Source organism: Micromonospora sp. IBSANI012, from assembly GCF_052814045.1.
On sequence record NZ_CP199933.1, the window covers coordinates 4,365,028 to 4,422,698 of the forward strand.

The window sequence follows — 57,671 nt, forward strand, 5'->3', positions numbered from 1 at the left end:
CCAGTCAGTCCCCAGCCGCAGCGGTAACCGGCGGCCGGCAGCGACCGGTAGCCGTCGGCGCCGAGGCCCCGGTACCAGGGGAACACTGCATACGCTCCACCAGTTCTCTGCCCGGACGTGCGGGTGGACCGCCGGTCCCCGCGGACTGCGTCACGCGCCGCCGCAGCTGATCCCCGAGGTCGCCAACCTGCTCAACGAGGACTCCACCCCGGCTCTGCCGGAGCCGACAGGGACCGGCACGGCACCTACCCGGAAAAGTGGCTCAGACCACAACCCGGCCGCCGGCCGCCCCTCGGCTAGTCCGCTGGACGGACCACCCGCACCGGTCCGGGAGGGCCAATCACCACATAGGCCCAGGTAGCAGGCCCGCCCGGTGGCGAAAACGGCAAATCCTGGACTCCGGGGTGGCCGCCTGACAGCCTTGACCGCGCAGTCAGCCACTTCCGGGCCAAAGTGGACACCACCGCGAAAGGGTGCAACGATCGCCCCCAACTCGGGGTATCGCGCGCACACCCGTCACGGCGGGCCACTACAGTGCCAGGAAGTCCGGGGCCGAGATGTGCAGCGCGGGTCAGGCCAGGGAGATCTGGTCGCCGGTGAGCTTGATCTCCCTAGGCGGGAGCGGCCGCGTGGCCGGGGGCGTCTTGACCGAGCCGTCGATGATGGAGAACTTGCTGCCGTGGCAGAGGCAGTTGATCGTGCCGCCCTCGACGCGCGAAACCGTGCAGTTCTGGTGGGTGCAGATCGAACTGAAGCCCTTGAATTCGCTCGGATTCGGCTGCGTGACCACGACGCCTTCCTTGGCGAAGATCTTGCCGCCACCGACCGGGATGTCGGTGGTCTTGGCCAAAGGCTGGCCGGCCGCCGGACCGCCGCCGCCGGTGGCGGTAGGGCTAACGGCGGTGGTGGGGGCGCCGGCCCCGTCGCCGGAGTCGTCGCCGCCGCAGGCGGCCAGAACCGCCGCCGCACCGACCGCGCCCGCACCTGTGAGCAGGGCCCGACGGCTCTGCGTGCCCGGCCCGGTGAGCACCTGAACGTCGCTCATACCTCGCCCCTCTCTGCCGCCGTGCCCGTCATGATTCGCGGTCACGTTCCTGCGCACAGAGACCACTCTGTCAGACGGTTCACCCGGTTTGCGGAGATTCTGGCCGGCCCGGTGGGCCGGCTAGTGCTCTGACCACAAACGTTGGCGGTGTTGGTGACACGCCGGCCTGGGTGAAGGGCTGGGCCGGCGTGGGGCCGTCAGGCTGTCGGGGTGGCAGAGCCGGTTCGGGTACGTCGATTAAGTGATCAAGAGGGTCAGCGGCTGCAGCGTCTGGTGCGTCGGGGCACCGGCTCGGTCGTGCGGCTGCGGCGGGCGATGGTTGTGCTCGCCTCAGCTGGCGGGAACAGTGTGCCGGTCATCGCCCGGCTCGTGCAGGCCGACGAGGATTCCGTTCGGCAGGTGATCCACCGGTTCAACGAGATGGGCATGGCCAGCCTGGACCCTCAGTGGGCGGGTGGCCGTCCCCGCCGAATCAGTAGCGACGACGAGGCGTTCATCGTCGCGACGGCCAACACCCGTCCCGTCAAGCTGGGACGGCCGTTCACCTGCTGGAGCGTGCGCAAGCTCGCCGAATACCTCGCTGACAACCCTGATCGGAGGGTGATCATCGGGCGGGAACGACTACGGCAGGTGCTGCGCCGCCACCAGATCACCTTCCAACGCACGAAGACGTGGAAGGAGTCCACAGACCCCCAGCGGGAGCAGAAGCTGGCCCGTATCGAGCACGTGATCGAGCACTTCCCGCACCGCACCTTCGCGTTCGATGAGTTCGGGCCGCTGACGATCCGCCCGCACGGCGGCGTCGGCTGGCAGCCCAAGAGCCGCCCACGCAGGCTCGCGGCGAACTACCACAAGCTGCACGGCGTGCGGCAGTTCCACGGCTGCTACTCGATCGGCGACGACACCCTCTGGGGTGTGGTCCGCAGACAGAAATCGGCGACGAACACCCTCGCCGCACTCAAGTCGATCCGAGCCGCCCGCCCTGACGGCGCCCCGATCTACATCATCTTGGACAACCTGTCCGCGCATAAGGGCTTCGCGATCCGACAGTGGGCGGCCCGGAACAAGGTCGAGTTGTGTTTCACCCCGACCTACGCCTCCTGGGCAAACCCGATCGAGGCGCACTTCGGGCCGCTACGCACCTTCGTCATCGCCGGCTCGGACTACCCCAACCACACCGTCCTGGCCCGCGGCCTGCACGCCTACCTGCGCTGGCGCAACGCCAACGCCCGCCACCCCGACGTCCTGGCCGCCCAACGCCGCCACCGCGCCAAGATCCGCAGCGAACGACACCGCCGCTGGGGTCAACCCGCGAGCCGAGCCGCATGACCAACCCGGCCAACGTTTGTGGTCAAGGCACTAGCCCAGGACTAGCCCCAACGCCGTTCAGTTAGGCCGATCGGCTGGCTGTCAAGGTCGATGCTGAAGCGAGCAGCGGAGCTCCGGTAGAGAGGTTGTCCCTCCAAGACACCCAGAAACCAGGAGCTCCGCTTGTCGTGTTTCAGGACCTGCGTGACACATCGGTATCAGTGAGGTTGCCCCGGTTGTGTGGACACCGGGTTGTTAGGCGGCAGGTGCCACCGCGGTGATCGTCTCGTAGTCGGTTGGGCTGTGGTAGTCCAGAGCGCTGTGGCGGCGTTGGCGGTTGTAGAAGGTTTCGATGTAGTCGAAGACGGCGGTAGCCAGCTGGCGGCGGGTGGCCCAGTAGTGGCGGTCGAGTAGTTCGGTTTGCAGGGTGGCGAAGAAGCTTTCGGCCGCGTTGTCGAAGCAGTCGCCGACGGTGCCCATTGAGGCGGCGATGGCGGCTGGCAGAAGTTCCGGGTGCGTGCGGCGACCGAGGCGACCATCGGCGGGGTGACCGGCAGCCTCGGCAACCCGAGCACGCTGGTCCTCGGCCGGTTCGATCGGCGGGGACACCTGCGCTACACGGGAATAACGCACCCGTTGGCGATGGTCCAACGCCGGGAGCTCGCGCCGCTGCTCTCCCCGCTCCGGCCGCAGCAGCGCCGGGGCATCGTGGCCCCGCACCCCTGGCCGCAGCCGCTGCCGGCGAGCTGGAGCGGGCAGCTGGACCGACCCGAGCCACTGCGCTACCTGCAGGTGGAGCCGACCGTGGTGGCCGAGATCGAAGTGGACACCGCTTTCGAGAACCGGGGCTGGCGCCACCGGGTGTGGTACGTGCGCCCGCGGCTGGACCTGTCGGTGTACGACGTGCCGCTGCTGCTCGGCGACGAGGCCGACCCGTTCTGGGACGCCGCGGCCGGAGCGTAAACACCGGTTGGCTCAACGTCCGACCTTCGGTCATCAGATCGGGCGTTTCCCCAGCTGACCGGCGTATACGACGGGACGGCCGGGGGACTGCGCCTGTGAAAACACTGTGACAACGTTGGATGCATTGCGCTCGGTACGGGGCAGCGCGAATTCAGACCTGGGAGACCACCACTCAATGACGACCCCCTACGACCCTGCCCAGAACCAGCCGCCGGCTCCGGGCCAGCAGCCGATGCCGCCGACCGCCCAGTTCCCGCACGTGCTCGCCGGGTAGTACCCTCCGCCCCCCGGCCAGTTCCCTCAGCAGCCCGGCCAGTACCCGCCGCCGCCCGGCGGATGGCAGCAGCCCGCCGCGCCGGCGGCGCCTGCTGCCCGCAAGCGGCCCTGGATGATCCCCACCCTCATCGGCGTCGGTGCGTTCGTCGTGCTGTGCTGCGGCGGGTCGATGGTGATCGGCCTGGCCAGCGACAACGGCAAGAAGACTGACGTGTCCGCCAGCAGCGACATCCCGGCCGTCACCACCAGCACCTCCGCCCCGGCCGCGGCGGCGCCGACCACCTCGGCCCCGGCGCCCGCGCCAGCGAAGACGACCGCAGCCCCGGCCCCGGCCAAGCCGAAGACCTTTGGCTTGGGCGACAAGGTGCGCGGCGGCGATTTCGAGTTCACCGTCAACAGCGTGAAGTGCGGGATCTCCCAGGTCGGCAGCAGCTACTTCAACCACAAGGCGCAGGGCACCTTCTGCCGGGTCAGCGTGACCGCTAAGAACGTCACCAAGAGCGCCCACCTGTTCCACGCCGACGGCACCATCACCGCGCAGGACGCCTCCGGCCGGGAGTACGACGTCGACGGGGAAGCCGCCATCTACGGCAACGACGACGCCAAGGGCTTCCTCGACGAGATCAACCCGGGCAACTCGGTGAAGGCGAACGTCTACTTCGACGTGCCGAAGGGCACGAAGCTGAAGACCATCACGTTCGGCGCCGGCCTGTTCACCTTCGCCGAGGACGCCGTCGTCACCCTCTGACCGCCGCCCGGCGTGACCTGGCGAAGACAGCCGACAGCCCCGGAGATCCTCCGGGGCTGTCGCTGCTCACCGTGGCCCTTCGGGTCCTGTCCCGCCGATTGTTGGGGGGTCCTTCACCGGACTTCACGACGGTGACAGGGCCAGTCTTAATCTCTGGGAAGCGCAAGTCCCGTCGCGTGACCGGTAACCGGCGGGTCACCGGTTCTCGCCGATCAACCGGGGACTGGCCTGCGATCGTTCGTCCGTCGACGCCCTTTCGGCCGATGATTGTCGTCGCCTCTCGCTTCTACAGTCGCTTTACCCGATTGCTTGGAGCGACGCGCGTGGATACTTCCCGGCTGGCCCACAGCAGTATGACAGCAATCATCGCCTGCCTTTTGTTGGTGGGTGCCGCGATCACACCGAGCCTTCCGGCTCCGCAGCAATTGACGAGTACGGTCAACTTCACCGACCGCAGCTACACGCCGCTATCACCGAGTCGTCTGGTGGACACTCGTTCGGGGGTGGGGGTGAGCGCGAAGGGTCCAGTCGGTGCGGGGAAGACGATCGATGTGCAGGTCACCGGTCGTGGTGGGGTGCCCGCCGACGGCGTCGGCGCGGTCGTTTTCAACCTGACTGGCACACAGCCGACTGCGTCCACCTACGTGACTGCCTACCCCGCCGGTCAAGGCCGACCCACCAGCAGCACTCTGAACCTGACGGCAGGTGAGACGAGGCCAAACCTGGCCATCATCACGGTCGGAGCCGGAGGCAGAGTAGCGTTGTACAACCACGCCGGTTCCACACACCTGATCGCCGATGTCGTCGGTTGGTTCGCCCGCGGCGCCGATCTCACCGGCCTTTCGCCCGCCAGGATTTTGGACACCCGCTCCGGGCTGGGCACCAGCGCGACGGGTCCGGTCGGTGCGGGAAAGACGATCGATGTGCAGGTCACGGGTCGGGGTGGGGTCCCCGCCGATGGGGTCGGCGCGGTGGTGTTCAACCTGACTGGCACGCAGCCCACTGCGTCGACCGTTGTCACCGTCTATCCCGCCGGTGAGAGCCGCCCTACCAGCAGCACCTTGAATCTTGTTAGGGGCCAGACAGCGCCGAATCTCGTGGTGGCGAAGGTCGGCGCCGGCGGAAAGGTGTCTCTCCACAACAACACCGGATCCACCCATCTCATCGCCGACGTCCTGGGTTGGATGCCGGTCGGCGGCGACTATGTAAGCCTTTCGCCAGTCCGCTTGCTCGACACCCGGTCCGGGCTCGGAGCCAGCACGACGGGTCCGGTCGGTGCGGGAAAGACGATCGACGTGCAGGTCACGGGTCGGGGTGGGGTCCCCGCCGATGGGGTCGGCGCGGTGGTGTTCAACCTGACCGGCACGCAGCCCACTGCGTCGACCGTTGTCACCGTCTATCCCGCCGGTGAGAGCCGCCCTACCAGCAGCACCTTGAATCTTGTTAAGGGCCAGACAGCGCCGAATCTCGTCGTGGCGAAGGTCGGCGCTGGCGGGAAGGTCTCTCTTCACAACCTCACCGGATCCACCCATCTCATCGCCGACGTCGTCGGGTGGATCTCCGCCGGGGTTGCGGCCAGCCTCGAGAAGCCAGCGACAACAGAGGTGGTTGACGCCCGGCAGGTGATCGGCATGTCACCAGACTCCGACGCAGTCACCATCACCGGTGCGGCACCCCAAGTGGGTGAGGCCCTGTTCGTCCCCCCGAGTCCCACAACGGGAGCGGGAATCCTAGGCCGAGTGACCTCCACCCAGCAGGGCGGATCCGGACAGACGATCGTTCGTACCGAACCAGTGTCACTTGAGGAGGCGTTCCCCTCAGGCACCGTCTCCGGCAGCGCGGACACCCGGGCCCTCGCCGAGGGTGCGCCGGCATCGGCCGCGAAGTCTCTGGCAGGCCACCTACTCGCGGACGCCGACGGCCAGCTACGGATACCGGCCGCTGCCGCGGGGAGCCGTCCCTGTGGGGCTTATGTTCTTCGAACGGACATCGCCATCGACGTGTCCGCCCGGGTCGTTCTCGACGCATCCTGGGGACTGGGCAAGCTAAAACGGCTGCGCGTCGCGTTCGAAATCGAAGCCGCAGGAAGCGTGACACTCACCGCGCCGGGGACGGTCAAATGCGCCTTCGACATAGGCCGATCGATTCCTTTAGGCACGATCTGGGGCTTCGTGCCAGCTTTACAGCCGATGATCAAGGTTGAACTCGCTGCCGGTGTCACCGACACCGCCACCATCAGCGGAAAAATCACCGTCGGGGCCCTGTACGTCGACGGACAGGGTGTTGACTGGATCCACGAGGGCAACGCCAAAGGTACCTTCACACCACCCAACGTGGCCGCTACCGGCAAGCTGCGGGTGGCCCTCGGGGCCAAGGCGTCGCTCAAATTTGCTAGAGCTGCAGGCCCGGCCTTCTTCGGCGGTCTCTTCGCCGACACCACATTGTCTCCCACCACCAATCCCTGGTGGAGCACAGACCTGGGCGTCACCGTCGAGGGCTCGTTCGACGTCGACCTCTGGTACACGCAGGTCTCCTACACTCTCGCCGCCGTCGACGTACTGCGATTCCGGCTGTCTCACGCCGACGGCCCTTGGCCGGGTCCGTCCATCACCGTCGGGGAACTGCCCACGGGAACGGTCGGGCAGGCCTACACCGCGCCACTACAGATAACCGGTGGGTCCCCACCGCTCACCACCAAGATCAGCGCAGGTTCGCTGCCTCCCGGCCTGACACTCTCCGCCGCCGGCATCACTGGGACCCCGACGGCAGCTGGCCAGTACCGGGCTGTTGTCGAGGTGGAGGATAAAGGTGGCCAGACGGCCATCGGGAGCGTCCGGATCCTGATTAAGACCCCCGGCGACGGCGGCGGCGGCGGGGTACCACCCGCCAATCCCGCACCGTTGTGGCAGCGGCAAATTTCTAACGATGTGGACCCTCAGAACATGGTCACCCACCCCGATGCGGCCCTGACCCTGGGGCGCTGCCCATACGAGCACGAGGATACGCCCCTATTGTCGACATTCAGCTCAGACGGCACATTGCGGGGAAGTCTTCCACAGGATCGAAATCGGCCCGGCGCCTGCCCTGAGAACATGGCCGTCGGACGCGACGGCACTCTTTACTTCGGGGGGACCGACTACTCGGATCCCACCCTAGCCTGGAAGCTGGCCGCCTACCGGCCGGGGGTCGGGATTGTTTGGCGAACAACGACTCCGTCGACCTGCGGCCTCCCCGGGACCCTCCTGGTTGGCGCCACCGGTGATCTGTACACACTCCACCATTGCGACGGAGAGCCGCGTCTCCTGGGAATACGCGCGGCCAACGGCGCCATATTCCTCGACCGGCGCATGCCAGGTATCGTCTACGCCCTACATGCCTACCGTGAGGGTCTCGTCTTCAACGAATGGGTTGGTCCACCCGACTACACACAGGGCTATGACGTCATCCACTACTACGGATACGACGGCACTCACAGGCGCACTGTGAAACTCCCGATCGGGGTGGCTGCGGCCATCGGAATTCCCACCGACGTGACTGGCAACACCTATGCCAGCGTTTGGGGCGATAGCCGCGATAGCGGCTGCACGAACTCGCTTGTCCGTGTCAGCCCGAACGGCGAACTCAGATATACGCCGCTCAACATGTGCGGCGCGCCGCTCGACGTCCACACGAGCCCGGACGGTCTTTTCATCGTTGGTTGGAATTCGGGCATCCTGACGAAGCTCGACAACGATGGGAGAATCAACTGGCAGTACCGGTCCGATTGGGGCTCCCTTGGCAGCTTCCCGATGGTCGGAGCGGACGGCAACATTGCAGTGCACGAACTCAAGTACTCCGAGGACCGGTGGCCCCAGGAGCGAGTCATTGTGCTCGACGGCCGGTCAGGCGAGACCCTTTGGTCCTGGTCGGGAAGTTCCACAATGGAGTCCTACGAAACACTTCACTGGGGGATCGCAAACGACCGCGCCTATCTGCAAACTCAGCGCTGCAGCGAAACTGGCTGTTCAGCCGGAGCGATCGGCGCATACAACGCGCCGATCGGGCTCGACTATCCAAGAGCCGACCTAATGGCGCCCTGAAATTGCACTGGCGACCCACCTGCTGGGTGGGACCCACGAAAGCCCAACTTGACGCTTGATCGAACGCCTGTTCGATAGCCTGGCCGGGTGGAGTGGCGCACCCGATGGCACATCACCGTCCGCTGGGACCGGGCCGACAAAGCCCGCCCCGCGTGACGGTCGTCGAGCGCGTCGCCGACTCCCCCGCCGAGCTTCGCCGCCTGGTCGATGCGGCCCGAGCCGACCCGCACGTGGTCGCCTTTCCCTACTCCCGGGTACGTCAGCTGGTCGGCGACGAGCCGGAGCGCTCCAGAACCGGGCATAGCTTCGCCGGCGGGTCGGCGACCCGGCCGGTGCGCGACTGGCTTCCCTGCTCGTGCGGCGGGCACCTCGTGCTCCGCTGCCGCATGTGCCCCGACGTCCGGGTGGACCCGATCGTCAGCTGCACCCCGCGCCGCCCCGACAGCTAGTCCGCCTGACGGACTAGTCGCCGGAGTCGGGCGTGCTGAGCGTTGGCAGGATCCCGGTCATCGACAGCACGCGCCGGACATGGCCGGTGGGATTGACCAGGGCGAGGCTGACGCCCCTGTCGGCGGCACGGCTGTGGGCGTTGACGAAGGTGCTCAGCACGGTGGAGTCGATGAAGCTGACCCGCGCCAGGTCGACCTGGACGCGGGGCGTGCGAGCGATCGCGGCAGCCACTTCACCCGCCAGCGGGTACCGCCCGTCGTGGTCCTCTTCTCGATCTGCGCCACTGTTCCTTCACGTGAACAGGCGGCCTCGACCCGTCGCGGGCTCTGCCGCCAGGCGCGCACCTATATGCGCAGCAGTGGGACCGTAACCGGCTCGGTCGGCTGAGGCAAGATCGCGTTGCCGACGGACGACTCCGAGCCCGTGATCCCCTGGCGGGCAGTGCCCCGAAAACACTCAAAGCCGCTGAGCTGAGTAATGCCAGCTCAACGGCCTTGTCACTGCCTGATCTGATTGGTGTCCGAGGGGGGACTTGAACCCCCACGCCCTATACGGGCACTAGCACCTCAAGCTAGCGCGTCTGCCATTCCGCCACCCGGACTTACTCGTCCAGCCTACCCTGTCGGCGTCGCCGGCTCTCCCGCCGGTCAGCCGCCCCTGGTGGGCCGCACGGGGCATTACTGTACACGGCCGAGATGGATCATGCACATCGCCGCCGGCCCCGTGCAATGTTGCGACATCTGCCCAGGTCAGAGGCATGGAGCGGGCAGTACCGCCGGGGCGTGCCGTCGGGCGGGTAGCGTCCGGGCACCGTCTACCGGCAGCATTGCTCACGTGTCACAACCCTCCCCCCTCGTCGCCGCTCAGCAGCGGGCGCTCGCCCTCCGTTCCGCCGGTGATCTGCCCGCCGCCCGCCGGCTGCTGGCCGACACGATCGCCTCGGTCCGGCCCGCGTACGGCGAGGACCACCCGGAGGTGCTGGGCACCGCCCACCTGCTGGCGCGGATGCACCGCGAGGCCGACGACCCGACCGCCGCCCGTCGGGTGCTGGAGGAGGCGTACACGGCGGGCGAGCGCCGGTGGACCGGCGCCGAGCCGCTGATGCTGGCCATCTCCTTCGATCTGGCGTCGGTGGCCGAGGAACTCGGCAACCGGCACGAGGCCCGCCGCAACTACACCCGGGTGGCCACCGCCGGGCCCACCGTGCTCGGTGAGCACCACCCCGCGGTACGGGCGGCCCGGCAGTACCTCGGCGGTGCAGCACCGGCGACGACCCCGCCCCCGCTCCCGCCCATCGCCCCGCCCCGGCCGGCCCCGCAGCCCGGTCCGGTTCCGCTCCGGCACTCCGGGCCGCCCGCCGTTCGGCAGGCCGGACCGCCGAGCACCGCGCCGAGCACGGGCGGCGCGTTCTCCGCGCCCACGACCGGTATGCCACATCAGAGGACGGTCGTACCGCCGGTACGGCAGCAACCCACGGCGCCGGTGCCCCCGCAGCGGACCGTGCCGCCGGCGCCCCAGGCGCCACCCCTCGCTCAACAGGTCTCCGCACCACCGCAGGCCCCGCCCGCACACCAGGTGCCGCCCGCGCCGGCCCCACCCGCACCACCGCCGCCCGTCGCGGCCTCGCAGCTTCCGCCCGCGCCGCACCGCCAGATCTCCGTGCCGCCGGCGCCCCAGGTGCCGGCCCCCCGGTCGGCCCCGCCCGCCCCACACCCGCCCGCCCGACCGACCCCGCCGCCGCCCGTGGTCCCCGCGCCCACCCCGCCCCGACCCGGGCCACCCGCGCACGTCGACGCCGCTTCCTCCACCACGTCCCCGTGGGCACCGCCGCACCTGCGGGCACCGGCCGTGCCCCCGACCACGCCGTACCCGGCGACCGCGCCGGCGGATACGCGGTCCGGACCCGCCGCCACGCCGACCCTGCCGCCGGCTCCCAGGCCCGCCGTCGCGACGCCGCCGGCTCCGCGTCCGGCGCCGTCCCAGGCGGCAGTGCCAACGCCCCCCGTCCCCCCGCGGGCACAGGTACCGCCCGGCCCGGTGACGACGCCCGCAGTCGTGCCGCCGGCACCCCAGGTCCCGAGCAGGACTCCGACGGTTCCGGCGCCGGCGGCCGACGCGGCGCCGACGCCACTTCCGCCTCCGCCGGACCACCGGCCGGCCATGGGTAAGCCGGTGACCACCGGAGGCACCACGCCGAGTCCGGTGACCACCGCAGGTACGCCGAGTCCGGTGACCACGGGCGCCACCGTGCCGGGTCCGGTGACCACCGGAGCCACTGCGCCGCATGCTTCGCCGGTCACACCGCCCGACAGGTCGACCGAGCCGCCCGCCACGGAGGTCCCGCGGCCGGCGGCCCCGAAGGCGCACGGCTGGGACCGGCCGACCATCCAGGTCCAGCAGATAGATCCGCTCCTGCGCGAGGAGGCACAACGCCAGGCGGCGACGCCGCGGGCGACGACCCGACCGACGAACGCCCCGGTCAGCACGCCACCGGTCAGCGCCCCGCCGGTCAGCGTGCACCCGGTCAGCGCTCCCCCGGTCCCCGTGCGGCCGGTCAGCGCAGCCCCCACCACGCCGGTCAGCGCGCCACCGTTCAACGCCGCCCCGCCGGTCAGCGCGCCACCCGCACCGCCGATCAGCGCGCCACCGGTCACGCCGCCGCCTGCACCGCCCGTTACTCCGGCGCCCGCGCCGCCGATCAGCGCCCCGCCGGTCCCGGCGCCCGCGCACCCGATCAACGCCCCGCAACCACCGCACCGTCCGGTCGCCCCGCCGACCCAACCCGTCAGTGCGGCCCCCGCGCCCAGCACCCCGGCCAACCCGGTGAGCGCCCCGCCGACCCCGCACCATGCGGTCACCCCGCCAACCCACTACCTCAGCGCGCCCTCCGTGGCCAGCGCCCCGCCCGCACCCTCCTACCCGGTCAGCACGCCGCCGGCGCCAAGCCACCCCATCAGCACGCCGCCGGCACCGAACCACCCCGTCAGCACCCCGCCGGCACCCGCGTACCCCGTCAGCACCCCGCCGGCCCACCAGGTGCACCGTCCGCCGATGCCGCCCGTGGCCAGCACGCCGCCGGCACCGCACCATCCGGTGAGCGCCAGGCCGGTCAGCACCCCGCCGGTCAGCGCGCCACCGTGGGGGCTGACCGCGCCCCCGTGGAGCAGCGTCGCGCCGCCGCAGCCGCTGACCACCTCCCCGGTCCGCGACGAGCCGGCCGAGGACGACGACGCCAGCACTCAGGCGGACACCGACGGGCCGCTGGAACTCGTCGACGAGCCGCTGGTCGCGTACGACATGCCGCCGCGGGTGGTGGAGGAGGAGGCCGGCGTGCCGGTCGAGCAGCCGCGCCAGGAGGCGACGTACCCGCCGGTCAGCCCGGTGTACCAGCCGCCGCCGGCGTACCCGGTGGAGGCGCCGCCGGAGCGGCGCGGGCGGGGTCGCGTGGTGCTGGCCGTCGTGGCGGGCGTCGCGGTGCTGGGGGTCGCGGGGGTGGTCGGCGCGGTGGCGCTGGACCGCGACGAGCCCGGTTTGCCGCCGGCGCCGACCGGGGGCACGCCGGGGGCGGCGAAGGCGACCGGCGCCCCGCCCACCGGCTTGAACGTGCGCGACGACGGGACGAGCGTCACGATCACCTGGTCCGACCCGGCCGGTGGCGGGGTGCCGTTCATGGTCGCCGGCGGGCGCGCCGGGAAGGCGCTCGGCGTGATGGCCACCGTCGACCCGGGACAGACGACCTACACCGTGAACGGGCTCAGCTCCACGGTGGACTACTGCTTCACCGTGCTGGCGGTGTACTCCACGGACGCCTTCGCCACGTCGGGACAGGTCTGCACGGACCGGGAGCGGCGGACGCCGGCGGGCTGACCGTCCACGGCGCACACGCTGGGTGTCCATAGGGGGACCCAGCGGGTTCCCCGGTGCCGGTGCGGCCCATATGATGTCCCACGGCTCAGGGGAGGGTCGCCGGGGACACGGCGCGCCACCTGGACAGCCAGACGGGGAGGCAGCCGGACGTGGCCACCATCGACGACTCGGGGCGGAGCACCGTGACCGACACCGCCGGACCGCCACGCCGCTCCCGGATGCGCGGCGGGCTGGTCACCATCGGCACGGTGGGCGCGCTGCTGGCGGCGATGGGGCTGACGGTGCTCGGGCTGGGCGCCGCGGACAACGCGGTGGCCAACTACGACGCGAGCAGCTGGTTGTGGAGCGCGGCACGCAGCGAGATGGCCCGGGTCAACGGGGTCACCGCGCGGGTCGACACCCGGATGGAGATCCCCGGCGCGCGGCGGCACCCGATGCAGGTCACCCAGACCGACCGGCTGCTGATCCTGCGCGACCTGAACACCGGCCAGGTCAGCTCGCTGGACCTGGCCACCCTCCAGATCACCGCGACCACCCGGACCACCCCCGGCCTCGGGGTCAACGTCGTGCTGCACGAGGACGCGGCGTTCGTCGTCGACGCCGTGCAGGGCATCGTCCGGCAGCTGGACCCGCGCTCGCTCACCCCGGTGGGTGAGCCGGTGCGGTACCTGCCGGGCATCACCGGCGGCGCGTTCGACGGCAAGGGCCGGCTCTGGATCGCGATCCCCAGCGAGGGCACCGTCTCGGCGGTCACCGCGGCGGAGCTGCCCTCCGCCCCCGCCGATGGCGGCGGCCTCAGCCCGAAGCAGGTCGAGACGTACACGGTGGCGGAGCCGAGCCACGAGCTGGTGGTGTCCACGCTGGACGACGGGGTGGCGGTGCTGGACCGCACCTCGGCGTCGCTGGTCACCGTCCGCGCCGGCGAGACGGTGCGCACCCCGCTGGCCATGTCGTCCGCGGGCACGCTGCCGGCCCGGACCAGCGGCCCGGCCGTGCCGGTCACGGTCGGCGGCGAGCGGCGGGTGCACGTGGTGGCCGACGGCAGCGAGGTACGCCAGTTCACCGTGCCGGGCAGCGGTGACCGGCTCAACGCGGCGGTGGCCTGGGCCGGCCGGTTCTACTGCGCCGACGAGGCCAGCGGGACGGTCTACGCCTTCGACGGCGCCGGCAAGCTGGTCGACACCATCCGGGGCAAGGGGATGACCGGCCCGCTGGAGCTGGAGGTGCGGGAGAACCACCTGTTCATCAACGCGCCCGACTCGTCGACGGCCCGGGTGGTCGACGACAAGCACCAGGTGCGCGAGGTCAACAAGTACGCCAACGACGTGCTCGGCGGCGACCCGCCGCCGGTCCCCCCGCCGCCGCCTCCGCCGAAGAAGCCGAAGGTGGGCAAGCCGAGCGCGCCGCGCAGCGTCACCGCGTCCGCCGGCAACGCTCGGGCCCGGGTGAGCTGGAAGCCGGCGGCCGCGAACGGCGCCGAGATCACCAGGTACGTGGTGGAGGGCGGCGGCCAGAAGCACGAGGTGGGCGCCAACCAGCGGGCGGTGGAGATCACCGGCCTGACCAACGGCGAGTCGTACACGTTCGCGGTGCACGCGGTGAACGCCAAGGGCGACGGCCCGGCCCGGCGGAGCAACCCGGTCACCCCGACGGCGGCGGTGCCGGACCCGCCGGCCGGCGTGACCGCCGAGGCCCGGCCGGACGGCACGGTGCTGGTGAAGTGGCCGGCCGCGAACGGGCAGGGCAACACCATCGCGAAGTACGCGGTGACCGCGACCTCGGCCGGCACGAACGCCCCGGCCGGCGAGTCGGCGAAGACGGAGCTGGTGGTGCCGGCCGGTGAGCTGGAGTACGGCACCCAGTACGCCTTCACCGTGGTGTCCGTCAACGACAAGGGCGCCGGCTCGGCGGCCTCGCCGGTGAGCAACACGGTGGTGCCGTTCGCCCCGCCGGGGCAGCCGGCCGAGTTGCGGGCGACCACGGTCGCCGACCAGCGGGGCACCGTCGCCGTGCAGTGGTCGCCGGCGCTCGACAACGGCCGCCCGGTGACGAAGTACCTGGTCGACGTCGGGGGCAAGGTCAGCGAGGTGACCGACACGCAGAAGATCGAGTCCGGGCTGAGCGACGGGCAGAGCGTGACGGTGAAGGTGAAGGCGGTCAACGAGGCCGGTCCCGGCCCGGAGGCCACCACCACCGCGCGGACGGTCGCGGCGCCCCGGGTGACGGTGACCGGCTCGTCGGCGACCGCCACCGCGGCCACCGTCACCTTCACGGTCGACGCGGGCGGCGGGCAGGCCACCTGCACGCTGAGCACCGCCGGCGAGGCGGCGAGGTCCGGCCCCTGTTCCAGCATCACGATGCCCGGCCTGACGGCGGGGACGGCGTACACGTTTACGGTCACGGCGAGCAACGCGGCCGGTAAGGGCACCGCGACCCGGGCGCAGACCACCGACCCGCTGTACGGCGTCGCCACCTGCAACAACGGCTCGGACGGCGACCAGCGCACCTACTGCAACAAGGACGTCGACGGCCGCAACGGCAACGAGATCTTCTCGGTCACCCGGCAGGACAACGACAAGCAGGTCGGCTGGGCCAAGCCGGGCACCCGGCTCAAGGCGTACTGCAAGAAGTCCGGCGACAACGTCGACTCCTGGATCTACAACAGCCAGAAGCAGAGCACGTGGTGGGTGCAGGTCGAGTACTCCGGGCGCAACTACATCCCGTGGGCGTGGCTCAACCTGGAGGGCGGCGACGACATCAACGTCCTGCCCACCTGCTGACGCCGTACCAGCCAGTCGAGGAGCACCACCACCGTGAACAGCACCCAGGAACCGCTCACCCACCCGGAGGTGCAGGGCTTCGCCGCTCTCGCCGCCCGGCTGGCGGAGAACGTCAACGCGGTCGTGCTGGGCAAACCGCAGGTGGTACGGCTGGCGCTGACCGCGCTGTTCGCGCAGGGGCACGTCCTCCTGGAGGACGTGCCCGGCGTCGGCAAGACGACCCTGGCCCGGGCGATCGCCGCGACGGTCAAGGGTGAGTGGCGCCGCATCCAGTTCACCCCGGACCTGCTCCCCTCGGACGTCTCCGGGGTGACCATCTTCAACCAGGCCACCCGGGGCTTCGAGTTCCACCCGGGGCCGGTCTTCGCCAACATCGTCATCGCCGACGAGATCAACCGGGCCTCGCCGAAGACCCAGTCGGCGCTGCTGGAGGTGATGGAGGAACGCACGGTCACCGTGGACGGCGTCCGGCATCCGGTGCCGCAGCCCTTCCTGGTGGTGGCCACGCAGAACCCCGTCGAGATGGACGGCACCTACCGGTTGCCGGAGGCGCAGCTGGACCGCTTCCTGGTGAAGCTGTCGGTGGGCTACCCGGACGAGGCGGTCGAGGTGGAGGTGCTGCGCGGCGCCACGGTCCGCTCCCCCGACTCGCTCAGCGCGGTCACCGACACCGCCACCGTCGGGGAGATGGTCCGGATGGCCCGCCGGGTGCACATCGCCGAGCCGCTCTACGCGTACGCGGTCCGGCTGGCCGCCGCGACCCGCAGCCATCCGCAGGTACGGGTCGGGGTCAGCCCCCGGGGCGTGATCGCGTTGACCCGCGCGGCGTGCGCGTACGCGCTGATCGACGGCCGGGGCTGGATCATGCCGGAGGACCTGAAGACGCTCGCCGAGCCGGTCTTCGCGCACCGGCTGCTGCTCACCCCGGACGCGCAGGTGCGCGGGGTGACCCCCGCCGAGGTACTGCGCCAGGCGATCGCGTCGGTGCCGGTGCCGCTGCCGTCGGGCCAGCCGGCCCCGGCGCACGGCTGACGGTCGTACGCCGATGGGGATCACCGCCCGGGGCGTCGGGCTGCTCGGCGCCGCCGTGCTGCTGCTCGGTGTCGGCTTCCGCTTCGCGTACCCGGAGTTGGCGCTGCTCGGCGCGGCGGCCGCGGTGGCGGTCGGCTACGCCGTGGTGATCGCCGTCTGGCGGCCCCGGCTGGAGGTCTCCCGCAGCGCCGACCCGGACCGGGTGGCCCGCGGCGAGCCGGCCCACATGACGGTCACGGTCCGCAACGCCGGGCGGCTGCGGGCGGCGAACCTGCTGGCCGAGGACCGGTGCGGCGCGGCGACGGTGCCCGTGCCGGTGCTGCGGCTGCGTCCCGGGCGGGACACCACGGTTCGGTACGAGGTGCCGACCCGGCGCCGGGGCGTGGTGCCGGTCGGCCCGCTGCGGGTGACCCGGCGCGACCCGCTGGGGCTGGTGGCGCTCTCCCGCCCGTACGGTGCAACGGTGCCGGTCTGGGTGCACCCGCGGATCCACCCGCTGACCGCGGTGCCCACCGGCGCGGGGCGCAGCCTCGACGGCCGGTCGGACAGCGTGCCGCACGGGTCGATCACCTTCGACTCGCTGCGCGAGTACGTGGTCGGCGACGAGCTGCGCCGGGTGCACTGGCGCACCAGCGCCCGGGTCGGCGAGCTGATGGTGCGGGAGAACGTGGACACCAGCCTGCCCCGGATCGTGGTGCTGCTGGACAACCGGGCCGCCGCCCACCCGCAGCGGGTGGACGGGGTCGCCGAGTCCTTCGAGTCCGCCTGCGAGGCGGCCGCCTCGGTGGTCACCGCGACCGTCCGGGAGGACCTGCCGGTGGCGCTGCTGCTGGTGGCGCCCGGGGAGGACCGGGCCGGCGAGCCGCCGCTGGACCGGCTGGCCGCGGTGGAGCTGACCGACGGCGATGCCGACACGTTGCGCACCTCGGCGAGCCGGCTGCGGCAGGACCGGGCCGGCGACACGCTGGTCTTCCTCACCGGGCCGGGCGGCCGGGGTGACCTGGGGCAGGTGGGAGCGCTGCGCGGGGCGTACCCGTCGGTGGTGGTGGCGGTCTTCGGCGCGGACGGGCCGACGCCGGCCGCCGCGGCGGGCCTGGTGGTGCTGGACGTGGCCGACGGGGCCGGGTTCGCCGCCGAGTGGGACGGGGTCCGCCGGTGGTGACGACGCAGGCGCGCCCGACCGCGCCCGGTCCGGCGGCGCCGCCGGGCGACGGTCCGGGTGCGACGGTACGGCGGGGGCTGCGGGCGGTGCCGGTGCCGGTGGCGCTGGTCGTGATGACCGCGCTGGCCGGGGTGGTGCTCGGTCGGGTGTACGCCGACGACCTGCTGACCCGGCTGATGCTCGGCGCGGCGGTCGGCTCGGTGCTGGTCAGCGTGGCCGCCCGGCGGCTGCCGTCCTGGCTGGTGGCGCCGGTGTCGGTGGCCGCGATGGGCGGCTGGACGGCGTTCTCGCTGCACCTGGCCGCCCGGCACGCCGACCTGCCGGGCGGCTTCGGGCCGATCGTCGCCGACGCGGCCCGCAACGGCATTCCCCGGCTGCTCACCGCGATGATCCCGGTCGAGCCGGCGCCGGACACCGTGCTGGTGCCGCTGGTGGCGGCCTGGCTGGCCGGGCTGACCGGCGCGGAGGTGGCGCTGCGCGCCGGCCGGACCCTGCTCGGCTTTCTGCCGCCGGCGCTGCTCTACGCCGGCGCGCTCTACGTGGTGGGGCCGAACGCGGACCCGGCGACCTGGCCGTCGGTGGCGTTCGCCGGCGCGGTCGCGGTGGGGCTGGCCGCGTCCGACCGGCGGGGCACGCCGGGGGCGGCCGACCCGACCGCCGGGCTGGCCCCGTCGGTCCGGGCGGCCGTGCGGGCCCGGCTGGTGGCGGGCACCGCGCTCGGCCTGGCGGTGGTGGTGGGCCTGGCCGCCCTGCTCGGGCCGCTGCTGGCCGCCCGGGTCGACGACCGGCCGGTGGACCCGCGCCGCTACGTGGAGCCGCCGCGGGTGGAGTCGCTGGACGAGAACCCGCTGATCCGGATCTCCGGCTGGGCGCTCAACCCGGAGCAGAAGCTGCTGGACGTGACCACGCGGGCGCCGGCGGGGACCGAGAGCCGGATCCGGCTGGCGGTGCTCAGCGACTACGACGGGGTGACCTGGCGGGTCGGCGCGACCTACCGCAACGCGGGGCGGATCCTGCCCGCCACGGCACCTGACGCCGGACCGGTGGAGACCGTCCGGCAGGAGATCACCGTGGCCGACCTGACCGGACGGCTGCTGCCGGCGGTGGCCACCCCGCGCGAGGTCACCGGGGCGCGGGTGGCGTACGACCCGGCGACCGGAACGCTGATCCGCCCGGAAGGGCTGAGCCCGGGACTGCGCTACACGGTCACCTCGGCCCGGGAGCGGCCGGACGCGAGCCTGCTCGCCACCGCCGACGTGCCGGCCGGTGCGGAGGTGGCGCGGGTGCTGCGGGTCGCCGACGGGACGCCGGAGCCGCTGCGCAAGCTCGCCGGTCAGCTCGCCGAGGACAACGGCGCCCCGTATTCGCGGGCCGCCGCGATCGAGCAGTTCCTCGCCGAGCACTACCGGGTGGTGGCGGACGCGCCGAGCGGGCACGCGTACCCGAACTTGAACTTCTTCCTCTTCGGACCGCGCGGTGGCGGCGGGCAGCGCGGCACGTCGGAGCAGTTCGCGGCGGCGTTCGCGGTGCTGGGCCGGCTGACCGGTCTGCCGACCCGGGTGGTGGTGGGTTTCGAGTCGCGCGGCGACGGTCCGGTCCGGGCCGCCGACGCGTTCGCCTGGCCGGAGGTGCTCTTCTCGGGCGTCGGCTGGGTGCCGTTCGACCCGCTGCCCCGGCCGGACACCGAGCCCCGCCCGGTGGAGGAGGACTTCCGGCCGACGCCGGACGACCCGCCCCCGTCGGAGGTGCCCGAGCCGACCGTGGAGCCGACCGCGACCCCGCCGGCCGTGGCCGCGGCCGACCGGCCCGGAGGTGACCGGGGTCTGTCGACGCCGGTGCTGGTCGCCGTGGCGGTCGCCGGCCTGCTGCTGCTGGTCGGGGCGGCGCTGGCCACGCTGGCCGGGATGCGCCGGGCGCAGGCCCGGGCCCGGCGGGAACGGGGTGACCCCGGTGAGCGGATCGCCGGCGCCTGGCGGGAGGTCACCGACGCGCTGCGCCTGGCGGGCCGGCCGGTCGGCGGCGACCTGGCCGCCACGGAGGTGGCTCGGCACGCCCGACGAGCGTTGGCCGACGCCCGCGCCACGACGACCTCGGACCAGGCCGCTCCCCCGAACGCCGACCCGACCTCCGACCCGACCGCGCCCCGGACCGGCCAGACCGACCACGCCGGGTACGGCCTGGCCGTCGCCACCGCGCCGGCCATCGTGGACGGACCTGACGTGGACGAGCTGGCCGTCCTGCTCAACCAGGTCGCCTTCGCGCCCGGTAGCGCCACCCCGGCCCACGCCGACCGGGCGTCGGCACTCGCCGAGCAGTACGTGGCGGCCCTGCGCGCCGCCCGCCCCCGCTGGCGCCGCCTGCTCTGGTCGGTCCACCCCGGCCCCCTCCGCTGGCGCCCCTGACCCCACGTGCCCCGGCCCTCCGGGGTCCCGGGGCACCGCCAGCGCGGACTCCGTGCCCGGTGATCAAGAGGTTTGCGTCGGGAAACCGGCGGCGGTTTCTAGGCTTCAGTGCAACTGATCTTGGTTGGGCTGGAGGTGCTGGTGGCGAGGCCGGGTGTGTTGACGTTCGGGCATCGGCAGGTGTTGGAGCATTTGTGGGCCTCGGGTCGGACGATCTCGCAGATCGCTGGGCTTCTCGGGGTGCCGGTGTGCACGGTGTCGCGGGAGGTGGCGCGGAACAACAGTGCTCGGCATGGAACGAAGAATCCGCTCGGGCGGTCGTTGCCGCCCGGGCGGGCTCGTCGCCCGTATCGGTGGGGGTATCAGGCGCAGTGGGCGCAGCGGCGGACTGACGCGGCGCGACGCCGGGCGACAACGTCGAAGCTGGCGGTGGGTACGCGGCTGCGGCAGGTGGTGGCGGGGAAACTGGCTCGTAGGTGGTCTCCGAAGCAGATCGCCGCGTGGTTGCGGGCCACGTTCGCCGACCGGCCGGAGTTGCAGGTGTCCCACGAGACGATCTACCAGGCGATCTACGTGCAGTCACGGGGGAACCTTCGGGCCGAGTTGACCCGGCAGGTGGCCCTGCGGTCGGGGCGCACTGCGCGGCGCCCGCAGTCACGTACCGCGGGTGCCGCCCGTAGCCGGCGGCCCTGGATCGGCGACCTGCACATCAGCGCCCGCCCCGCCGAGGCCACCGACCGGGCGGTGCCCGGGCACTGGGAAGGTGATCTGGTCATCGGCAAGGCCGGCGCCTCAGCGATCGTGACCCTGGTGGAACGCAGCACCCGTTACGTGATGCTCGGCGCCCTACCCAACGGCCGCGACAGCGAAGCCGTCATCGGCGTACTCACCGACCTGACCACGAGGATGCCGACGCACCTGCGCCGCTCACTGGCCTGGGACCAGGGCGTGGAAATGGCCACCCACCCGCAGTTCACCGTCGTCACCGGCTGCCCGGTCTACTTCTGCGACCCCCACAGCCCCTGGCAACGCGGCACCAACGAGAACACCAACGGACTACTACGCCAGTACTTCCCCAAAAGCAGCTACGACTTCCGCACCATCGACCAGGCCGGCCTCGACGAGGTCGCCCACGAACTGAACACCCGCCCCCGCCAGACACTGAGCTGGGCAACCCCAACCCAGCGTCTCGCTCAACTCATCACGCCCTGACGATTGCACTCACCACTTGACATCGCCGGCCCGCCGCGACGCAAACTTCTTGATCACCGAGGCCGGCCCGCGGGAGGGGACGGGAGGGCGCGGGGGGTCAGGCGCGGAGGCGGCGGACGAGTTTGCGGAGGCCGGCCTGCCAGCCGTCGGGGTCCTGGGCGCGGCGCAGGGCGTACGCGGCGACCTCGGGGTGCGGCAGGATCAGGAAGCGTTCCTCGGCCAGCCCGGCGATGGCCGCGTCGGCCACCTGATCGGGGGTGAGCACCGCGCCGGAGGCCGCGATCACCCGGGCGCCGAGGTGGCCGGCGGCCAGCCCGTCGGCGAGCATCGGCGTGTCCACCCCCTGCGGGCAGAGCGCGCTGACCCGGACGCCCTGGTCGCGGTAGGTGATCGCCAGCCACTCGGCGAACCCGACCGCCGCGTGCTTGGTGGCGGTGTACGGGGCGTCGCCCACCGCGGTCAGCACCCCGGCCGCCGAGCAGGTGTGCAGCAGGTAGCCCTCACCCCGGGCCAGCATCGCCGGCAGCACCGCGCGGGCCGCGTACACGTGGGACAGCACGTTGACCCGCCAGGACCGGTCCCACTCCGCGTCGGCCGCCTCCACGCCCCCGCCGGTGGCCACGCCCGCGTTGGCGCAGAACAGGTCGATCCGGCCGTACCGTCGCTCGGTGTCGGCGACCAGCTCGCGGACCTGGTCCTCGTCGGTGACGTCCACGGCGACGGCCCGGGCAATCGGGCCGACGCTTGTGGCCACCGCGCCGGTGGCAGTGGCGTCCAGGTCGGCCAGCACCAGCGCCGCCGCGCCCTCGGCGGCGAACCGGCGCGCCAGCGCCGACCCGATGCCGCCGGCCGCTCCGGTGATCACCGCCACCCGGTCGGTCAGGTTCACGCCCGCTCCTCCCCCGCCGGCCCGAGCCGGGCGATCAGGTCGCCCAGCGCGGCGGCGCCGCCGGACGTCAACTCCGGGGTGGGCAGCAGCGCGAGCACCGGCACGTCCACCCCCGCCTCGGCGTAGCGGCGCACCTCGGCGCGGCAGTGCTCGGGCGAGCCGTGCAGCACCAGCGCGTCGACCACCTCGTCGGGCACCGCCGCGCCGGCGCCCCGCCGGTCCCCGGCGGCCCAGGCCGTCCACATCGGGCCGAGCACGCTCTCCCGGCCCAGCCAGCGGTGGAACTCGGCATACGCCGGCACGGTCAGGTAGCTGGTGATCAGCCGCCGGCCGAGGGTGCGGGCGTAGCCGGCGTCCTCGGTGGGGCAGACGAAGATCCGGGCGACCACCTCGAAGCCGGGGCCGCGCCCGCCCAGCTCGGCGAGGGCCTTCGGCACGTCGTCGGCGGCGAGCCAGTTGAGGATCACCCCGTCGGCCTCCGCGGCGGCCAGCCGGAGCATCCCGGGACGCAGCGCGGCCAGCAGCACCGGCGGCGGCACCGCCGGCGGGCGTTCAAGGGTGAACCGGCGGACGGCGAAGGTGTCGAACGCCCCGTCCACCGTCTCCCCGCGCAGCGCCGCCTGGAGGAAGCGCAGCACGTCCCGGGTACGCCGGAACGGCTCGGTGAACGGGATCGCGTTCCAGTCGTCGACCAGCACCGGCGAGGAGGCGCCGATGCCCAGCGCGAAGCGCCCCGGGGCGGCCTCGGCGAGCGCGGCGGCGCTCATGGCCAGCAGCCCGGGCCCCCGGGTGAAGACCGGGGCGATCGCGGTGCCGAGGCGCAGCCGCGGCTGCCAGGCGGCGGCGAGGGCGAGCGGGGTGAACGCGTCGGCGCCGTTGACCTCCGACGACCAGACGTCGGTGAACCCGGCCCGGTCGAGGGCCGCGTAGACCGCGGCGTGATCGGCGAGTGGGACGCCACCCAACGGCACCGTCATGCCCCATCGGTTCGTCATCCGGTCGATCGTGCCCGCTGCACCGTCCAGGGACAAGGCCGGATCACCCGGTGCCCGCCGCGCGGGCGGTCGGGATGCCAGGGACGCGCCGGGCGTGGCGGGGGTCTGCCCACCGTCGATGGGTGGCGCTAGCCTCCACGGGTGACCTTCTCCCTTGTCGCCCGGTCCGCCGACGGTCGCCTGCACGGCGTCGTGGTGGCCAGCAAGTTCCTCGCCGCCGGCGCGCTGGTGCCGGCCGCCGAGGCGGAGGTGGGCGCGCTCGCCACCCAGGCGCACGTCAACCTCGCCTACCGCCCGCAGGGGCTGGCCCTGCTGCGCAGCGGTGTCGCCGCCGCCGACGTGGTGGCCGGCCTGGTCGCTGCCGACCCGGGCCGGGACGACCGGCAGCTCGGCGTCGTCGGCGACACCGGCGACGGCGCCACCTGGACGGGTCCGCGCTGCCACGACTGGGCCGGCGGGCAGGCCGGCGAGGGCTGGGCGGCGCAGGGCAACATCCTCGCCGGGCCGCACGTCATCGACGCGCTGCGCGACGCCTGGCTGGGCGGGGCCGCCCTGCCGTTCCCGCAGCGGCTGCTCGCCGCGCTGCGCGCCGGCGACGATGCCGGCGGCGACCGCCGCGGTCGGCAGAGCGCCGGCATCCTGGTGGTCCAGCGCCACGGTGGGTACGCGGGCACCGGCGACACCCTGGTCGACCTGCGGGTGGACGACCACCCCGACCCGGTCGCCGAGCTGGGTCGGCTGCTGGACATCCACACGCTGCTGTTCGGCAAGCCCGACCCGGCCACCCTGCTGGACCTCACCGGCCCGCTCGCCGACGAGGTGACCGCCCTGCTCAGCGCCGTCGGGCACCCGGTCGGCGGGGCGGGGCTGGACGACGCGCTCGCCTCCTGGGCCGGCGTGGAGAACCTGGAGGAGCGACTGGTCCCCGGCCGGATCGACCCGATCGTCCTGGCCCACTTGCGCGCCGGCGTCGCGCACGTCCCGGCACCCCGTACCGCGACCTGACCGCCCGCCCAGCACCACCGGCCCCGGCGGCGGCCGAAGACGACGGGCGGGTCAGCCGCCGAAGGTGAGCCAGCGGAAGCCGGAGGCGGTCACCTCGGCGCGCTCGGCCTCGGTGAGCGGCAGCCGGCCGGTGGTCTTGCGGATCAGGGTGAGCGGGTCCCAGCCCAGCCGCGCCGGGACGGGCCGGCCGCCGGTGAGCAGGTCGGCGACCACCCGGGCGGCGGTCGGGGTCAGCCACGGCCGCCGGTCCAGCGCCCGGGCCAGGTCGAGGCCGTGCACGCCGACCTCCACCACCCGGGTGACCAGGAAGTCGGACAGGGTCATCGCGTCGCCGTGCCGGGTGCGGACCACCCGGTCGGCGGGCTGCGCCGCGACGGCGGAGTCGATGCCCCGCCAGGCGGCGGTGAAGGCCTCGGCCGTCGCCGCCACGTCGGCCGGTCGACGGGCCTCCCGGCGGGCGCTGTCGACCCGCGCGGCGTCGACCTCCGGGGTGAACTTCGCCGCGCCGAAGTAGCTGGCGGCGTCCACCTCCGCCCGGGGCGGGGCCGGCGCGGCGAGCATGTCGACCAGGCGGCCGGCGCCGGTGCTGACGTGGGCGACGAGGTCGCGGACGGCCCAGGGTGGGCAGGGGGTCGGGCGGTCCAGTTCCGCCTCGGTCAGGGTGCGCAGCACCCCGTCGAGCCGGGCGCACTCGTCCCGGAACGCCGTCCGTACCGTCTCCACCGGGCCGATCCTCCCCCGCCGTCGTCGTGCTCGTACCCTGCCACGTCGGTTTCGGCCGGCCGGTCGCGGGTACGCGCCGGGCCGACGAGAGGGGGCGGGCGACAGATGGCGGGCATCATGCTGCGCAGCACCGCGTTCAACGACCACGACCAGTTGCCGGGGCGGTTCTCGCGAGACGGCGGGAACGCGTCACCGCCATTGGAGTGGTCCGACGTACCGGAGTCCGCGACCGAGCTGCTGCTGCTGGTCGAGGACCCGGACGCCGGGCGGAGTCCGTTCCTGCACTGGCTGGTCACCGGGATCTCCCCGACCTCCGGCGGGGTCGGAGAGGGCATGGTCCCCGAGGGCGGCCAGGAGTGGCCCAACGGCTTCGGCACCACCGGGTGGGGTGGACCGCACCCGCCGCAGGCCGACGAGGCGCACCGCTACTTCTTCCGGCTGTACGCCCTGGAACGCCCGGTCGACCTGCCGGACGCCCCGCAGGCCGCCGACGTGCACGCGGCACTGGCCGGCCGGGAGGTGGCCTCCGGCACCATGGTCGGGACGTACCGGCGCTGATCAGCCCTTGTAGCGGGGCACCAGGCGGTGCATCGGGAGCAGCACCAGCGCGGCCACCACGGCCATCGTGCCGGCGATGCCGGCGGCGCTGCCCGCGTACCCGATGAAGAGCGGACGGCGGCTCAGCTCGTCAACCGGCACCTGCTGCTGGTCGAGCAGCCAGGACAGGGCCAGTCCGCTGGCGACGACGGCCGCCAGGCCGCCCAACCCGAGCAGGGCCGCGGCGACCCGGTGCGCGTCCTCGGCGGAGACCTGCGCCTGCTCCCGCTGGAAGACCAGCAGGAGCAGCCCGGCCAGCGCGGCCCAGACGCCGACCACGAGGAACGCCGCCACGGCGTCGCTGGGCCGGTGCCAGCCGGCGGAGAGGGTGGCCACGCCGGCGGTGGCGGCGTACGCGACGCCGAGGAACGCCCCGAGCGGGCGCACCTTGGGCGGCAGCACCAGGATCAGCGCCAGCGCCACCGAGGCGGCGATGGTGGCGTGCCCGCTGGGCAGGCTGTTGCCGGCGGCGTCCCGTTCCGGGTCGATGCCCAGCGCCGGCCGGTCGAGGATGTACTTGAGCAGTTGCGTGCTGACGTTCGCGCCCGCGATCAGCAGGGTGGCCGCGACGGCGAGCGCCTTGCGCCCACGGATCAGCGCGATGAAGCCGATCACGGCCGTGGCGACCAGCAGCGACACCACCGACATCGCGTTGAGGATCCGGCTGACCGGCCCGTCGATGCGGTCCTGGCCGATCTGGTTGCCGGTCAACGCGACCGTGTCCAGCCACTGGCCGGTCCCGGTGTGCACGGCGAAGCGCCACAGCACGACGAGAGCGGCCGCCTGGACCAGAGCCAGTACGACCAACCAGACCGCGGTCCAACCTCTTGCCGTCTCGCGCACCCGCACACCGTAACGGCACACCCGGCAGGTCGCTCGCCGGGCCACCGGTGCGGCCCGGCTAGGTTGGGGCCGGACCACGGGAGGTGACGGTGGGCGGTACGGCGGAACGGGAGCCGGTGCTCGCGGAGCGGCCGGAGTCGCTGGCGGACCTGCTGGGCGGGCGGGGCGGGGCGGTGGACGCGACCCTGCCACCGGTGGCGTTCACCCTCGGCTGGCTGCTGACCGGGCGGTCCATCGCCGGCGGGGTGGCGGCGGCCGTGCTGGCCGGCACGGCGGTGGCCGGGTGGCGGCTGCGCCGGGGTGACCGGCCGAGGTCGGTGCTGGTCGGGCTGCTCGCCGTCTGCGTCGCCGCGTTGATCGCGCTCTACACCGGACGGGCGGCCGACTTCTTCCTGGTGCAGCTCTTCTCCAACGCGGCGAGCGCGCTGGTCTGGGTGGTCAGCATCGTGGTGCGCTGGCCGCTGCTCGGGGTGGTGGTCGGGGTGGCGCTGCGGCAGCGGAGCCGGTGGCGGCGGGACCGGGCGCTGCTGCGGGCGTACTCGCGGGGCAGCTGGGTCTGGGCGGCGACGTACGCGTTGCGGGTGGCGGTGTTCCTGCCGCTGTACCTCGGCGGTCAGGTGGTCGCGCTGACGGTGGCCCGGGCAGCGCTGACCTGGCCGCTGGTGGCGGCGGCGCTGACGGTGAGCTGGCTGCTGATCCGGCGGTCGCTGCCGACCGGCCACCCGGGGCTGCGGCACCCGGTCACCCCGGACGGAAGCTGAACCGGGGGGAAAATTAAGGGAGAGGCCGCCACGGGGGGAGCGGCCTCTCCGAGAAACACGGTACTCCGTCGCGCGGCGTCGTGTGATCCCACGACGCCCTCTTTTTTCGCGGCTTTTCCCCGACGCACGCCGCGGCGAGCGGTGGGGTGGGTCGCCCGATCCGCTGCGTCGACCGGACGGTCGACCCACCCCGGCCCGACCGTGGGAATCGGGCCGCCCGCCGACCGGGCCGTCCGCTCCCCCGGGCCCGGTCGGCCCCCGGGTGGGTGGCGCCGCGCCACCCACCCGGGAGGGTCACCTCACCCGTTCGGGAACAGGTTGCCGTAGTCGGCGTACGCCATGGCGACGTCGGCCTGGGCCCAGAACCGGTGGTAGTTGAAGGCCGGCTCGGCGCCACCGTTGAGATAGGCCTGCACCTTCGGCCAGTCGGGGTCGTTCTTGTAGAACGACCGGATGTCCAGGAAGCTCTTGCCCGCCGCGATGGCGTCGCCGTTGGGCATCTTCCCGGTCCAGCCGGACGGGACGTAGAGGCCCTGTCCGTCGGCGGCGGTGTAGACGTCGTCGAAGCGCCGGTAGTCGCCGCGCTTCTCGGTGGTGGAGACGCCCTTGGCGTCGCTGGCCGCGTGGAGGGCGTCCAGCAGCCCCTTGGCGGTGTTCTTGGCCGACACGTTGCCCGACTTCGCCGCGTACGCGATCAGGGTGCGGGCGTAGGCGGCGGCGACGCCGACGTCCTGGCCCTTCACCGTCACCTCGACGTGCAGGTTGGTGTTCGCCTGCGGGTTGGCCGGGTCCCAGTTGGCGGGTTGGCCGGTCCACTTCATGTCCGACGGGATCGACCAGTTGGCGCCCACCGTGGTGTTGGCGATGGCCCACGGCACCCACTTGTCCAGCAGCGCCTTGGCCTTGGCGTTGCCGGTCAGCAGGTACAGCTCGGCGATCCGCTGCATCGACCAGGCCTGCATGCCGAACCACTGGTTGGACGGCGGGTCGTTGTAGACCGGGTCGACGTCGTAGTACATGCCGTAGAAGGTGGCGGTGCCGGCCGGCGGCTGGGCGTAGCTGCCGTCCCAGCTGTTGGTCGCGCCACCGGCGATGCCGCCCTCGGCGGACTGGAGCCAGGTGTAGAACTCCAGCTGCCGGTCGAAGCTCTTCTGCCAGTCGGCGACCGCGGTCGGCGACTTGGGCTTCAGCTCCGGCACGTTGGTCAGCGCCCAGGCCGCGAGCGGATTCTGGTAGCCGAAGTGGTTGTGGCTGGAGCCGATCCGCCAGGACCAGTTCTGGCTGGGGTCGTACGCGCCGCCCCAGGCGTAGTACCAGGACATCAGGTAGTGCGCCGAGTCCCGGCCACTGCCGGCCGGGCAGGTGCTGGCCCCGACGCAGTTGCCGATCTTCTTGAAGTACTTGTCGAACATGGAGTAGCGCAGGTAGTCACCCATCTTGGCGGCCTTCGCCACGGTGGCCGCCACGTCGGCCTCCCGGCCCTGGGCCTTGGCCCAGGTCAGCGCCCAGTACGCGGCCTGCACGGCGCGGGCGTCGGCGTCCGGGGCGTTGGTGTACTTCCACTGCTTCGCGGGGGCGCTGCCCTCCTTGACGAACAGGTCCAGGTAGCCGTACTGGCCGCCGTGGGCGAAGGTGTCGCAGGAGGGCTGCGGCACGGTCTCCCACACCGACTCCTGGGTGCCCCGCTGGAAGGTGTTGATGTACGCCGGCCGGGTGGTGCCGTCACCGCAGCGGCCGAAGCCGTAGGTGTTGTCGACGTCCAGCAGCCAGTGCATGCCGTAGATGTCACCGGTGCCGTAGGTGCTCTGCAGTTCCGAGCGGAGCGGGTCCTGGCCGACCGCGACGGAGGGCTGCAACTGCGACGGGTACTGGCTGGGCAGGTTGTACTCGGCGGCGTACTGGGCGGTGCCCGCCGCGCCGGCCGCCGGCTGGTCCGAATGATTCGGAATTATGTATTTCTCCATCACGGTCCAGGCGTTGTTGAACGGGGCCCAGTTCTGGGTGACCCGGCCGTACTGCGCCTCCAGCCAGAGCCAGAAGCTGAACGCCTCCGAGGTCGTCTCGTGGCCGTGGTCGGGCGCCTCGACGATCAGCGTCTCGACCGAGTGGTACGGCACGCCCTCCGGGCTGAAGTACCCGGAGTTCTTGATCTTGCCGTACTGGTCGAGGAACCGCTTGATGTAGGCGTTGTCCCCACCCGGGGTGTCGTTGTCGATCTCCATGACGGCGATCGCCAGCGGCGCGAAGCCGGTGGCCGAGGCCGTGACGGTGGCGGTGCCGCCCAGGGTGTCCCCGTCCTCGGCCGCGGCGACGGTGGCCGTCACCCCGGTGTTCCAGTTGGCCGGGGTGAGCGTGACGGTCGCCGGGGTGACGGTGACGTCGGTGTCGCCGGTGCGGGTGAGGGTCACCGGCACGTTGGCGCTGGGCGGGGCGCTGAGCTTCAGGCTGACCGTGCCCGTGCCGCCCTCGGTCACGCTGACCGCCGACGGGGTGGCCACCAGCACCGGACCGGAGGCGGGGTTGACGGTGAACGCCTTCTCCGCCACCGCGACGCCGTTGGCGTTGTCGTACGCCTTGGCCTGCACGGTGTAGCCGCCGGCCGGCAGGTCCTCAAGGGTGTAGCCGTACGGGGCGGTGGTGTCGGTGTTGACCAGCAGGCCGTTGCGGTAGAACTCGACCTTGGCGATCGTCCCGTCCGGGTCGCTGGCGGTGGCGGTGAGCGGCACGTCGGCCGGTGCCTCGAACGGCCCGGTCGGCAGCCCCAGCGACACCGTCGGCGGCTGGTTGGCCGGGGTGCCGTTGCAGGCGACCCCATTGAGGGTGAAGGCGGTGGGCTTCGGGTTGCTGCCGGAGTACGCGCCGTTGAACCCGATGGTGGTCGACGCGCCGGCGCCGAGGCTGCCGTTCCACGACTCGTTGGTCGCGGTGACCTCGCTGCCGGTCTGGCTCCACCTCGCCGACCAGCCCTGGGTGACGCGCTGGGAGCTGTTCGGGAAGGAAAACTTGAGCGTCCACCCGGTGAGCGCGTCGCCCAGGTTCTTGACGGTGACGTTGGCGGTGAAACCGGTGTTCCAGTCGTTGGTCGCGTAGACCACGTCGCAGGCGGGGGCGGCCTGCGCGGCGCCGGCCGGCAGGGTCACCCCGCCGATGGCCAGCGCGGTGGCGGCGAACATCGCCGTCCGGCGACGTCTTGCCCAGAGTCTCATGTGCGCGGTGTCTCCTCGGAGGAGGGCCGGAGCCTGACGGGCCGCCGGCGAGGCGCCTCCACGCGAGCAGGGAACGCGGGGGACGGAGGCGCCCGGGAAGGTGGTCGGTGCGGAACTGCGCCGGTCTGCCGCCCCTGGGGCGGCACCGGCGGCGGTTCCTCGGGGTGCCGTCTGGAGATCCCGGATGCCCTCGGCGACCCACGCTCACGCGAGCTGGCTCCGCTGCGTCGATTCGACAGTCTGCCATGGAAGCGCTCCCACGACAACACCGCAGGTGGGACAGCGATCAATGTTTCGATCTCGTTTTGGGGCTTTCACAAACCCGTGACGGGCGTTACAGTCGCATCGTGGTGGGAGCGCTTCCATCGACAAAGATGCACTTGTTTCGTCGACCGTGGTCGCCCGGCCGCGGTGCAGGCCAAGAGGCTGACGACGGGCCAGCCCGGACATCGTCGCCAGCCGACACCCGCCAGTGACGGAGGGAGGTGGAACCAGAGCCACTCGCGTGGCCCGGCTCCCGCGCGACACGCACGGCGGACGCCAATTCGACTCGTGCGTGTGTGCACCAAGGTGGGGACGGGGGTTGCCCTCCCCCGTCCCCACACTAAAGCCCCGTAGTCGACGGGAAAAGAGGCCGACGGGACAGGCGCGTACGCCGCCCGGCCGGCCTCGCTCGCTATCTGCGCCCCGCCCGGCGCGTGGACGACCGACGGCGCCCGTCACATCTTCACTTCCCCCCATCCCGGCCGCCTCCGCGCGGCCCTCTAGGCTGGCGGTCCGCCCCCGAGGCGGCCGGAACGCCGCATGCCGGTGCTGGGAGCGCTCCCGGCCGTCGGGGTGGCCCGCACCCTGAGGAGAAACACCGATGTCGATACCCACCCGACGGCGACCGCTGCACCGCGCCGCGCCCTCCGCCACCGCCAGCGCCGGGCTCTCCCCGGTCGGGGCCGCCGTGGCCGGCGCGGCCGCCGCCGTGACGGCCGGCTGCGACACCCCGCCGGACGGGGACCCGACTGCCATCCCCGGCGCGGGCACCCTGCGCTTCCCGCGCGACTTCGGCTGGGGCGCGGCCACCTCGGCCTACCAGATCGAGGGCGCCGCCAAGGAGGACGGGCGCGGCGAGTCGATCTGGGACACCTTCAGCCGTACCCCGGGGCGGACCCGCAACGGCGACACCGGCGACGTGGCCGCGGACCACTACCACCGCTGGTCCGAGGACCTGGACCTGATGCGCGACCTCGGCCTGCGCAGCTACCGGTTCTCCGTCTCCTGGCCCCGCATCCAGGCCGACGGCACCGGCCGACCCAACCAGCGCGGCCTGGACTTCTACCGCCGGCTGGTCGACGGCCTGCACGAGCGCGGCATCGCGCCCATGGTCACCCTCTTCCACTGGGATCTACCCCAGTCGTTGCAGGACGCCGGCGGCTGGGAGAACCGGGACACCGCGTACCGCTTCGCCGACTACGCCGACGCCGTGTTCCGGGGCCTGGGTGACCAGGTGCCGGTGTGGCTGACCGTCAACGAGCCGAAGACCGTGGTGCAGAACGGCTACCTCTGGGGCCACCACGCCCCGGGCCGGCAGGATCCGGACGCCGCGTACCTGGTCGCCCACCACCTCCAGCTCGCGCACGGCCTGGCGGTGCGCGCCCTGCGGGCCACCGGCTCCACCGCACGGATCGGGCCGGCGTTCAACCTGCACCCGTGCTACCCGGCCGACGACACCCCGGCCGCGGCGGCCGCGACCCGGCTCTACGACGGGTACGAGAACCGGCTGTACCTGGACTCCGTCCTCACCGGCGCGTACCCGGCCGACGTGCTGGCCGACCTCGGCGAGGACAGCCGGCTCGTCCGGGGTATCGCCGACGGCGACCTGGAGATCATCTCCAGCCCGGTCGACCTGCTGGCCGTGCAGTACTACACGCCGATCTACGTCACCGCCGACGGCGGCACCGTGCGGCGCTGGGCCACCTCCGAGGCGGAGTGGCAGCAGATCCACCCCGAGGGGATGTACGACATCCTGACCCGGGTCACCCGCGACTACGGCCCCGTCCCGATCACCGTCACCGAGAACGGCCTGCCCTCCCCGGACGTCCTGGCCGCCGACGGCACCGTCGACGACGCCGGCCGGATCGCCTTCCTGCGGGACCACTTCGCCGCCGCGCACCGCGCGATTGGCGCCGGCGTGCCGCTGGAGAGCTACCACGTCTGGTCGCTGCTGGACAACTTCGAGTGGGCCGAGGGCTACGACCAGCGCTGGGGACTGGTCTACGTGGACTATGCCACCCAGCGCCGCATCCCCAAGCGCAGCGCCCACTGGTACCGGCAGGTGATCAGCGACAACGGCCTCTGAGCCACCCGCCGGCCGGGACCGGCGCACCGGACCGCGTGGGGGCGGTCGGGTGGTCCGACCCGCCGGGGCGGGCGGGTCCGGCCGAGCGGGACCGGCCGGCCGGCGGGAGCGGTCGTCGTCAGCGGGGCAGCGCCTGCTGCAACTCGGCACGCAGCGCCGGGGTGAGCATCTCACCGGCCTGCTTGGCCAGCCGGGCCATCTCGTAGCCCACCACGCCGATGTCGGCGTCGGACGCGGCCAGCGTGGCGAGGATCGAGCCGTCGCGGATCTGCATCACCAGGAAGTAGCCGCGCCCCATCTCGACGACCGTCTGCTTGACGATGTCGCCGTCGAACATCTGGGCCGCCCCCGCGGTGATGCTCATCAGGCCGGAGGTCACCGCGGCGAGCTTGTCGGCGTGGTCGCGGGGCAGGTGCGCCGAGATCGCGACCAGCAGCCCGTCGGAGGAGACCACCACGGCGTGGGCCACCCCCGGCACCCGCTCCGCGAACGCGTTGACCAGCCAGCTAAGGTCTCGCGCCTCCTGGCTCAACGTCGTCACTGTCGTCCTCCTTCGCTGTGCCCACCGAACGGCGGCAAGATTATCTCCCGGGTCTCCTCGGCCTCGGCCCGGCGGACCCCGCTGTACAGCCGCGACAGCATTCCACCGACCGCCTCCGGGTCCGGGTCGTCCCGTGTAGCGGCAACCTCCGGCCGGGCCGGCTCGGTGACCGCGGAGAGCTGAGCCATCGGCACCCGCACCGGCAGGCCTCGTTCGTTGGTGCCCCCGAAGACAGGCGTCGCGGGCGGCGTGGGCGTCACATCAGCGGCCGGCACCGGGGCGGACGGTGCAGGCCCCTGGCGGGACCACCAGCCGCCGCCGGCCGCCGGGGCGCCCGCGGCCGGCGACAGCACGTCCTCGGCGCGGACCGGCACCGGCCGCCCCTGCACGGGCACCACCGGAGCCGGGTCGGGACGACGGCCGGCCACCGGCAGCTCCGTCGGCGCCGGCGCACCGGCCGGCCGTCGCGGCCCGCCGGGCCGGGTCGCGCCGGCGACCGCCGTGGTCAGCATCCGGGGTGAGACCGGCGCGTCCAGCTCTGCCGGGGGCGCGGCGGCCAGCAGCGCGGCGGGCAGCTCGATCCGGGCGACCAGGCCCTGGGCGCCGCCGCTGAGGCGTACCCGGATGCCGTGCCGGGCGGCGAGGTGGCTGACCACGAACAGGCCCATCCGCTCCGAGGCGGCCACGTCGGCGGCCGGCGGGGAGGCCAGCACGGTGTTGGCCTGTTCCAGCGCCGCCGGGCTCATCCCCAACCCCTGGTCGACGATCTCCACCACCGCGCCGGCGCCCTCGGCCCGGGCGCCCACCCGGACCACGGTGTCGGGCCGGGAGAAGGCGGTGGCGTTCTCCAGCAGCTCGGCCAGCAGGTGCACCAGCTCGCCGACGGCGTGCCCGACCACGTACAGGTCGGCCACCGACTCGCGGCGGACCCGCTGGTACTGCTCGATCTCGGCGCTGGCGGCCAGCAGCACCGCCCCGAGACCGACCGGGCGGTTCCACCGCCGGGTGGACTCCGTGCCGGCCAGCACCAGCAGGCTCTCGTCGTTACGGCGCATCCGGGCGGCCAGGTGGTCCAGCTTGAACAGGTTCTCCAGCTGGTCCGGGTCGGCCTCCTCCCGTTCCAGGTCGTCGAGCAGCTCCAGCTGCCGCTCCACCAGCACCTGGCTGCGTCGGGCCAGGTTGACGAACATCGCGTTGACGGTGCGCCGCGTCTCCGCCTGCTCCACCGCGACGCTGACCGCGCTGCGGTGCACCGCGACGAACGCCTCGGCCAGCTCGCCGATCTCGTCGGAGGAACGGACGACCGGGGGCGGCACGTCGATGGTGGGCACGCCGCCCTGCACCGAGCGGAGCCGGTCCAGCGCGTCCGGCAGCTCGACCTGGGCGATCCGCAGGGCCTGCCCGCGCAGGCGCTGCATGGAGTTGGCGATCGACCGGCCAATGAGCAGGGCGAGCAGCACGGCGAGCCCGAGCACCACCACGATGCCGCCGACCACCAGCAGGGTGGTGCGCAGCCGGTCGCCACTGACCGTGTCGGCCCGGGTCACCGCGTCGTCCAGCACCCGCGCCTCCAACTGGCGCAGCAGCTCCTGCCGCTGCTCGCTGGCGGCCCACCACTGCGGCGCGGGCAGCACCTCCGCGCGGGCGCCGCCGGTGGGCAGGCTCTTCTCCTCCAGCTTCATCGCCGCGACGAACGCCGGATCGACCGAGGTCCGGTCGTAGAGCCGGACCTGATCGTTGGTGGCGGCGACCCGGAACGCGCCGAGCGCGGCCAGCTGCTGCGCCCGCAGGTCGGTGAGGGTCACCTGGTCGTCCAGGTCGTAGCGGCCGGCTCGGGCGGCGGCGTAGAGCTGCCCGCGGATCCGCGACGACAGCTCCTTGACCCGGGCGAGCTGCACGTACCGCAGCACGGCGTCGGTGAGCACGGGCTGCTGCTCCCCCGGCGAGGGCTCCGCCAGCAGGTTGAGCAGCGCCTCGATGGCCCGGTGGTAGTTGCTCAGGATGGTGTCACTGTTGAGCACCGCCGGCGGCACCGCGGCCCGGATGTAGACCACCTGGTCGTACGCCTCCAGCGCCTCGCCGTACGCCACCCGCCAGGACGCGTCGGCGTCGGCCAGCGGCTGCGCGGCTCCGCGCAGCTCGCTGACGGCCTGGTCGGTGGCCGCCTGCAACGGCCGCAGCGCGCTGATCGCCGCGTCCCGGTCGGCCTGGCTCCCGGCCCGGCGCAGCTCGGCCAGCTCCCCCGCGGAGCGGTCCCGCTCCTGCTGGAGCCGGTCCACCACGGTGGTGATCTGCCGGCCGATGCCGACCTGCCGGGCGAAGTCGCTCAGCGCGGTGGTCTGCCCGACCAGCGCCGCGGTCTGCACGCCGGCCAGCACCAGGAAGGCCACGGACGGGATGACCAGCACGGTGGCGAGCTTGGTGCGCATCCGCCAGTCGCGCAGCCGGAACGGCGAGCGCCGCCGGTGGGGTACGACCCGGACGGCCCCCCGGCTCCGACCACCCTGCTCGCCCTGCCTCGGGTCGGGACCTGCGCCCACACCTGCCTCCTCGGTCCCCCGCCTCCCCCGCGTCAGGGAGCGGGGTCCATCCAACCAGGCCCGCGAGCTGTGTCAACGGGGCGTGGCACAGCTCCGGTCAGGAAGCGGCGCCGGAGCGCTGCGGCGCGCGTCCCTCGTCGAGCGGATCGGTCATCGCCAGCCGCCCCGCCTCGGCCACCCGGCCCAGCGCCACCAGCGCCGCGCCGATCGCCCCGATCTCCGGCTCGGCGCGGTGCCGCACCGGGCGGGGCGCCAGCGCCGTGGCGAACGCCGAGCGCCACCACACGGAGGCAGCCATCGCTCCCCCACCCAGCACCACCTCCATCGGCGTCTCGACGGTGGACTCCAGCACGGCCAGATCGTCGGCGACCATCCGGCACAGGCCGGCCATCAGTCCGGCCAGGATCTCCACCCCGGTGGTGGCGAAGCTGAGCCCGCGCAGCTCGCCGGCACCGGCCGGAGCGAAGCCGGGTGGCCGGTCGCCGCCGAGGCGTGGGTCGGCCGTCACCGCGCCACCGTCCGGCGGCACGCGGGCCAGCGCGGCCGACAGCTCCGGACCCTCGGGCAGCCGCAGCTCCCGCTTGGCCCAGGTGTACAGGTTGCCTCCGCTGGAGTAGGCCGCTCCGGTCACCACGTACTCGTGGTCCACCCGGTAGCGCCAGAGTTCCTTGGGCAGCGGCGGCAGCGGCTCCCCGGCCGGCAGCCGATGCAGCAGCCGGACCGCCGCGGAGGTGCCCACGGTCACCGCCGCACGCCGCCCGTCCACGCAACCGGAGCCCACGTTGGAGGCGGCCCCGTCACCGACCGGGACGGACCAGGCCACGCCGGCCAGCTGCGGCCACCGACGGGCGTGCTCCGCGCGCAGTCGCCCACTCCATCCCGTCGGCGCCAGCTCGGGCAGCTCGCCCGGGCGGACCCCGGCCAGCTCGCAGGCCTCGGCGTCCCAGGTCAGCGTGCGCAGGTCGAGCAGTCCCGTGCCGGAGGCCATGGAGACCGACATCGGCGCGGTGTCGAGCAGTTGGCCGAGGACGTACTCGGCCAGGCCGGCGAACCGGGCGATCGGGCTGCCGCACCGCGCCCGGAGCCAGGGCAGCCGGAGCGGCCAGTAGCCGCGGTGCCACCACCCGCCGGTCCGTTCGTGGTAGGCATCCGGATCGGCCGGGCCGGCGTTGCCGGGGGCCGGCGCGGGGCGGGTGTCCAGCCAGGTCAGGACCGGCCCGAGCGGCGCACCCGCGGGGTCGAGCGGCACCACCGAGTGCCACTGCGCCGAGACCGCGACCAGGTGCACGTCGCGCAGGTGCCCGGCGGCGGCGAGCTCGTCCAGGCACTCGACCAGGCAGGCCAGGTACTGCGCGGGGTCGAGGGTGCCCGAGCCGCGGTCGCCGATGCTCACGTGCACCTTGCGCCGCGCCAGCGCACCCGGCCGCGGAGCCGCGTCGGCGTCGAGCACGAGCCCGCGTACCGAGGAGGTGCCGAGGTCGAGAGCGAGAATGTTCATCGCCGGTCACGGTACCCGCCGACCGGCCCGCCGAAGCCTCGATCGGTGGCGGGCGCGCGACGCGTACCTCGGACGGCTTCCGCGTCCGGCGGGGGCCGCGTAGGGTGGTCGACATGCTCGCGCACCTGTCCTGCTGGTGGCCCGCCGACCCGGCGGCCACCTTCCGCGCGTAGCTTTCCACGCGGCCGCCCGACGAGGCGGCCGCCGGTCTCTCCCCGGCTCCCGGGCCGCCCCGACGGGCGGCGCCGACGGCCCGGAGGAGACACCGATGAACCGCCCGCACGACCTGCTCGCCGCCCTCGCGCACGACGCCGACCCCGGCCCGTTCGCGCTCGTCCGTCGCGAGGGCGCCGCGCACCTCGACCTCTTCACGGGTACGGTCCGCACCGCCGACCGGCTCGCCGACCTGCCGCTGCCGGACGGGGCGGCCGGCCCCCGCACCCTGGCCCTGGTGCCGTACCGGCAGATCGCCGAGCGGGGCTTCGAGTGCGTCGACGACGGCACGCCGCTGGAGTACCTGGAGATAGCCGGGCACGCGCGGATCACCCTGACCGACGCGCTCGCCGCGCTGCCGCAGGCGCCGGTGGTCACCACGGGCGCCGCGTTCGACGTCGCCGACGAGGAGTACGCCGGCACCGTCGAGCGGGTGCTGGCCGAGGAGATCGGCCGCGGCGAGGGCGCCAACTTCGTCATCCACCGCACCCTGCGGGCGACGGTGCAGGGATCGCCGCTGCGGGCGGGGCTGGCGGCGCTGCGCCGGCTGCTGCTCGGCGAGCGGGGCGCGTACTGGACGTTCCTGGTGCACACCGGGCACCGGATCCTGGTCGGCGCGAGCCCGGAGCGGCACGTCAGCGTCGACGACGGGCTGGTGATGATGAACCCGATCAGCGGCACCTTCCGGCACGCCGGCGCGGCCCCGGACCGCGCCGCCCTGCTGCGCTTCCTCCGCGACCCCAAGGAGGTCGAGGAGCTGTACATGGTGCTCGACGAGGAGCTGAAGATGATGGCCACGGTCGCCGAGCACGGCGGCCAGGTGGTCGGGCCGTACCTGAAGGAGATGGCGCACCTCGCGCACACGGAGTACCTGCTCGCCGGGCGGGGCTCGAAGGACGTCCGGGAGGTGCTGCGGGAGACGATGTTCGCCCCAACGGTGACCGGCAGTCCGATGGAGAACGCCTGCCGGGTGATCGCCCGGCACGAGCGCTCCGGGCGGCGCTACTACTCCGGCGTGCTGGCCCTGCTCGGGCGCGACGGCGAGGGCCGGCAGACGCTGGACGCGCCGATCCTGATCCGGACGGCGGAGATCTCCCCCGCCGGTGAGCTGCGGGTGCCGGTCGGGGCGACCCTGGTGCGGCACTCGACCGCCGCGGGCGAGGTCGCCGAGACGCACGCCAAGGCGGCCGGGGTGCTCGCCGCGCTGGGGCTGGCTCCGCAGGCGCCGGCCGCCGACCCCACCCGGGCGGTACGCCTCGCCGACGACCCCGAGGTGCGGGCGGTGCTCGCCGCGCGGAACACGCCACTGGCCCGGTTCTGGCTCGACCAGCGGGTGCCCGGGGCGACCACGCTGGCCGGGCTGACCGGTCGGCGGGCGCTGATCGTGGACGGCGAGGACACCTTCACCGGGATGCTCGCCCACCAGCTCGGCGCCCTGGGTCTCGCCGTGGACGTCCGGCCGTGGCAACGGGCCGCCCCGCTCGACGGGTACGACCTGGTGGTGGTGGGGCCCGGGCCGGGCGACCCGGGCGCGATCACCGAGCCGAAGATGGCGGCGCTGCGGGCGCTGCTGGCCGACCGGCTAGCCGCCGGCCTGCCCACGCTGGCGGTCTGCCTCGGCCACCAGCTGCTCGCCGGCCTGCTGGGGTTGCCGCTGCACCGGCGCGAGGCGCCGTACCAGGGATTGCAGCGGGACGTGTCGGTCTTCGGCACGTCCCGGCGGGTGGGCTTCTACTCCACCTTCACCGCCCTGGCCGACCGCGACCGGCTCGGCACCCGGTACGGGCCGGTGGAGCTGTCCCGTGACCCGGCCGACGGGGCGGTGCACGCGCTGCGCGGCCCCGGGTTCGCCGGGGTGCAGTTCCACCCGGAGTCGGTGCTCAGCCGGGACGGGCTGGCGGTCCTGGCGGACCTGCTCGGACACCTGCTGGCCCGTCCGGCGCTGACCGCGCATGGACCGGCCGATCGCGGGTAGGGGTTGCGGCGACCGGTGGACCGGACGGGCCGAGAGCCCCCGCCCGGACCACCGGTCGCCCCCTGACGTCAGCCGGCGGCGAGGCCGCGCTTGACCGCGGCGCCGAGGCGCACCGCCCGCTTGGCGGTCAGGGCGGTGGCACCCAACGCCAGCTGGTCCGGGGCGGTCTCCCCGTTGTTGCTGGTGTGCGAGGCGCCGTACGGGTTGCCCGCGGCGAACTGGCTCGGCTCGGTGTAGCCGGGGGTCACCACGAGACCGCCCCAGTGGTAGAAGATCGTGAACAGCGACAGCAGGGTGGACTCCTGCCCGCCGTGCGAGGTCGCGGTGGAGGTGAAGGCGCTGTAGACCTTGTCCACCAGGGCGCCCTGCGACCAGAGCGGGCCGGTGGTGTCGATGAACTGCTTGAGCTGGGCGGCAATCATCCCGTAGCGGGTGGGCGAGCCGAAGATGATCACGTCGGCCCAGGACAGGTCGTCGAGCTGGGCCTCGGGGACGTCCTGGGTCTCCAGGTGGTGGGCCTGCCAGCCCGAGTTGGAGCGGATCGCCTCGTCGGGCGCCAGCTCGCGTACCTTGCGCAGGCGCACGTCGGCGCCGGCCTCGCCGGCGGCCTCGCAGGCCGCCTGCGCCATCTGGTAGGTGATGCCGGTCGCGCTGTAGTAGACCACCGCTACCTTGACCTGGCCGTCCATCGGCACGTCCCTCCTCGGTTCGGATCAGCTCCCGCGACTACCCGTCACATGCCGGGTCAAACTGCAACATCGAGCGGGTCGCAGCCTGACCTGGTCGAGGCCGGCAATCCGGCACCCGGATCGAGGGACTGCCCGCGGCCGGGACGGGAAGGAGAGGCGGATGAGCATCGGAAAGCGCCGGCCCTCGTGCCCGCCCTACCCGAAGGCCGACCGGCGATGAGCGACTACGGTCACCCGCTGCTTTTCGGATCGTTCACCACACCGGCGAGCGACGACCCGGCGGGCACCGTCGCCCTCGCCGTCCTGGCCGAGCAGGTCGGGCTGGACCTGGTCACCTTCCAGGACCACCCGTACCAGCCGAAGTTGCTCGACACCTGGACGCTGCTGAGCTACGTCGCCGCGCGGACCAGCACGGTGGGCCTGTCGGCGAACGTGACGAACCTTCCGCTGCGCCCGCCGGCGGTCCTCGCGCGCAGCGTGGCGAGCCTCGACCTGCTCAGCGGCGGCCGGGTCCGGCTGGGCCTGGGGGCGGGCGCGTTCTGGGACGCCATCGAGGCGATGGGCGGCCGCCGGCTCACCCCGGCGCAGGGGGTGCGGGCCCTGGAGGAGGCCATCGACGTCATCCGCCAACTGTGGGACGCCGGCGCGCGCGGCGGCGCGCGGGTCGACGGCGAGTTCCACCGGGTGCACGGGGCCAAGCGCGGCCCGGCCCCCGCCCACCCGGTGCCGATCTGGCTGGGCGCCTACAAGCCCCGGATGCTCGCGCTCACCGGCCGGCGGGCCGACGGCTGGCTCCCGTCGCTGGGCTACCTGCAACCCGGCGACCTGACCACCGGCAACCAGATCATCGACGACGCCACCCAGCAGGCCGGCCGATCGCCCCGGGACGTCCGGCGGCTGCTCAACATCACCGGACGGTTCAACGCGGTCGGTCGCGGCCCGCTGGACGGACCCGCGGAGCAGTGGGCCGAGGAACTGGCGGACCTGGCCCTGAGCGAGGGCGTCAGCGTCTTCATCCTCGGCAGCGACGACCCCGACGACCTGCGCCGATTCGCCGCCGAGGTGGCGCCCGCCGTCCGCGAGCTGGTCACCGCCGACCGGCGCTGAACCGGCGGCGGCACGGCACGGAATGACGAGGTGGTGTCCCTGATGCGCCACTTCCTCGGCCGCGTCCACCCTCCTGGCGTCGGGCCGTAGCCGGCTCAAGATTTGCGCAAGTTCCCTGCGGGGCGGTGCCCGCCGGCCTCGCCGACCGGGATCCTGGTCGCACGGGTGCCGGCGGCCCGGGACACCGCCGACGCATTATGGACCTGAACGGGGGATCGCGCTCCGCCTGCGAGAGCGGGCGTAGCGCGATCAGGGCCCGTGTCAGCTGGGGGGCTCCGCCAACGGGTCGGCGGCCGGTGTCCGGCTCAGTCGTCGAGTCGGTCGCGCAGGTCGTCGACCTGTTGCTGGAGGCGGTCCACCGCACCCTCGTCGTTGACGAAGGTGCTGATCCCGGCCGCGAGGGCCAACCCGAGCAGCACCGCCAGCACGCTGAGCACCAGCCCCCCGATCGCCACCCCCCGCCCGGTCACCCCCGGGCGGCGGCTCATCTTCAGCCCGACGATCCCCAGGATCACCCCGATGATCCCGAGCAGCAGACCGATCCAGGCGAGGATGGCGGTCAGCACGCTGAACAGCGCCGCCACGCCGAACACCAGGGCGAAGGTGGCGGCGGCGCTGGTCTTGGCCGCCGTACCTCCGGCGGGCCGGGCGCGCGGGGCGGGCTCACTGGACGCGGTCATCTCATACCTCGCATTCTTCGCTACGGTCCCGGATGGCTTCGCTACGATCCCGGATGGCGCATCCCCGATGTCCCGACACTTATGCGTCCCCTCGGCACCCGCTCCTCCCGCTGCTGCTATCCACGCCCTTCCCGGCGAATGTGCTCCGAACGGGCCGGGTAGCCAGGTCGTGACCCACGAGAGGAAGGACGAACGATGCGACTCACCGAACAGCAGGTCCGCTCGCTGTACGGGCAGGACGTCCAGGACCGCTCGGGCGCCAAGGTCGGCAGCGTGGCCCAGGTCTGGGCCGACCCCGCCGGCGAGGCCACCTGGGTCAGCGTGCAGACCGGCGTGATGGGCCACCACGAGTCCATGGCGCCGCTGGCCGGGGCCGGGATGGCCGAGGGTCGCCTGCGGGTGCCGTACGACAAGGCCACCGTGCGCAGCGCGCCCGCCGTCGAGTCGGGCACCGAGGCGCCGCTCGGCGCGGACCAGCTCGCCCAGCTCTACCGGCACTACCAGCTCCAGCAGCAGCAGGAGCAGCCACAGCGGCGGCCCGGTGCGCCGGAGATGATCCGGTCCGAGGAGCGGCTGCGGGTCGGTACCCAGAGCGAGCCGGCGGGCAAGGCCCGGCTGAGCAAGCACGTGGTGACCGAGGACGTGCACACCACGGTGCCGGTCGAGCACGACGAGGTACGGGTGGTGCGCGAGCCGATCACCGCGGCGAACCGCGGCAACGCCCGGCCGGACATCCGCGATGAGCAGCGTGAGATGGAGCTGCGCGCGGAGCGGCCGGTGGTCAGCAAGGACCAGGTGCCCGTCGAGCGGGTCCGGCTCAACAAGGACGAGATTGTCGAGAATGAGCCGATCGACGCGCAGGTCCGCCGCGAGCGGGTCGACGCGGACGTGCCGGAGCCGGCACGCCGGCGGCGCTGACCGCGACCGCCACGGTCGGTGATCGTGGACGTCGGGCGGGTGGGCCACGGCCCGCCCGCCCGGCGGCGTGTCCGGGCCGGTGTCGGTGCCGCGGCCTAGGCTGACCGTCGTTCCCGGGCGAAGGGCGGCAGTGTGCGGTTGACCGGCGGCGAGGCGTTGGCGTTGCGGATGACCAGCCTGCTGCTGCGGCAGCACCCGCGCAGCCGGCCGCGGGACGTCGCCGGCGTGGTCGAGTGGTTCGGCGCGATGCAGGCGCAGGACGCGGCGAGCGGCCTGTGGTCGCTGGGCACCCGGCTGCCCGGGTGGACGGTGGCGGACGTGCGGGCGGCGCTGGACCGCCGGGAGGCGTTGCGGACCTGGCCGATGCGGGGCACCGTGCACCTCGTACCTGCGCGGGACGCCCGCTGGATGCTCGAGGTGACCGGCGTGCGGGCGCTGAGCGGCGCGGCGGCCCGCCGGGCCGCGCTCGGCCTCACCGAGGCCGACGCCGATCGGGCGGCCGACGTGCTCGGCGCCGCGCTGGCCGGCGGCGGCCGGCTCACCCGCGCGGAGTGCCTGGCCACCCTGGCCGCCGCCGGCATCGATCCCGCCGGCCAGCGCGGCTACCACCTGCTCTGGTACGCCAGCCAGCGCGGCGTCACCTGCATCGCCCCCCACGTCGGGACCGAGCAGACCTTCGCCCTGCTCGACGAGTGGGCGCCCGAGGCGCGCCGCCCCGAGCGCGACGAGGCGCTCGGTCTGCTGGCGCTGCGATACTTCCGGTCCCACGGGCCGACCACCCGACAGGACTTCGCCGGCTGGACGGGGCTGACCGCGGCCGACGCCCGGCGGGGCATCGCGGTGGCCGGCGACGACCTGGCCACAGTGGAGGTGGACGGGGTGCCGGCCGTGCTCGACGCGGCGCTGCTCGACGCGCCCCGCACCGTGCGCGACGACGTGCTGGCGCTGCCCGGGTTCGACGAGTACCTGCTCGGCTACAAGGACCGCACGCTGATGCTCGACCCGGCGCACCGGCAGGCCGTGGTCCCCGGCGGCAACGGCGTCTTCCAGTCCACGATCGTGCGCGGCGGCCGCGTGGTCGGCACCTGGAAGCGCACCATCGGCCGGGCCCGGGTCACCGTGACCGTGCGGCAGCTGACCCCGTTCGACGACTCGATGCGCGGCCGGGTCGAGGCGGCCCTCATCCGGTACGCCGACTTCCTCGGCCTGCCCCTTCACCACTCCTGGTGACCCCGGCTCCGCGCGACCCGCCTCGTCACGATCCGTAACCCGGCTGGCCTCCACCCGCGGCCGACGTCGGCCGCCCAGCCGCCCGCCACCTCCTGACCTGCCAAGACGCCGAACGCCTTCCCCACCCCGCCACCCTCCCCTCGCACGCTTTGCTCTGCTGCCCTCCCGGCAACAGGCACGGACGGTCACTGTTGCGGGGGCGGCAGCAGAGCAAAGCGTGCGGCGTGGGTGTCGGGCGGCGAACCAATGTGACGGTCGGTGACGACGCTGAGGTCGGGTAGGTGCTCCGGGACTGGGCCGGGCCCAGGGCCGCAGACCCGCAGGCCGCAGACCGGGGCCGGGCGGCCGCAGACCGGGGGCCGAGCGGTCGCAGACCGGGGGCCGAGCGGTCGCAGACCGGGGGCCGAGCGGTCGCAGACCGGGGGCCGAGCGGTCGCAGACCGGGGGCCGAGCGGTCGCAGACCGGGGGCCGAGCGGCCGCAGACCGGGATTGGGGGCCGGAGGCGGCGGCAAGGCCGGGGCTGGGGGCCGTGGGCAGGGGCTGGAGCGGCAACGCGAGAGGGGCCGGTGGGTGTCACACCCACCGGCCCCTCGGCGACGACCGTCAGTCGGCCAGCGCGCCCGCGGCACGGCCCTCGTGCAGGGTCAGGTTGCGCCCGCTGGACGGGTCGAACAGGTGGATCTTCTCCAGGTTGAACCAGACCCGGCGGGTCGTGGCCTCCGTCACCGGGGACTCGGCCGACAGGCGGGTGACCAGGCTGGCCCCGGTGCCGGTGAAGTCGGCGGCGCCGGCGTCGGCGGCCAGCTCTTCCAGCTCGGCGGCGCTGGCCCGCTCCCCCTCGACGGTGAAGTAGACGTACTTGTCCGAGCCCATCGACTCGACGATGTCCACCGGCGCCTCGAACTCCATGCCCCGGCGGCGGGTCTCGTCGTCGACCAGCTCGGCGTCCTCGAAGTGCTCGGGACGGATGCCGAGGATCAGCTCGCGGGGAGCGTCGGCCCCTTCGAGCTGCCGGCGGACCCGGTCGCCGATCGGCACGTCGCCGAGCGCCGTCCGCAGGGTGCCGTCGGAGACCGCCGCGTGCAGGAAGTTCATCGACGGCGAGCCGATGAAACCGGCGACGAAGAGGTTGCGGGGGTGGTCGTAGAGCTCCTGCGGCGGGCCGACCTGCTGCACCGCGCCGCCCCGCATGATCACCACCCGGTCGCCGAGGGTCATCGCCTCGGTCTGGTCGTGGGTGACGTACACGGTGGTGGTGCCGAGCTGCTTCTGCAGCCGGGACACCACGGTGCGCATCTGCACCCGCAGTTTGGCGTCCAGGTTGGACAGCGGCTCGTCCATCAGGAACGCCTTGGGCTGGCGGACGATGGCCCGCCCCATCGCCACCCGCTGGCGCTGGCCGCCGGAGAGGTTGGCCGGCCTGCGGTCCAGCAGCGCGGTCAGCTCCAGGACCTTGGCCGCCTCGTCCACCTTCTGGTTGATGGTCTCCTTGTCCAGCTTCTGCAGCCGCAGCGGGAAGGCCATGTTCTCCCGGACGGTCATGTTCGGGTAGAGCGCGTACGACTGGAACACCATCGCGATGTCCCGGTCCCGGGGCGCCTTGTCGTTCACCCGCTGCCCGGCGATGCGCAGCTCGCCGGAGCTGATGTCCTCCAACCCGGCGATCATGTTGAGCGTGGTGGACTTCCCGCAGCCGGAGGGGCCGACCAGGATGACGAACTCGCCGTCGGCGATCTCCAGATCGACGTCCTGCACCGCCACGGTCCCATCCGGGAACCGCTTGCTCACCTTGTCGAGCACGATGTCAGCCACGACTACCACCTATCCCTTGACTGCGCCGGAGGTCAGTCCGGAGACGATGCGGCGCTGGAAGAAGAGCACGAACAGGATGATCGGAATGGTGATCACCACGGCGGCGGCGCAGATCGCCCCGGTGGGATCCTCGAACTGCGACTCGCCGGTGAAGAACGACAGCGCCACCGGCACCGTGCGGGCCCGCTCGGTGGAGGTGAGCGTGATCGCGAAGAGGAAGTCGTTCCAGCAGAAGATGAAGACCAGGATCGCCGTGGTGAACAGGCCCGGCGCGGCCAGCGGGGCGATCACCCGCCGGAACGCCTGGCCCTGGGTGGCGCCGTCCATCTTCGCCGCCTTCTCCAGGTCCCACGGGATCTGCTTGAAGAACGCCGACAGCGTGTAGATCGCCAGCGGCAGCGCGAAGGTGATGTACGGCAGGATCAGGCCCGGCCAGGTGTCGAAGAGGCCGAGCTGCCGCTCGATCTCGAACAGCGGCGACACCAGCGACACCTGCGGGAACATCGCGATCAGCAGGGAGACGCCGACCAGCAGCTTCTTACCGGGGAAGTCCAGCCGCGAGATCGCGTACGCGGCCATCGCCCCGAGCACCACCGCGACCAGCGTGGCGATCAGCGCGATGCCGATCGAGTTGACCAGCGCCCGGACGAACTGGTCGGTGTCGAAGATCGTCCGGTAGTTGTCCAGCGTCCACTCGCGGGGGATGAACTTGCCGTCGGTGAGGGTGGCCGGGGTCTTGAACGACAGCGAGGCGATCCAGAGCACTGGGATCAGCGCGAAGACGACGACGACGACGTCCAGCAGACCCCAGCGCAGCTTCGCCCGGGTGGTGGTTTCGGCCATGTCAGCGCCTCTCCCCGTCGTCGCTGCCCGGGGCAGCGGTACCGAACAGCTTCACGAAGACGAAGGCGATGATCGCCACGGTGAGGAAGATCAGCACCGACATCGTCGAACCGATGCCGAGGTTGAGGCCCCGGATCAGGTTGTTGTAGGCGAGCATCGACACCGAGGAGGTCTCGTTGCCGCCCGCCGTCAGCACGAAGATGTTGTCGAAGACCCGGAACGCGTCCAGGGTGCGGAACAGCAGCGCGACCAGGATCGCCGGCTTCATCACCGGCAGCATCACCTTGGTGAACCGCTGCCAGGCGGTCGCCCCGTCGGTGGAGGCGGCCTTGAGCAGGTCCTCCGGGACCAGCGCCAGCCCGGCCATCAGCAGCAGGGCCATGAACGGGGTGGTCTTCCAGATCTCGGCCAGCATGATGATCGCCAGCGAGCTGGCCCGCTCGGTCAGCGGCGCGCTGCCGTCGAAGAGGTTGGCCAGGTAGCCGGTGCCGGGCGTCCAGGCGTACCGCCAGGAGAAGGCGGCCACCACCGTGACAATGCCGTACGGGATCAGCGCGGCGGTGCGGACGATGCCCCGGCCGACCAGCGTCCGGTGCATGATCAGCGCCAGCCCCATGCCGAGCACCAGCTCGACCGCGACGGTGACCACCGTGATCAGCATCGTAACGCCGAACGCGGTCCACCAGAACTCGTTGGTCAGCACGGTGACGTAGTTCTCCAGCCCGATGAACTCGCGCTGGTCGGGGAAGCGCAGGTCGAAGCGCTGCAGCGACAGCCAGACCGAGTAGATGATCGGGTAGGCGGTCACCAGCAGCATGACCAGCGCGGCCGGGGCGCAGAGCAGCCAGCCCAGCCGGCGCTCGGCCTTCTTGTTCTCGCTCAGCGGGGTCTTCGCCCGGCGGCCGGCCCGCTGGGCGGGCACCGCCGCGTGCCGGCCGGTGGTCCGCTCGGCCTCGGCCGCGACCTCCGCCCCGGTGGGAGTGGCGTTGATGCTCATGCCGTCACCTCCGGACGGTCGCCGCCACCGGTCGGCCGGCGGCGCTGGGTTCGCTTGGTCACGGCAGGACCCCCTTGGACTGCAGGGCGTCGGAGATCGCGTCGCGCAACTCGTCCGCCGTCCGGTCCGGCTGGATCGCCGACGGCGGCGACAGGATCGCCGACATCACCGTGGAGATGCTCTGGTACGCCGGGGTCAGCGGTCGGACCGCCGGCTCCTTGAGCTCGTCGAGGATGGTCTCCTTCATCGGGTACGCCTCGGCCATCTCCGGGTCGTCGTAGACCTTCTCGATGGTCGGCGGCACGCCGTCGTTGATGGCGGAGAACTTCTGGTTCTTCTCGTTGCGGATGCACCTGGCCGCCTCGAAGGACTCCGTCGGGTGCTTCGAGTAGGCACTGACCGCCATGTTCACCCCGCCGATGGTGACCTTGCTCGGGGTGTTCGCGTCGATGCCCGGCACCCGGGCCCACTTGACCTTCTTGGCCAGCTCCGGGTCCGCCTCCTGCAACGCCGGGTAGACGAAGGGCCAGTTGACCTGGAAGGCGCCGCCGCCGGCCTGGAACTCCAGCCGTACCGGGTCCTCGGTGGCGTTGCTGAACGACGGCGAGGCCACGCCCGACGTGGCGAAGCGCTTGAGCTGGTCCAGCGCCTTGACCGTCCCGTCGTCCATCACGGCCTGCTTGCCGTCGTCGCTGAGGATCTTTCCGCCCGCGCTCTCGGCCAGGGTGTTGTAGAGGACGACCAGTCCCTCGTACTGGGCGCCCATGGTGAGGACCTGGTACGGCTTGCCCTGTCCCTTGAGGTCCTGGGCTGCCTTGATCATGTCGTCCCAGCTGGTCGGGGCCTGCGGCACCAGGTCACTGCGGTACCAGAGCAGCTGCACGTTGGTGTTCTTCGGGGCGGCGTAGAGCTTGCCCTCGTACCGGGCGGTCTCCAGCGGGCCGGTCAGCGTGCCCTGCTCCACCTCGGTCTTGTCCTGGCCGGTCCACTCGCGGATCCAGTCGGCGCTGGCGAACTCCTGGGTCCAGGTGACGTCGAGGCCGAGCACGTCCATCCCGGTGTCCTGCGCGGCCAGCCGACGGACCATCTGCACGCGCTGGTCGTCGGCCTGCCGCGGCAGCACCCGGTAGGCGATCCGGTAACGCCCCTGTGCCTGGGCGTTGCAGTCGTCGACCACCTTCTGGAGGTTCTGCTCCGGCGGGTAGTACAGGTTGATCGTGGGCGTACCGCCGCTGCCGCCATCGGAGCCGCACGCCGCCAGTGGCGCGACCAGCGCCAGCGCGGCGGCCGCCGCCCCGAGCCGGACGCCCGGACGGCGCCGATGTCGGATCGCTTCGGGGTCTGTCGTCATCGCCCTCCCCCTTTCTTCGGCGAGAGACCGGGGGAAGGCCCGTGCCCCGGCGCACGGCGAGACGGCCCGGGCGATGGGCGGCGGAATCGCGCCAAGTCCGGGCGTTTCGTGCGCCCACAGTGCCCGACCCGCGACACCGCGAAACCTCAGCGTGACGATGCGCATTGTCCGGGGGCGCGGGTGGGGTAGATCACCGCGGTGCGGGTCCATCGGCCCCGCCGTAGGCTCGGCCGATGGATGCGACCTTCTTCTTCGACCCCGCCTGCCCGTGGACCTGGCGTACCTCACGCTGGCTGGTGCGGGTCGCCGAGGCCCGCGGGCTCAGCGTCGAGTGGCGGGCGTTCAGCCTGGCGATCCTCAACGAAGGCAACGTCCCGCCGCAGTTCGCCGACGTGCTGACCGCGTCGAGCCGGGCGCTGCGGCTGGTGGAGGCGCTGCGCGCCCAGGGCCGCCCCGAGGCCGTCGCCCGCTTCTACGCCGAGCTCGGCGCGCGCACCCACGACGCGGGCAACCCGCTCGCCGCGTCGATCGTGACCGCGGCCGTCGACGCGGCCGGGCTGGGCGAGGCGGCGCCGGCCCTCGACGACGAGCGCTGGGACGACGCGGTACGCGAGTCGCACGCCCTGGCGTACGCCTCGGCGGGCCCGGACATCGGCGCGCCGGTGCTGATGGTGCCGGGCGCGGAGCGCGGCATCCACGGGCCGATCCTGACCGAGGTGCCCGAGCTCGACGACGCGCTGACCATCTGGGACTCGCTTCTGCCGCTGCTGCGGATGCCGGCCTTCCACGAGGTCAAGCGCGGCCGCCGCTGACCTCCCCCGGCCCCCGGCTGACTGCTCACGGTTTGCGGCGTGTCGCGGTGTCCCGCTCGCGAAAGACCGCGACACGCCGCAAACCGGGTGGATCATGACGGTGGGCGGGCGGCCCGCGGCGGGGCGGCGTGATGTCGGGCCCGGCGGGCATGATGGCCGGATGATCGCGCGCTTCAAGGACCTCTGCATGGACGCCGCCGACCCCCGCTCGCTGGCCGGGTTCTGGGCCCGGATCCTCGGTGGCGAGGTGGTCGACACCGGCGACGGCGACTTCCGGGTCGACCCGCGGCCGGGCGGGGCCGGGCCGGAGTCGATCTGGGTCAACCGGGTGCCCGAGCCGCGTACCGGCAAGACCCGGGTCCACCTGGACCTGCGACTGGCCGACGCCGACCCGGCCGCGCTGCTGGCCGCGGGTGCCCGGCTGGTGCGGGAGCCCGACGCCGAGATCAGCTGGTGGGTGCTCGCCGACCCCGAGGGCAACCAGTTCTGCGCGTTCGCGCCGCGCGAGGGCAGGCGGCCCGGGCCGTTCGAGCTGGTGGTGGACAGCGCCGACCCGACCGCCCAGGCCACCTGGTGGGCGGGCGTGGTGGGCGGTCGGGTGAAGACCACGGCTGAGGGTCACGCCTCGGTGGTCGGCGCGGCCGGCTTCCCCTGGGACTACTGGGTCTTCGACCCGGTGCCGGAGCGCAAGCGCGTCAAGAACCGGGTGCACTGGGACGTCGACCTGACCGGCCCGGACGCCACCGCGCTGATCGCCGCCGGGGCGACGCTGCTGCGCGAGCCCGACGAGACGGTCGGCTGGTGGGTGCTCGCCGACCCGGAGGGCAACGAGTTCTGCGCCTTCGCTCCGCGCCGGCCGGCCTGACCGGCGGGCGTTCCCAGCAGGTGGACGCGGCGGGGCTACCCCGCGCCCGCCCGGTCGACTAGCGTCAGGTGAGCTTCACCAGCCAGCGCGTCGCCGTCGAAGTCGATACGCCTCCGGCCGACCCCAGCCCGCCCGATCGGTTGGTTCTCGCGCGAACTTCCCTCCGCCGGTCCACCGGTTGGGCAGGATCGTCCCCACGAGGAGGTGCCGTCGTGCAGGACACCCGCGCTCTCGCCCTGACGTTCGAGGTGAGCGGCCTGCCACCGGTCAAGACCGAGGCGCTGTCCCTCTTCGCCGCCGGACACCGGCAGGCGACGAGGGTCCGCGCCCTGCTCCAGGCGGCCTGCGCCGCGGCCCAGCGCACCGGCTGGACGCCGCTGGCCGGGCCCGTCGAGGTCGACCTGATCCTGCGCTGCCCGCCGGGGCACCGCACCTCGGACGCCAGCACCCTGCTCGGCGGGGTGTGCGCGGTGCTCCAGGACAAGAAGCGGGTCGCCAACATCGGGCTCGCCCATCTCGGCGTCCTGGTCGACGTCGCGCTCTACGACGACGACCGGCAGATTCGGCGGCTGTCGTACGCGGAGGAGCCCGCGGAGGACTTCTCGTACCAGGTCCGGGTGGCCGCCGTACCGGCCGGGGTTTGACCGACGACCGCGGTGGGGTACCGCGGACGCCGACGAAGGGAGCGCCGATGTCGGAGCCACATGTCACGCTCGATCCGAGCGGGCTCGACCCTGTGCAGCAGAAGCTGCGCGGCCCGCTGGAGGATCAGCTGACCTCGGCCCTGCAGGCGGCCACCGAACGGGTCCGCGCCAGCTACGCGGGCGAGCCGGTCGAGCAGGTCTGCCAGCGGCTGCTCGACGAGACCCGCGCCGGGCTGCACCCGGACATCGCGGCCGGGTTCAACCCGGACATGGACGAGTTCTGCCGGGTGGCGGTGGCCATCGTGCGAGGCGGAGTCTCCTGAGGCCCCGTCACGCCGCCATCCGGCTCATCCGGCCGCCCGCCGTCAACGGTGTCGCCGCGAGTTCGGCCACGTAGTCGTCGACCAGTGCGGGCAGCCGGTACCCGGCCCGCTCGTCCCGGGACACGAGGTGCGCGTCGACCAGGTCCTCGAGCGCACGCCACACGCGCTCGGCCGAGACGCCGAGCCGCGCCGCCGTACGGTCGGGGGCGGCTGCCGCCTCGGGCGTTTCCCCCAGCAGGGCGAGGATCCGGCCGGCCACCTCGTCCCCGGAGCGGACCGCGGCGACGCCAGCCGCCAGGCTCGCCCGCACCGACTGGTCGCCGAACGCCAGCAGGTCCAGCCGGGCCCGCGCGTCACGCGCCTGCCCGATCAGGACGCCGATCGCCAGCTTCGGGTGGCTCGCCAACCGCAGCGCGGTGATTCGCAGGGCCAGCACCGAGCCGGCGCAGAGCCGGATCAGTCCGGCGGTGGCGGCGGGCTCCGCGTCCAGCCGGTCGGCCCCGACGTGCGCGGCGAGCAGCGCCCACGCGCCGGTGGCGGACAGCGGACGCAGCCCGACCGGAGCGACGCCGTCGAGCTCGTGCAGCCGCCGCTGGCCGACGACGATCAGAGCCGGGCCGGGCCCGGCCGGAATGAGCGGTCGCACCTGTTCGGCCCCGGTCACCCCGTCGACCACCAGCAGCATGCGCCGGCCGGCGACCCGGGAGCGGTACCACCCGGCCCGCTCGTCCACGTCTCCCGGCACCTCGGCGGCGGGCACCCCCAGTGCGCGCAGCACCCGGCCCAGTACCTCGCCGGCCGTCATCGACGGTCGGCGCCCGAGGTCGACGAAGACCTGACCGTCCGGGAACTCGGTGGCCACCGCGTGCGCCGCGCGTACCGCAAGCGCCGTCTTCCCACTGCCTGCCGGCCCACTCACGACCACGGCGGCCGGCGTCCCGCCACGCACGGCCGCGACCACGTCGGCCAACTCCTGGGTACGCCCGACGAAGGTGGTCAGGTTGGCCGGCAGTTCCCTGGGTACGACGGGTGCGTTGCCGCGCCCCCCGCTTTCCGGCCCGGCCGAGGTGCGGGCGGTGTGCGTCGTTTCGAGGGAGCGGTCAAGCACAGCCCGGTGCAGCGCCGCGAGCTCCTCCCCCGGTTCGACGCCCAGGTGTTCGTCGAGCACCGCGCGAGCCTCCCGATACGCGGTCAGACACGCCGGCACGTCCCCGCACCGGTAGAGGGCGAGCATCAACTGACCCCAGGCACGTTCGCGCAGCGGGTGCGCGGCGAGATGGCGGCGCAGGTCGCCGAGCAGGTCGCCATGTTCCCCGACGGCCAGACGCGCCTGCGCCCACTCCTCGAACACCTGGAGGCGCTGCTCCTCCATGCTGGCCCAGTGACCGTCCAGAAGCGGCCCCGGCGGCAGACCGTCACCGGCCGGTCCGCGCCAAAGATCGAGTGCAGCGGTCAGCGTGGCGACCGCCGCACGGTGTTTCCCGGCCGCCAGGTCGGCCCGGCCCTTGCTGGCCAGCCGCTGGAACCGGTCGACGTCCAATTCCTCGCCGGCCAGGCACAGCTCGTAGGCGTTGGATCGGGCGAGCAACCGGTCACCCAGCACCCGGCGCAGCCCCATTGCGTGCGACCGCAGGTTGGCCACCGCGGACGGCGGGGGCACGTCGCCCCAGGCCACCTTGGACAGACGGTTCAGCGACACCGGCCGGTTGGCACCGAGCGCCAGGGCGGTGAGGACGGCCCGCCGCTTCGCCGCCCCCGGCGTGACGTCGGCACCCTCGACGAACAGTTGCATCCTGCCGAGTAGCCTGAGCTCCACCTGCATGTTGCCGCTCCCCCGTTAAGCCTTTGAGCGCGCTCAGGCTAAGTGCCTGTTGTGGACAGCAGCAAGACACATCGAGGGATGAGAATAGTGACGAGTCTCAACGCGTCACAACGGCGTGTCGATGTAACAAAGTTTCTGACTGGAGCGCTCCGCCTACCGGATCCGTTGAACGCCTCGCTCCCGAATTGAAAACTTACTACTTGTGAAGGAAGTGGCCGAGCCGAGCGCGGAGCCTCCGGCCAGGTGATCTCGCCATACTTCTGTTTAGCAGTGGCCGCCGAGGCGGAAACCCACCTCGGCGGCCACCCTTGACCCCGATTCCGTCAGCGCCGGCTGAACAAACTCCGGCGGCCCGTCGAACCCGAGACCCGATTGCTCGTCACGTCAGCATCATCGCCAACCTCGGATTCGATGCCGCTGATGCACGTGCATCAGTCCCACCACCACCAATCAAACAAGCGGCCCCCAATGGTCCCGGATTTACCCTCGGTATAGCCGCCCCCGACCCCGATGCCAACCCCACCGCTGACCGTATTTACTGGTTGGTTCCAAGCCCCGGGGCCAGCTGAATACTGGACATTCCCAACTTTCCCCACGCTGCCCTGCCAGTAATCAGATGAGCCGATCTGGTCGTGGATAGCTCCATCGGAAGCCACGCCGCTAATACCCACACCGAAACCACCGTTAGCGCCAACATCCCCTTGCAGTGAGTAGGTCCAACCCACACCCTGGCCGTCACCCACGATGCAGGCCTGTTCCCCGGCACCGAGAGCGGCCGCGACACTACCATTGACGCAGAGACCATACATACGGATGCCAGCGATGTCCGGATGTGGCTGCAGCGTCCAGGTCTCTCCCGGCGGCGTGTAGCCCGGGTTGTTTCGATCGGCCTCCAGCGCCATCAGGCAGCGGTCCGGCGGCATGTTCTTACAGAGGTTCCGCTTGTCCTGCTCATGCTGCTGCAACGCGACCAGGCACGAGTCGAGGCTCACGTTTCCGCATTCGGGGGACGGTCCGGGCTCGTAGGGACCACCACCTGGCAGATCGCCCTCGTCGGGGATCTGTGACGCAGAACGAAGATCGACCACCTGCCCTGCTTCATTCTCGTACAGCCGGCACGCATCGTCACCGCACACACGGTGGCCGTCAACTTCGACCATGCTGATCGGGTTTCCGCCGCCGAAGGCGTAGCGGTTGCCGGTCCACGGGTTGAGGCCGAGGTTCATGTCGGCCATGGCACCGTTGTAGTTGTCCCGGGTGAGGAAGCGGTTGAGGCTGGGACTGTAGTCGCGGAAACCCATGTCGTACGAGTCGGAGGCCTGGTCCCACCGCTTCGCGTTGAACCGGTAGGCGTTGTACGGCTCCTTGGTCGGGTCCGCGGCGTCCGGCTTGTCGATACCGGTGAACTCGGCCTCGTTGTCCTTGCCGTACGCGGTGTAGCCGTACGTGGCCTTCGTGTTGCCGGTCTCGTCGGTCAGCTGCTCGACGTCGGTGTGCGGGTTGTACCCGTAGTACGCCTCCTCCTCGGTCCCATCGTCCTTGTGGGTGACCTGCGACAGCCGCTGGCCCCAGGGCGAGTACTGGTAGGACTTGGTGAGCTTGTCGGCCACCTCCTCGTCCAGTACCTCCGACGACAGCCCTAGGTAGTTGAAGGTGGTCGTCTTCTCCTTCGTCCCGCCGGCGTCGGTCGTCTTCGTCGTCGTCCGGTCCAGCGGGTCGTAGGTGTACTCGGTGACCGTCGTGCCGGTGCCGCTCTTCTTGCGGTTCTCGAGGATGTGGTCGAACCCGTCGTAGACGTTGCGCTCGATCACCTCGCCTGCGGCGGTCACCGTGTCCAGCCGGCCGAACGGGTCGTAGTTGTACGAGGCCGTCGCCCCACCCGTCGTCGCGGTCAGCAGCCGGTTGCGGTCGTAGTTGAAGGTGGTCGTGGCACCCTTGATCGCCTGGCTGATGACGTTGTTGTTGGCGTCGTGCACGTAGGTTTCCGTGTCGGCGCCGTCACCCGTCCTGACCAGCTGAGCGAGGCGGTCCCGAGGGTCGTAGGTGTAGTCGCTGGTGGTGTTCAGATACGCCGCGTTGTTGTCGGCGTTCATCTTTTTCGCCGCGTCCCGTGCGCGGTTGCCGTTCAGGTCGTAGGTGAAGGTGTGCTCGGACACCAACGTCCCGTTCGACTTCTTCTCAACCTGGGTCTTCAGCAGCCCGTCGAGGTAGTACGTGTAGTCGACGGTGTTGCCGTTGCCCTTGACCTCCTTCAGCTTTTCGGCCCGGTCCGTGTAGGTGAAGGTGGTGGTCTTCTTGTCCGGATCGTCGGCGGACTTGCCGTTGATCACCGCCGACACCAGGTCACGCTCGTCGTAGCCGTAGCTGGCGTACTGCCGCTCGTGGCTGGTGGTCCGCAGGGCGCTGTTCTCGTTGTAGGTGAAGGTGGTGGTGTTCGTCGGCGTCTCCGACTTGCTCTCGGTGACCGTCTGCACCTGGTTCAGTTCGGTGTAGTCGACCGAGTACGTGTCGACCCGGGCGTTGGGCGACGAGTCGGTGATCCTCTTGAGGTTGCCGTTCGGGTCGTAGCGGTAGGTGTAGTTGACCCTCTCGTCGTCGACCTCGCCGGTGTTGTCCCGGACCAGCTTCACCGCGTCGGCGACGACGGTGCCGTTGGCCTGGTCGGACAGCGACACCTTGCGGGTGTTGCCCTCGGTGAAGCTGTACGAGCCGAGGCTCACCCAGGTGCCGGTGTCGGTGGTCTGGTTGACCGTCTTCTCCGTGTCGCCGCCGCCGTGACTGACCGTGTACTTCGCGTTGGTCGCGGCACCGGAGACCTGCGGGTAGCGGGCGAACACCTCGTACGTGCCGGCCTGCGGCACGTTCAGCTTCCAGGTGAAGGTGTTCGTGCCGGTCCCCGCCGGCCGGGTGGCGTAGTTGGGGCCGACCTTCCCCGTCGCCGAGGTCGCGGCCGTCCAGGTCCCGGCAGTCGTGACGTTGTTGAAGTCGGAGTTGTCGACCAGCACCACGTGCCGTCCGACCGGCACCCCGCTGTCGGAGCGGGACGCCAGCTTGCCGTCGGGGAAGTACGACCACGTCATCGTCCGGTTGGACGACCCCCCGTCGGGATCCTCGCCGGCCGGGGTGAGCGTCCGCTCGGTCTGGGCGCCCAGCTTGTTGTAGTCGTAGGTGGTCAGGATGTCCCACGGGTCGCGGCTGGTCTTCGTCCAGCCGTTGTCGAAGTAGGTGTAGTGGGTGTCGTTGCGGACCGACTCGCCCGCCGACGGCGGCGAGCTGAGGATCTTCAGCCGGCCCACGTCGTCGTACTCGTAGGTCGTGACGTCCGCGGTCTTGTAACGGGCGTCCTGCTCGTCGTAGGCGGTGCGGGTCTCCTTCACCCGGTTCAGCTCGTCGTAGACGGTGACCGTGGCGAAGTCGTCCGGGTCGTCGGGCGTGTTCACGCCCCGCGGGCTGGTCACCTTGGTGCGGTTGCCGACCTCGTCGTACTGGTACTGCGTGATGCGGTAGGTGATGGTGCCGTTGTCGTTCTTGTGCGGCACCTTGACCTGCTCCGGCATGCCCCGCGGGTCGGGGATGGTCTCGGTGGTGTTGCCGAGCTGGTCGGTCGTGGTTCTCACGACACCATCGCGGTCGTACGTGGTGCTGGTGAACTTGCCCAGGGCGTCGGTGACCTTCTTGACCCGGTGGGCCTTGTCGTGCTCGTAGACGGTGGTGTAGTCGTCGGTCGCGCTGGTGGCGTTCTTGCGCGGGTCGACGACCTTCTTGACGTTGCCGACGTTGTCGTACTCGTACGAGATCTTCTGGCTCTTGGCGTTGACGACCGCGGTGAGCTGGTAGATCTCGTCGTAGTGGTTGGTGGTGACATAGTCCCCGGGCACCTCGGGCGTCAGGTTGCCCCACGGCTCGGTGACGGTCTTGAGGTTGCCGACCTTGTCGTAGGTGAACGAGGTCTTCCGCTGCGGGTCGCCCTCCTCGTCGACCGGTGCCAGCGTGAACTCCACCTGGTCGGCCGCGTCGTACTGGGCTTCGGTGAAGGCGCCGTTCGGGGCGAAGGACTTCAGGACGTTGTCGTTGGCGTCGTACGTCGGTGCCGGGGTGACGATGAACTCGCCGTCGT

45 protein-coding genes, 1 tRNA gene and 1 pseudogene (2 of these 47 only partly in view) are annotated in these 57,671 nt (G+C 72.4%); 25 read left to right on the forward strand and 22 right to left on the reverse strand.

Annotated elements, in window-relative coordinates; all coding sequences use genetic code 11:
• Nucleotides 1-170, forward strand: the final stretch of a protein-coding gene (locus tag ACTWM8_RS20165; RefSeq protein WP_446214606.1) for a helix-turn-helix domain-containing protein. The gene continues 487 nt to the left of window position 1, outside the view; the window shows 170 of its 657 coding nt (coding positions 488-657); its start codon lies beyond the left edge, outside the window; the stop codon is at nucleotides 168-170.
• A 401-nt stretch (nucleotides 171-571) separates the two neighbouring features.
• Here ACTWM8_RS20165 and ACTWM8_RS20170 read toward each other — a convergent pair whose 3' ends face one another.
• On the reverse strand, nucleotides 572-1,045 hold the full coding sequence (locus tag ACTWM8_RS20170) for a Rieske (2Fe-2S) protein (RefSeq protein ID WP_446210410.1): 474 nt from the start codon (nucleotides 1,043-1,045) through the stop codon (nucleotides 572-574).
• Nucleotides 1,046-1,255: 210 nt separating this feature from the next.
• Here ACTWM8_RS20170 and ACTWM8_RS20175 point away from each other — a divergent pair, with 210 nt between their 5' ends.
• On the forward strand, nucleotides 1,256-2,374 hold the full coding sequence (locus ACTWM8_RS20175) for an IS630 family transposase (protein WP_446210232.1): 1,119 nt from the start codon (nucleotides 1,256-1,258) through the stop codon (nucleotides 2,372-2,374).
• A 234-nt stretch (nucleotides 2,375-2,608) separates the two neighbouring features.
• Here ACTWM8_RS20175 and ACTWM8_RS20180 read toward each other — a convergent pair whose 3' ends face one another.
• The gene (locus ACTWM8_RS20180) at nucleotides 2,609-2,833 is read right to left on the reverse strand and encodes an IS3 family transposase (RefSeq protein WP_446210411.1); all 225 of its coding nucleotides are present in this window, start codon (nucleotides 2,831-2,833) and stop codon (nucleotides 2,609-2,611) included.
• A 33-nt stretch (nucleotides 2,834-2,866) separates the two neighbouring features.
• Between ACTWM8_RS20180 and ACTWM8_RS20185 the strand changes: the two genes are divergently transcribed.
• The 4 genes from ACTWM8_RS20185 to ACTWM8_RS20200 all read left to right on the forward strand — a co-directional run bounded on the left by ACTWM8_RS20185 (nucleotide 2,867) and on the right by ACTWM8_RS20200 (nucleotide 8,868).
• Nucleotides 2,867-3,316 (forward strand): hypothetical protein, encoded by a 450-nt coding sequence (locus ACTWM8_RS20185; RefSeq protein ID WP_446210412.1) that lies wholly within the window; start codon nucleotides 2,867-2,869, stop codon nucleotides 3,314-3,316.
• A 388-nt stretch (nucleotides 3,317-3,704) separates the two neighbouring features.
• Nucleotides 3,705-4,340, forward strand: coding sequence for a DUF4352 domain-containing protein (locus ACTWM8_RS20190; protein ID WP_446210413.1), 636 nt, complete (start codon nucleotides 3,705-3,707; stop codon nucleotides 4,338-4,340).
• Nucleotides 4,341-4,603: 263 nt separating this feature from the next.
• A complete protein-coding gene (locus ACTWM8_RS20195) occupies nucleotides 4,604-8,419 on the forward strand; it encodes a hypothetical protein (RefSeq protein WP_446210414.1) in 3,816 nt (1,271 codons plus the stop codon).
• Nucleotides 8,420-8,571: 152 nt separating this feature from the next.
• Nucleotides 8,572-8,868 carry a hypothetical protein gene (locus ACTWM8_RS20200; RefSeq protein ID WP_446210415.1) on the forward strand — a complete coding sequence of 99 codons (297 nt, stop codon included), beginning with the start codon at nucleotides 8,572-8,574 and terminating at the stop codon, nucleotides 8,866-8,868.
• A gap of 13 nt (nucleotides 8,869-8,881) precedes the next feature.
• Here ACTWM8_RS20200 and ACTWM8_RS20205 read toward each other — a convergent pair whose 3' ends face one another.
• Complete coding sequence (locus ACTWM8_RS20205; RefSeq protein ID WP_446210416.1) at nucleotides 8,882-9,100, reverse strand: STAS domain-containing protein; 219 nt, start codon at nucleotides 9,098-9,100, stop codon at nucleotides 8,882-8,884.
• A gap of 283 nt (nucleotides 9,101-9,383) precedes the next feature.
• Nucleotides 9,384-9,470: transfer RNA gene (locus tag ACTWM8_RS20210), tRNA-Leu, on the reverse strand.
• A gap of 101 nt (nucleotides 9,471-9,571) precedes the next feature.
• On the opposite strand from ACTWM8_RS20210, the pseudogene ACTWM8_RS20215 reads away from it, so the two are divergent.
• Nucleotides 9,572-9,877, forward strand: a pseudogene (locus ACTWM8_RS20215) (hypothetical protein); the annotation flags it as partial.
• Nucleotides 9,878-10,401: 524 nt separating this feature from the next.
• Here ACTWM8_RS20215 and ACTWM8_RS20220 read toward each other — a convergent pair.
• Entirely contained in the window at nucleotides 10,402-11,727 is a 1,326-nt protein-coding gene (locus ACTWM8_RS20220; RefSeq protein WP_446214729.1) for a hypothetical protein, read from the reverse strand.
• 57 nt (nucleotides 11,728-11,784) lie between these two features.
• Entirely contained in the window at nucleotides 11,785-11,940 is a 156-nt protein-coding gene (locus ACTWM8_RS20225) for a hypothetical protein (RefSeq protein ID WP_446214730.1), read from the reverse strand.
• Between the two features lie 22 nt (nucleotides 11,941-11,962).
• On the opposite strand from ACTWM8_RS20225, the gene ACTWM8_RS20230 reads away from it, so the two are divergent.
• The 6 genes from ACTWM8_RS20230 to ACTWM8_RS20255 all read left to right on the forward strand — a co-directional run bounded on the left by ACTWM8_RS20230 (nucleotide 11,963) and on the right by ACTWM8_RS20255 (nucleotide 21,324).
• Entirely contained in the window at nucleotides 11,963-12,736 is a 774-nt protein-coding gene (locus ACTWM8_RS20230; protein WP_446214607.1) for a hypothetical protein, read from the forward strand.
• Between the two features lie 218 nt (nucleotides 12,737-12,954).
• The gene (locus ACTWM8_RS20235) at nucleotides 12,955-15,516 is read left to right on the forward strand and encodes a fibronectin type III domain-containing protein (protein ID WP_446214608.1); all 2,562 of its coding nucleotides are present in this window, start codon (nucleotides 12,955-12,957) and stop codon (nucleotides 15,514-15,516) included.
• A gap of 33 nt (nucleotides 15,517-15,549) precedes the next feature.
• Nucleotides 15,550-16,548, forward strand: a complete 999-nt coding sequence (locus ACTWM8_RS20240; RefSeq protein WP_446210417.1) for an AAA family ATPase — start codon at nucleotides 15,550-15,552, stop codon at nucleotides 16,546-16,548.
• A gap of 13 nt (nucleotides 16,549-16,561) precedes the next feature.
• The gene (locus ACTWM8_RS20245) at nucleotides 16,562-17,710 is read left to right on the forward strand and encodes a DUF58 domain-containing protein (protein ID WP_446210418.1); all 1,149 of its coding nucleotides are present in this window, start codon (nucleotides 16,562-16,564) and stop codon (nucleotides 17,708-17,710) included.
• A complete protein-coding gene (locus ACTWM8_RS20250; RefSeq protein WP_446210419.1) occupies nucleotides 17,686-20,112 on the forward strand; it encodes a DUF3488 and transglutaminase-like domain-containing protein in 2,427 nt (808 codons plus the stop codon). Before ACTWM8_RS20245 ends, ACTWM8_RS20250 begins: the two co-directional genes overlap by 25 nt.
• A 108-nt stretch (nucleotides 20,113-20,220) precedes the next feature.
• Nucleotides 20,221-21,324: an IS30 family transposase gene (locus ACTWM8_RS20255; protein WP_446210420.1), complete on the forward strand. Its 1,104-nt coding sequence runs from the start codon at nucleotides 20,221-20,223 to the stop codon at nucleotides 21,322-21,324.
• A 97-nt stretch (nucleotides 21,325-21,421) separates the two neighbouring features.
• On the opposite strand, the gene ACTWM8_RS20260 is transcribed toward ACTWM8_RS20255, so the two are convergent.
• Both ACTWM8_RS20260 and ACTWM8_RS20265 read right to left on the reverse strand, forming a co-directional pair.
• Nucleotides 21,422-22,213, reverse strand: coding sequence for an SDR family oxidoreductase (locus tag ACTWM8_RS20260; protein ID WP_446210421.1), 792 nt, complete (start codon nucleotides 22,211-22,213; stop codon nucleotides 21,422-21,424).
• On the reverse strand, nucleotides 22,210-23,190 hold the full coding sequence (locus tag ACTWM8_RS20265; RefSeq protein ID WP_446214609.1) for an LLM class F420-dependent oxidoreductase: 981 nt from the start codon (nucleotides 23,188-23,190) through the stop codon (nucleotides 22,210-22,212). The genes ACTWM8_RS20260 and ACTWM8_RS20265 overlap by 4 nt, the downstream gene beginning before the upstream one ends.
• A gap of 159 nt (nucleotides 23,191-23,349) precedes the next feature.
• Here ACTWM8_RS20265 and ACTWM8_RS20270 point away from each other — a divergent pair, with 159 nt between their 5' ends.
• Nucleotides 23,350-24,213, forward strand: a complete 864-nt coding sequence (locus ACTWM8_RS20270; RefSeq protein WP_446210422.1) for a DUF1028 domain-containing protein — start codon at nucleotides 23,350-23,352, stop codon at nucleotides 24,211-24,213.
• A 51-nt stretch (nucleotides 24,214-24,264) separates the two neighbouring features.
• On the opposite strand, the gene ACTWM8_RS20275 is transcribed toward ACTWM8_RS20270, so the two are convergent.
• Nucleotides 24,265-24,936: a maleylpyruvate isomerase family mycothiol-dependent enzyme gene (locus ACTWM8_RS20275; RefSeq protein WP_446210423.1), complete on the reverse strand. Its 672-nt coding sequence runs from the start codon at nucleotides 24,934-24,936 to the stop codon at nucleotides 24,265-24,267.
• 105 nt (nucleotides 24,937-25,041) lie between these two features.
• On the opposite strand from ACTWM8_RS20275, the gene ACTWM8_RS20280 reads away from it, so the two are divergent.
• On the forward strand, nucleotides 25,042-25,494 hold the full coding sequence (locus tag ACTWM8_RS20280) for a YbhB/YbcL family Raf kinase inhibitor-like protein (protein ID WP_446210424.1): 453 nt from the start codon (nucleotides 25,042-25,044) through the stop codon (nucleotides 25,492-25,494).
• Here the strand turns inward: ACTWM8_RS20280 and ACTWM8_RS20285 are convergent, their stop codons facing one another.
• A complete protein-coding gene (locus ACTWM8_RS20285) occupies nucleotides 25,495-26,382 on the reverse strand; it encodes a phosphatase PAP2 family protein (protein WP_446210425.1) in 888 nt (295 codons plus the stop codon).
• Nucleotides 26,383-26,465: 83 nt separating this feature from the next.
• On the opposite strand from ACTWM8_RS20285, the gene ACTWM8_RS20290 reads away from it, so the two are divergent.
• On the forward strand, nucleotides 26,466-27,137 hold the full coding sequence (locus tag ACTWM8_RS20290) for a DUF3159 domain-containing protein (RefSeq protein WP_446210426.1): 672 nt from the start codon (nucleotides 26,466-26,468) through the stop codon (nucleotides 27,135-27,137).
• Between the two features lie 299 nt (nucleotides 27,138-27,436).
• On the opposite strand, the gene ACTWM8_RS20295 is transcribed toward ACTWM8_RS20290, so the two are convergent.
• Complete coding sequence (locus ACTWM8_RS20295; RefSeq protein WP_446210427.1) at nucleotides 27,437-30,343, reverse strand: glycoside hydrolase family 48 protein; 2,907 nt, start codon at nucleotides 30,341-30,343, stop codon at nucleotides 27,437-27,439.
• A gap of 865 nt (nucleotides 30,344-31,208) precedes the next feature.
• On the opposite strand from ACTWM8_RS20295, the gene ACTWM8_RS20300 reads away from it, so the two are divergent.
• Nucleotides 31,209-32,693 (forward strand): GH1 family beta-glucosidase, encoded by a 1,485-nt coding sequence (locus tag ACTWM8_RS20300; RefSeq protein WP_446210428.1) that lies wholly within the window; start codon nucleotides 31,209-31,211, stop codon nucleotides 32,691-32,693.
• A gap of 118 nt (nucleotides 32,694-32,811) precedes the next feature.
• Here the strand turns inward: ACTWM8_RS20300 and ACTWM8_RS20305 are convergent, their stop codons facing one another.
• The 3 genes from ACTWM8_RS20305 to ACTWM8_RS20315 all read right to left on the reverse strand — a co-directional run bounded on the left by ACTWM8_RS20305 (nucleotide 32,812) and on the right by ACTWM8_RS20315 (nucleotide 37,272).
• On the reverse strand, nucleotides 32,812-33,234 hold the full coding sequence (locus tag ACTWM8_RS20305; protein WP_154936150.1) for a roadblock/LC7 domain-containing protein: 423 nt from the start codon (nucleotides 33,232-33,234) through the stop codon (nucleotides 32,812-32,814).
• The gene (locus ACTWM8_RS20310; protein ID WP_446210429.1) at nucleotides 33,231-35,774 is read right to left on the reverse strand and encodes a sensor histidine kinase; all 2,544 of its coding nucleotides are present in this window, start codon (nucleotides 35,772-35,774) and stop codon (nucleotides 33,231-33,233) included. The genes ACTWM8_RS20305 and ACTWM8_RS20310 overlap by 4 nt, the downstream gene beginning before the upstream one ends.
• A gap of 97 nt (nucleotides 35,775-35,871) precedes the next feature.
• Nucleotides 35,872-37,272 (reverse strand): FGGY family carbohydrate kinase, encoded by a 1,401-nt coding sequence (locus tag ACTWM8_RS20315; protein WP_446210430.1) that lies wholly within the window; start codon nucleotides 37,270-37,272, stop codon nucleotides 35,872-35,874.
• 268 nt (nucleotides 37,273-37,540) lie between these two features.
• On the opposite strand from ACTWM8_RS20315, the gene ACTWM8_RS20320 reads away from it, so the two are divergent.
• On the forward strand, nucleotides 37,541-39,460 hold the full coding sequence (locus tag ACTWM8_RS20320) for a chorismate-binding protein (protein WP_446210431.1): 1,920 nt from the start codon (nucleotides 37,541-37,543) through the stop codon (nucleotides 39,458-39,460).
• Between the two features lie 68 nt (nucleotides 39,461-39,528).
• On the opposite strand, the gene wrbA is transcribed toward ACTWM8_RS20320, so the two are convergent.
• On the reverse strand, nucleotides 39,529-40,149 hold the full coding sequence (gene wrbA, locus ACTWM8_RS20325; protein ID WP_446210432.1) for an NAD(P)H:quinone oxidoreductase: 621 nt from the start codon (nucleotides 40,147-40,149) through the stop codon (nucleotides 39,529-39,531).
• A 216-nt stretch (nucleotides 40,150-40,365) separates the two neighbouring features.
• On the opposite strand from wrbA, the gene ACTWM8_RS20330 reads away from it, so the two are divergent.
• A complete protein-coding gene (locus ACTWM8_RS20330; protein WP_446210433.1) occupies nucleotides 40,366-41,256 on the forward strand; it encodes an LLM class flavin-dependent oxidoreductase in 891 nt (296 codons plus the stop codon).
• A gap of 305 nt (nucleotides 41,257-41,561) precedes the next feature.
• Here ACTWM8_RS20330 and ACTWM8_RS20335 read toward each other — a convergent pair whose 3' ends face one another.
• Nucleotides 41,562-41,936 carry a hypothetical protein gene (locus tag ACTWM8_RS20335; protein WP_446210434.1) on the reverse strand — a complete coding sequence of 125 codons (375 nt, stop codon included), beginning with the start codon at nucleotides 41,934-41,936 and terminating at the stop codon, nucleotides 41,562-41,564.
• Between the two features lie 195 nt (nucleotides 41,937-42,131).
• Between ACTWM8_RS20335 and ACTWM8_RS20340 the strand changes: the two genes are divergently transcribed.
• Both ACTWM8_RS20340 and ACTWM8_RS20345 read left to right on the forward strand, forming a co-directional pair.
• Nucleotides 42,132-42,854, forward strand: a complete 723-nt coding sequence (locus ACTWM8_RS20340) for a YsnF/AvaK domain-containing protein (RefSeq protein WP_446210435.1) — start codon at nucleotides 42,132-42,134, stop codon at nucleotides 42,852-42,854.
• Nucleotides 42,855-43,022: 168 nt separating this feature from the next.
• Nucleotides 43,023-44,084: a winged helix DNA-binding domain-containing protein gene (locus tag ACTWM8_RS20345; protein ID WP_446214610.1), complete on the forward strand. Its 1,062-nt coding sequence runs from the start codon at nucleotides 43,023-43,025 to the stop codon at nucleotides 44,082-44,084.
• A 604-nt stretch (nucleotides 44,085-44,688) separates the two neighbouring features.
• Here the strand turns inward: ACTWM8_RS20345 and ACTWM8_RS20350 are convergent.
• The 4 genes from ACTWM8_RS20350 to ACTWM8_RS20365 are packed head-to-tail and all read right to left on the reverse strand — an operon-like array spanning nucleotide 44,689 to nucleotide 49,088.
• Nucleotides 44,689-45,897 carry an ABC transporter ATP-binding protein gene (locus ACTWM8_RS20350; RefSeq protein WP_446210436.1) on the reverse strand — a complete coding sequence of 403 codons (1,209 nt, stop codon included), beginning with the start codon at nucleotides 45,895-45,897 and terminating at the stop codon, nucleotides 44,689-44,691.
• Between the two features lie 9 nt (nucleotides 45,898-45,906).
• Nucleotides 45,907-46,740, reverse strand: a complete 834-nt coding sequence (locus ACTWM8_RS20355) for a carbohydrate ABC transporter permease (protein WP_446210437.1) — start codon at nucleotides 46,738-46,740, stop codon at nucleotides 45,907-45,909.
• A gap of 1 nt (nucleotide 46,741) precedes the next feature.
• Nucleotides 46,742-47,737, reverse strand: a complete 996-nt coding sequence (locus ACTWM8_RS20360) for a carbohydrate ABC transporter permease (protein WP_238448191.1) — start codon at nucleotides 47,735-47,737, stop codon at nucleotides 46,742-46,744.
• Nucleotides 47,738-47,795: 58 nt separating this feature from the next.
• Nucleotides 47,796-49,088: an ABC transporter substrate-binding protein gene (locus tag ACTWM8_RS20365; protein WP_446210438.1), complete on the reverse strand. Its 1,293-nt coding sequence runs from the start codon at nucleotides 49,086-49,088 to the stop codon at nucleotides 47,796-47,798.
• A gap of 233 nt (nucleotides 49,089-49,321) precedes the next feature.
• Here ACTWM8_RS20365 and ACTWM8_RS20370 point away from each other — a divergent pair, with 233 nt between their 5' ends.
• From ACTWM8_RS20370 to ACTWM8_RS20385, 4 genes are all read left to right on the forward strand, one after another.
• Nucleotides 49,322-49,900 (forward strand): mycothiol-dependent nitroreductase Rv2466c family protein, encoded by a 579-nt coding sequence (locus ACTWM8_RS20370; RefSeq protein ID WP_446210439.1) that lies wholly within the window; start codon nucleotides 49,322-49,324, stop codon nucleotides 49,898-49,900.
• Between the two features lie 160 nt (nucleotides 49,901-50,060).
• Nucleotides 50,061-50,765, forward strand: coding sequence for a VOC family protein (locus ACTWM8_RS20375; protein ID WP_446210440.1), 705 nt, complete (start codon nucleotides 50,061-50,063; stop codon nucleotides 50,763-50,765).
• A 212-nt stretch (nucleotides 50,766-50,977) separates the two neighbouring features.
• Nucleotides 50,978-51,409 carry a hypothetical protein gene (locus ACTWM8_RS20380; RefSeq protein WP_446210441.1) on the forward strand — a complete coding sequence of 144 codons (432 nt, stop codon included), beginning with the start codon at nucleotides 50,978-50,980 and terminating at the stop codon, nucleotides 51,407-51,409.
• Between the two features lie 47 nt (nucleotides 51,410-51,456).
• Nucleotides 51,457-51,732, forward strand: a complete 276-nt coding sequence (locus tag ACTWM8_RS20385; RefSeq protein ID WP_446210442.1) for a hypothetical protein — start codon at nucleotides 51,457-51,459, stop codon at nucleotides 51,730-51,732.
• A gap of 7 nt (nucleotides 51,733-51,739) precedes the next feature.
• On the opposite strand, the gene ACTWM8_RS20390 is transcribed toward ACTWM8_RS20385, so the two are convergent.
• Both ACTWM8_RS20390 and ACTWM8_RS20395 read right to left on the reverse strand, forming a co-directional pair.
• Nucleotides 51,740-53,554: a BTAD domain-containing putative transcriptional regulator gene (locus ACTWM8_RS20390; RefSeq protein ID WP_446210443.1), complete on the reverse strand. Its 1,815-nt coding sequence runs from the start codon at nucleotides 53,552-53,554 to the stop codon at nucleotides 51,740-51,742.
• A 431-nt stretch (nucleotides 53,555-53,985) separates the two neighbouring features.
• Nucleotides 53,986-57,671, reverse strand: partial view of a golvesin C-terminal-like domain-containing protein gene (locus ACTWM8_RS20395; protein ID WP_446210444.1) — the final stretch only. 4,924 nt of this gene lie beyond the right edge of the window; only the last 3,686 of its 8,610 coding nucleotides appear in the window; its start codon lies beyond the right edge, outside the window; the stop codon is at nucleotides 53,986-53,988.

Excerpts from the sequence above, each read along its gene's own strand:
- ACTWM8_RS20315 (WP_446210430.1), bottom strand. The coding sequence starts at position 37,272 with ATGAACATTCTCGCTCTCGACCTCGGCACCTCCTCGGTACGCGGGCTC.
- ACTWM8_RS20265 (WP_446214609.1), bottom strand. The coding sequence starts at position 23,190 with ATGACGGTGCCGTTGGGTGGCGTCCCACTCGCCGATCACGCCGCGGTC.
- ACTWM8_RS20360 (WP_238448191.1), bottom strand. The coding sequence starts at position 47,737 with ATGAGCATCAACGCCACTCCCACCGGGGCGGAGGTCGCGGCCGAGGCC.
- wrbA (WP_446210432.1), bottom strand. The coding sequence starts at position 40,149 with ATGGACGGCCAGGTCAAGGTAGCGGTGGTCTACTACAGCGCGACCGGC.
- ACTWM8_RS20295 (WP_446210427.1), bottom strand. The coding sequence starts at position 30,343 with ATGAGACTCTGGGCAAGACGTCGCCGGACGGCGATGTTCGCCGCCACC.
- ACTWM8_RS20375 (WP_446210440.1), top strand. The coding sequence starts at position 50,061 with ATGATCGCGCGCTTCAAGGACCTCTGCATGGACGCCGCCGACCCCCGC.
- ACTWM8_RS20385 (WP_446210442.1), top strand. The coding sequence starts at position 51,457 with ATGTCGGAGCCACATGTCACGCTCGATCCGAGCGGGCTCGACCCTGTG.
- ACTWM8_RS20190 (WP_446210413.1), top strand. The coding sequence starts at position 3,705 with ATGATCCCCACCCTCATCGGCGTCGGTGCGTTCGTCGTGCTGTGCTGC.
- ACTWM8_RS20370 (WP_446210439.1), top strand. The coding sequence starts at position 49,322 with ATGGATGCGACCTTCTTCTTCGACCCCGCCTGCCCGTGGACCTGGCGT.
- ACTWM8_RS20330 (WP_446210433.1), top strand. The coding sequence starts at position 40,366 with ATGAGCGACTACGGTCACCCGCTGCTTTTCGGATCGTTCACCACACCG.
- ACTWM8_RS20345 (WP_446214610.1), top strand. The coding sequence starts at position 43,023 with ATGACCAGCCTGCTGCTGCGGCAGCACCCGCGCAGCCGGCCGCGGGAC.
- ACTWM8_RS20320 (WP_446210431.1), top strand. The coding sequence starts at position 37,541 with ATGAACCGCCCGCACGACCTGCTCGCCGCCCTCGCGCACGACGCCGAC.
- ACTWM8_RS20180 (WP_446210411.1), bottom strand. The coding sequence starts at position 2,833 with ATGGGCACCGTCGGCGACTGCTTCGACAACGCGGCCGAAAGCTTCTTC.
- ACTWM8_RS20170 (WP_446210410.1), bottom strand. The coding sequence starts at position 1,045 with ATGAGCGACGTTCAGGTGCTCACCGGGCCGGGCACGCAGAGCCGTCGG.
- ACTWM8_RS20340 (WP_446210435.1), top strand. The coding sequence starts at position 42,132 with ATGCGACTCACCGAACAGCAGGTCCGCTCGCTGTACGGGCAGGACGTC.
- ACTWM8_RS20300 (WP_446210428.1), top strand. The coding sequence starts at position 31,209 with ATGTCGATACCCACCCGACGGCGACCGCTGCACCGCGCCGCGCCCTCC.
- ACTWM8_RS20235 (WP_446214608.1), top strand. The coding sequence starts at position 12,955 with ATGCGCGGCGGGCTGGTCACCATCGGCACGGTGGGCGCGCTGCTGGCG.
- ACTWM8_RS20335 (WP_446210434.1), bottom strand. The coding sequence starts at position 41,936 with ATGACCGCGTCCAGTGAGCCCGCCCCGCGCGCCCGGCCCGCCGGAGGT.
- ACTWM8_RS20365 (WP_446210438.1), bottom strand. The coding sequence starts at position 49,088 with ATGACGACAGACCCCGAAGCGATCCGACATCGGCGCCGTCCGGGCGTC.
- ACTWM8_RS20390 (WP_446210443.1), bottom strand. The coding sequence starts at position 53,554 with ATGCAGGTGGAGCTCAGGCTACTCGGCAGGATGCAACTGTTCGTCGAG.
- ACTWM8_RS20245 (WP_446210418.1), top strand. The coding sequence starts at position 16,562 with ATGGGGATCACCGCCCGGGGCGTCGGGCTGCTCGGCGCCGCCGTGCTG.
- ACTWM8_RS20355 (WP_446210437.1), bottom strand. The coding sequence starts at position 46,740 with ATGGCCGAAACCACCACCCGGGCGAAGCTGCGCTGGGGTCTGCTGGAC.
- ACTWM8_RS20195 (WP_446210414.1), top strand. The coding sequence starts at position 4,604 with ATGATTGTCGTCGCCTCTCGCTTCTACAGTCGCTTTACCCGATTGCTT.
- ACTWM8_RS20280 (WP_446210424.1), top strand. The coding sequence starts at position 25,042 with ATGGCGGGCATCATGCTGCGCAGCACCGCGTTCAACGACCACGACCAG.